This window comes from Arthrobacter sp. MDT1-48-3, assembly GCF_054511015.1.
Genome location: NZ_JBTNDL010000001.1, coordinates 1 through 57671, shown reverse-complemented (window position 1 = coordinate 57671; position 57671 = coordinate 1). Strand labels below are relative to the sequence as shown.

Sequence of the window (57671 nt, the reverse complement as noted above, 5' to 3'; positions counted from 1 at the left end):
GTGCCGGCGCGGGTCCGGGTGGTGCTGGGCTGGGCCGGTGTGGTCATGATGCTCGCGTGCGGCGTCCTTCTGCAGGTGCAGCAGCAGTTCCCGGGCTACATCGCCCTCTGGCCCACGCTCGCCGCCGCCGCCGTGCTCGTCGCGGGCCGCACGGACAGTCCCGCGGGCGTGGACCGCTGGTTGTCCTCGGCGCCGCTCCTGCGGCTCGGCAACGTGTCCTACGCCCTGTACCTGTGGCACTGGCCCGTCCTCGTCCTCTGGCTCGTCGTCGCCGACAAGCCGAGAGCCGGCATGCTCGACGGCGGGATCGTCATCGCGGCCTCGCTCGTCCTGGCCGTGCTCACCATGCGCTTCGTCGAGGAACCGATGCGCGCCTGGCAGTGGCCGACCGTGCAGCGACGGCGGACCGGCCTCGTCGCGGCGCTGGCCCTCGCGCTCGTGGCCGTGCCCCTCTCGGGTTGGGAGTACCGGGTCCAGGCACAGGAAGCGGCGGTGCAGCAGCAGACGGACGACGACAACCCGGGCGCCGCAGCCCTGGCGCCCGGCTTCCGGTTCCGGGGAGCGGAGGACGCCCTGGTGAAGCCGCTGGCCAGCAGCCTCGGCGCCGAGTGGGCGGAGGTCGACGGGCCCTGCCCGGACGCCCTGATGCCCGCTGATCCCCGGTTGTCCTCGTGCGTCCGCACGGGGGACGAGGCGACGGCGGAGCGGACCATCCTGGTGCTCGGCGACTCCCATTCCCAGATGTGGATGACGGCACTCGGTGCCATGGCGACGAAGAACAACTGGCTCGCCGTCTCGGTGCACAGGCCCAGCTGCCGGTTCGTCGATGCTCCGAGCACCGTCGATCCCGAGTGCCGGGCGTTCAACGACGCGGTCCGCGACTACGCGCTCGAGCTCGCGCCGGACGCCGTCCTGACGGTCGGCACGCGGACGGACTGGAGTTCGCCGGCGGAGGAGGTCCCGGCCGGGTTCGAGGAGGGGATCGCGCCCCTGCTCGCGGCCGGCATCCCCGTCGTCGGCCTGCGGGACACGCCCCGCTTCGAGGACGACATGGCCGAGTGCACGGCGCTCAACGCCGCCGACCCCTCGGCCTGCGACGTCCCCCTGGCCGAGGTGCTGGCGCCGTCGTCGCCGCTGGCGGCCGTGGCCGACCGCGTGCCGGGACTCGAGCACCTGGATCTCACCGACCTCGTCTGCGCCTCGGCGACGTGTTCCGGCGTCGTCGGCAACGTGCGCGTGTTCATGGACCGGGACCACCTGTCCAAGACCTACGTCTCCACCACCGCGCCGGCGTTCGAGCAGCGGCTGAGGGCCGTGCTCGGCTGGTGACGTGAGTGGTGTCACCGGAATAGGGCGCCCCTGCGATCCGTTCTAGACTGGCAGAGCCCGCCGGCGCAGCCCGCCGAAGGCCCCCAACCCACTCCCATCGGGCGACACCGAAAGAGGCGCAGCAGTGAGCGAGCAGTCCGGCCAGAACGAGACCCACGACCCCTTCGGATTCATCGGCCTCACGTACGACGACGTCCTCCTGCTGCCCGGCCACACCGACGTCATCCCCTCCGAGGCCGATACGTCGTCGCGCATCTCCAAGCGCATCACGGTGAAGACGCCGCTGCTCTCCTCCGCGATGGATACCGTCACGGAGTCGCGCATGGCCGTCGCCATGGCGCGGCAGGGCGGCCTCGGCGTGATCCACCGCAACCTGTCCATCTCCGACCAGGCGGACCAGGTGGACCGGGTGAAGCGCAGCGAGTCGGGCATGATCACCAACCCGCTCACCATCGGCCCCGACGCCACCCTGCAGGAACTCGACGAGCTCTGCGGCCACTACCGGGTCTCGGGTCTGCCCGTGGTCGACGGCACCGGCCACCTGCTCGGCATCGTCACCAACCGCGACACGCGCTTCGTGCTGGAGCGTGACTTCCCGCGCATCCTGGTCCGCGACGTCATGACGAAGATGCCGCTCGTCACGGGGCACGTGGGCATCAGCGGCGACGACGCCATCAACCTCCTCGCCGGCAACAAGATCGAGAAGCTCCCCCTCGTCGACGACGAGGGCATCCTCCGCGGCCTCATCACGGTCAAGGACTTCACGAAGGCCGAGCAGTACCCGCTGTCCACGAAGGACGACGACGGCCGCCTCCGCGTCGGCGCGGCCATCGGCTTCTTCGGCGACGGCTGGGAGCGCGCCATGACCCTCGTCGAGGCGGGCGTGGACGCCCTCTTCGTCGACACCGCCAACGGGCACAGCGCGGGCGTGCTCGAGATGATCTCGCGCCTGAAGGCGGAGAAGTCCGCGGCGCACGTGGACATCATCGGCGGCCAGGCGGCCACCCGCGAGGGTGCGCAGGCCCTGATCGACGCCGGCGCCGACGGCATCAAGGTGGGCGTGGGACCCGGATCCATCTGCACCACGCGCGTCGTCGCGGGCGTCGGCGTCCCGCAGGTCACGGCCATCTACGAATCCGCGAAGGCGGCGATCCCCGCAGGCGTGCCCGTGATCGCCGACGGCGGCCTCCAGTACTCCGGCGACATCGGCAAGGCACTCGTGGCCGGTGCCGACACCGTGATGCTCGGATCCCTCCTGGCAGGATCCGCCGAGGCGCCCGGCGAACTGATCTTCGTCAACGGCAAGCAGTTCAAGACCTACCGCGGCATGGGATCGCTCGGTGCCATGCAGACGCGCGGCAAGAACACGTCCTACTCCAAGGACCGTTACTTCCAGGCCGACGTGACCGGCGACGACAAGCTGATCCCCGAGGGCATCGAGGGCCGCGTCGCGTATCGCGGGCCCCTCGCGTCCGTGGCGTACCAGCTCGTCGGCGGACTCCGTCAGACCATGTTCTACACCGGTGCTCGCACCATCCCCGAGCTGAAGGCCAAGGGCAAGTTCGTCCGCATCACGGCTGCCGGTCTCAAGGAATCCCACCCGCACGACATCCAGATGACGGTCGAGGCACCCAACTACGGCTCCAAGTAGCACCTCGCGTCGTATCGGCCGCCCGATCCCGAGCACCTCGGACGGGAGGCCGATGCCGTGTGAGCGGACTCCCGCAGCCTGAGGTCGCCGCCCGCCGCAAGCTCCGGCTCGGGCCGTATGCCCGCGCCGTCGGGCAGGTCCTGGTGGTCAGCGCGAAGGCGTCACCGGGCGCGGTCGCGATGAAGGTCGCGGGGTCGCTCATCTCCGCTGTCCTGCCGCTGGTCACAACCTACTTCGCGGCCCTGACGACGACGGCGCTCGCCGCCGCCTATGCGGGCGACCCCGGCGCCGGGCGGTCCGCCGTCGTGTACGTGGTCGTGACGGCCGTCCTCGGGCTGCTCTGGGGAGCCTTCACGAGCATCGACCGCTACATCCAGCAGGTCCTGAGCTTCCGGGTCGGCGCGATCGTGGGCGACCGCATGTACGAGCGCTTCCTCGCGCTCGAGTTCTGGCGGTACGACGACAAGGAGACCGTGGACCTCTACGACCGGGCGCGCCGCTTCTCCGACTCCTACGCACGGGTGCTGGACCGCATCGCGGCGATCTTCACGCAACTGGTGTCCGTGGTCCTCGCGATCGGGGCGCTGCTGCTGGTCAGCTGGTGGATCGCCCTGATCGTGCTCATCGCGATCATCCCGAGCGTCTATCTCCAGTTCCGGCTCTCCCGGGAGCAGATGGCGCACTGGAACACCCAGGTGGACTCCCGGCGGCAGCGCCGCATGATCGAGACGAACCTGATGAAGCCGCAGCACATCGCCGAGATGCGGCTCTACGGCATCGTCCGGTATCTCATGGACCTGCGCTCGACGCTGCGCGACGCCGACGAGAAGCGGCGGCTGGACTTCCAGAAGCGGTACATCCCGAAGCAGCTGCTCGCGGACGCCCTCCAGTACGGGGCCGAACTGCTGGCCCTCGTCTGGATCGTGGGTCAGATCATCGCCCGCGCACAGCCCGTGGGGCAGTTCCTCTACGTCCAGCAGATCGTCAGCCGGGCGCTGAGCACGGCCAACAACCTCGTGTCCTCGCTCAGCTCCATCGACGAGGACCTCGCGAACCTCAAGGACTACGAGCAGTTCATGGACTTCCCGCTGTCCACCGGGGCTCCCGGCCGGCTGGAGGGTGCGCCGTCCGCCGTCGAACTCCGCGACATCCACTTCACCTATGCGGGCGGCGAGGTGGAGGTGCTCAAGGGCATCTCCATGTCCTTCGACCGCGGCACCCACGTGGCCATCGTGGGGGAGAACGGTGCGGGGAAGTCCACGCTCATCCGGGTGCTCGCCGGGCTGTACCGGCCCAGCAGGGGAGAGGTGCTGCTCGACGGACGGGACCTGCGCGGAATCGGCATCGACGACTGGCACCAGCACCTGGCGGTCATGTCCCAGGACTTCCTGCGCTACGAGTTCGCCACGGCCGCCAACAACATCTACTTCGGCGACGTGCACCACCCCCGCGACGACGAGCGGGTACTCCGGGCGGCACGAGACGCGGAGGCCTCCGAGTTCATCGAGAAGATGCCGAGCGGCTTCGACAGCTACGTCAGCAACTGGATGGAGGACCCCCGCGGGCGGAAGGGCAGCGGACTCTCGGGCGGGCAGTGGCAGCGCCTCGCCATGGCCCGCAATTTCTACCGGGACGCCCCGTTCATCGTGATGGACGAGCCGACCTCCGCCATCGACGCGCTCGCCGAGCACCGCATCTTCACGCGGCTCTTCGCCGACCGCTCGAGGACGATCATCGCGATCAGCCACCGGCTCGCCACCATCGAGAAGGCCGATGTCGTGTACATGCTCGAGGACGGCCGCGTGGTGGAGTCCGGCACGCATCGGGAGCTCGTCGCGCTGCGCGGACGGTACTACCGGATGTTCGAGAGCCAGCTGCCCGAGGACTGAGCCGCCGACCCTTTGTCCGCGACCACGCCGGGCGTATCCTCGAGGCCTGCAACCATCCATGGAGGATGGCGCAGGGAGCGGTCTCCCAACAGCGCCCGACTCGTCGTGCGCGTCGACAACCGGCTTCTCCGGATCTCATGACTGCGGGACGAGGATCCATGGTGGGTACCAGGCGAGCCACTGCCCTTCCGGGATCGCAGCCACCCCTGCGTCGCCGGACCCGCGTCGTCGCGGCCATGGTCGTCGCTGTTCTGTCGGGCGCACTCGGCGCCTGCACCGCGCCCGAGGAGACCGGCGCGGAGAATGTCTGGCCGATGACGGGGCCGGACGCCTCGGTCGGTGGTGTGGACGTGTCCGCCGAAGGCGGCGCCCGATGGACCGACGCCGGATTGCAGCTGAGCGGGGACGACTACGCCAGCACCTGGACGGTCAGCCCGATCGTCACCGACGCGAGCTTCTCGGTGAGTGCCTGGGCCCGTCCGACGGGGCGGCCCGGGGAGTACGCCGCCGTCCTCAGCGAAGCAGGAGACGTCGCCGGATCATTCTTCCTGGGCATCGCCGAGGGGTTCTGGTCCTTCTCCGTCAAGCCCGAGGACGGCAACGGGAGTGCTTTCGTGACCAATCGGGACCGGGCAACACGGGTGGACGTCGAACCGGACGTGTGGGTGCATCTGGCGGGAGTCTACGATTCCGATGCCGGGCGGGCCCGGTTCTTCCTCAACGGATACCCCGTGAGCGAGCAGGGGATCGCCACGGACGCTGTCTATGCGGCGGAAGGCCCGCTCCTGTTCGGTCGCGCCCAGGCCGATCGGCGGGCGTCCGACTTCTTCACGGGCACCGTGGCCGACGTACGGACCTGGCCGCGGGCACTCAGCCCCGGCGAGGTCGCCGCCGCCGCCCGTGCCGATACGCCGGCAGGCGCCACCCTCCACCCACCGGAGGAGTCGGCTGCCTTCGTCTGTCCGGACCCGCACGGCGGGGTCTGCTTGGGCGCCCTCATGGCAGGGACCTACTCGACGACGTCCTTCGAGCCGGCACTCTCGTACACGGTCCCCGCGGGGTGGACCAACGGTCAGGATCTGCCGGGCAATCTGCTGCTGAGCAGGAGCGCGGATCCAGCGGGAGGCATCTGGGGCGGGAGCTACATCGGCGTCTACCGGGACATCCGCGCTCCAGCGCTCTGCGGGGAGGAGGTGCAGCCCGGCATCGGTACGAGCGCCGCCGAGCTCGCAGCGTGGTATCGCGGCGTTCCGGGGCTGCAGATCACGCGCGACGTGCCCGTGACGGTCGGCGGGCTGTCCGGTGTGGCGCTCGATCTCAGGGTGGGCGCCGACTGGAGGAGCCCGTGCCCCCTCATGCGCGTCGCCCACGTGGTCCCCGTGCTCATCGGCGGCGGGGTCTCCACCCTGCACCACGTCATCGGCGCCCCGGTGGAGATGCGTCTGTACCTCCTCGATCAGGGTGGAGGGAATGTCGCGATCGAGGTCACGGCAGTGCTCGAGCAGCACAGCCTGACGGACTACCTCGGCGAGGCGGACGTGGTCGTCGGCTCGTTCGAGTTCGAGTCCTAGCGGTCGCGCGCACTCCCGGGCGAACGGGCATCGCCGCCCGGCCGATGCGCGTTCCTCGATGCCCCGGGCTCCACGCATCGACGCCGTACCAGTACCCGGGCCCCGACCTAGGTAGCGGAGCCAGTATTTGATCGGGGCGACCTGGTGGCCCTGCGTACTCCGGACGGTGAAGACGCGTAAGCCCTACTCGTGTAGGACGGGCCGGCGGTTCGTAAGGTCGATGTCAGTACAGGTCGGGACCCTCGCGCTGCGTTTCCTGAACCCGCCTGAGGAGGAAGCGATGGATGCTCTGCCGTTCCGGGGCCGGTCACTGCGGATCGCCCCCGTCGGAACACGCAGCAGGCCGGCGCGCTACCGCGGGCCCGTCACCTGCGCAGGGGAGGCCGGGTGGCAGCCCTCGGCCACCGGCTCCTGTGGCGCCTCCTCCGCGGAAGGGCCGACGCCGTGACCTCCCGGCCCGGGAAGCCGGGGAGGATGTCCCGGGGACAACGGGCCGCAGGTGCTGCGGCCCTGATCACTGTGCTCGGCCTGACCGGGTGGGGCGTCGCCGCTGGTTCGCTGGCTCCCGAGCCGACGACCCGGTCGGCGCAGGTCGAAGGCCCCTCCAGCGCCCCGTCCGGCGCTTCCGGATCCGCTCCCGCCGAACCAGGATCCGAAGCGGACCCACCCGCATCGACCGGACCCGCATCCACGCCCGCGCCGACGTCCTCCGACCCGGAGGCTCCCGCCACCGAGGTGCCGGCTGCTCCCGGCCCGGGATCGGACGCCTTCGCCCCGCCCACCGCCACCGGGAAGATCATCGACGAGCCGCCGCCCGTCGCCGCCCCCCAGACCTTCGATGAACCAGCCGATGTCGCCGAGGGCGTTGCTGCCAGGGTGGCAGCGATGAAGGCCGTCGACGGCGAGGCCCGGGGCATCGGCGAGGTGGACGGTCCCGCGGTGCAGTTCACCCTCGAGATCACCAACAGCACCACGGAGTCCGTCTCCATGGCGGAAGCAGTCGTGAATGTCGAGGCAGGGACCGACCGATCCCCGGCCGGTCAGCTGAGCGGCCCTGGAGCCACTGCCTTCCCTGCCGATGTCGCCCCCGGACAGACCGTCTCGGGGGTCTTCGTCTTCCAGATCCCACCGGAACAGCGCACAGCCGTCCGCGTCCTGTTCCACTACCAGGCAGTTTCACCGGTCGCGGCCTTCGAAGGCCCCGTGCCACTGCAAGGAGAGGCACCATGATGAATCACAGCATCCCGCCGGTGGCATCGCAGGACGAAGCCACCGGGCGCCAGGGGTACCGCGGCGTACTCCGGAAGACCCTTGCGATGGCAGCCGCCTGTGCCTTCGCCGTCGTGGCGACCGTCGCCGCCGGCCCGATGGCCGCTGCGGACACGGCACCCGATCCGATCACTGCCGCGAACCCGCCCACGGTGTCGGCCGATCCGCTGCCCACCGTGCAGGTCAACGGCGTCGTCTGGCAGCAGGTGATCATCGGCAACACCGTCTATGCGGCCGGCAACTTCACCACGGCCCGGCCGGCCGGGGCCGCAGCCGGAACGAACACCGTGTCGCGCAACCACATCCTCGCCTACGACATCAGGACGGGGGCGCTCATCCAGTCCTTCGCCCCGAGCCTCAACGCGCAGGCCCGTTCCATCGCGGCGTCACCGGACGGTTCACGGATCTACGTCGGAGGCGCCTTCACGGCAGTGAACGGAGCACCTGCCTCCCGGATCGCCGCACTCGATCCGACCACCGGTGCGGTGATCAACTCCTTCAGGCCGGCGCCCAACTCGCGCGTCGATGCGATCGTGGCGACGGCGGACGCCGTCTACCTGGGCGGCTGGTTCTCCGCTGTGGGGTCCACCTCGCGGCCGAAGCTCGCTGCCGTCGATGCCGGCACCGGGGCGCTGCGCAGCTGGAATCCGCAGGCCGCAGGAGGGGACGTCTGGGCGATGGTCCTGTCCCCTGACCGCACGAAACTCGTCGTGGGCGGCAGCTTCACGACCCTCAATGGATCTGCGAACCCCGGGTACGGACTCGCCGCCATCGATGCGACGTCGGGCGCGATGAGGCCCTGGGCGGTGAACGATCTGGTCCGTAACGGGGGAGCGGATGCCGCCATCACCTCGCTGTCCACCGACGGCACGAATGTCTACGGGACCGGCTACGTCTTCGGTGCAGGTGGCAACCTCGAGGGGACGTTCTCCGCGAACTGGTCGGACGGGTCCGTGAAGTGGGTCGAGGACTGCCACGGCGACTCCTACGGCGTCTCTCCCATCGGTGAAACCATCTACACCGTGGGGCATGCCCACTACTGCGGGAACATCGGCGGGTTCCCGGAGTCCAACCCCCGGGACTGGCAACGCGCCATCGCGTTCAGCAGGAGCACGACCGGAACCGTCAAGCGGAACAGCGTCGGGAGATACTTCAACTTCGAAGGCAACCCCGCCCCGTCGCTCCTCACCTGGTTCCCGCGACTGACCGCCGGCACGTTCACGGGTCAGGGCCAGGCGGCCTGGACGGTCACGGGCACCTCCGACTACGTGGTGCTGGGCGGGGAGTTCCCCCGGGTGAACGGCGTGGGGCAGCAGGGCCTCGTGCGCTTCGCGGTCCGCAACATCGCGCCGAACAAGGTGGGACCCACTGTTACCGGTGCCGGGACCAACCCCACGCTCACCTCCACGGCAGCCGGCAAGGTCACCGTGCAGTGGACCTCCAACTGGGACTTCGACAACGAGAAGCTCACCTATCGGGTGATCCGCGACGGCCAGATTGCCACCCCGGTGCACACGGTCTCGCAGCTGTCGAAATTCTGGCAGCGGCCCGTGCTGACGTTCGAGGACTCGGGTCTCGCCCCGTCCTCGACGCACACCTATCGGATCTTCGCCACCGACCCCTTCGGCAACGAGGTCCGCTCGGAGAACGTGAGCGTCACCGTCATGGCTGGCACGGCGGAGAACACGCCTCCCACGGCACGGTTCACGGAGACGGTCAGCGGCCTGGCGGCGTCCTTCGACGGTTCGACCTCGACCGACGCCGACGGCACCATCGCCTCCTACGCCTGGGACTTCGGTGACGGGACCACGGGTACAGGGGCGAAGGCCTCGAAGACCTACGCCGCGGCGGGAACGTACACCGTGAAGCTGACGGTGACCGACAACTCAGGTGCCGTCCACACGGCGTCCAGGGCCGTCACGGTCACGGCGACTCCTCCTGCCAATACCCCGCCCACGGCAGCGTTCACGCAGACCGCGACCGGCCTGGCAGCGTCCTTCGACGGTTCGACCTCGACCGACGCCGACGGCACCATCGCCTCCTACGCCTGGGACTTCGGTGACGGGACGACGGGTACAGGGGCGAAGGCCTCGAAGACCTACGCCGCGGCGGGAACGTACACGGTGAGGTTGACGGTGACCGACAACGCCGGAGCGACGAACTCAGCTTCCCGTGCCGTGACGGTGACAGCGGCGGGGCAACCGGCGGGTGAGCTCGCCCGGGACACCTTCAGCCGGACCGTCACCGGAGGCTGGGGCACCGCCGAGGCGGGTGGGACCTGGGCGGTCGGTGGATCCACCGGCAAGTACTCGGTCGACGGCAGCAGGGGCCTGCTGAACCTGGCGGCCGCAGCCTCGAGTGCTACCGCGCGACTGGACGGCGTCTCGTCGCTGACCACCGACACCCGCTTCACCGCGAAGCTCGACAAGGCGCCCAACGGCGGTGGCCTCCACCTGACGGTGATCGGCCGCAACGTCGCAGGAGCAGGTGACTACCGGGGCAAGCTCCTGGTGTCCGGCACCGGTGGGCTGTCGCTCATCACGGAGAAGGCCGTCAACGGTACGACGACCCGCCTCGGGAGCGCTTCGGTGCCCCTCACCTTCAGCGTGACCGACACGTACTCCATGCGGGTGCGGGTGTCGGGTACCGCCCCGGCGACGGTGCAGGCCAAGGTGTGGAAGGTCGGGACGGCGGAGCCTGCTGCCTGGCAGCTCACGTCGACCGACTCCGAGCCTGTCCTGCAGAAGGCAGGATCGGTGGCCGTGGACGCCTACCTCTCCAGTTCGGCGACCGTGGCACCGGTGAAGGTGGCGTTCGACGACCTCGTGGTGCAGCAGTAGGTCGCATCTCCCGCCGAGGCGGCCGCACGGCGGTGGAGGGATGGGGCAACCCATCCCTCCACCGATGACCGGTGCGTGATGGCGCCGCTTTGCAGTCCGGCCGTCCTCCTGCGAGGATAACCCCGCACGAAGTACAGGGAGCAAGGACGAATGAGCATGCTACGGACCGCCAGGGCCCGGATCGCGGTAAGCGGGGTGGCCGCTCCGGCCTGCTGCGCGCCCGCGCCGCAGCCGGCCTTCCAGCATGCAGCGGACAGCCCCTCCAGCTGAATCCCCGCACCCACCGCCCAGAGCGGGTCGACGGTGCCGTCCCACCCACGGCACGGTTCCGTCGCATGCCTCCAGCCGGCAGAGCTCGATCACTCCGATCCTCCGACTGCTAAGGCACTCTCCCATGCAACCCCTTTCCATCAAGGACATCCGCTCCTCCTTCATCAATGCCACGCGATCCGAGACCGCGAAGCTCACACCGCCCAAGAATCTCGAGACCCTGGACTGGGACCACCTCGACTTCCTCGGCTGGCGGGACGAGAAGATGCCGCTCCGCGGGTACCTCGTGGTCCCCACCGCCCAGGGCCTGTCCGGCATGCTCCTTCGGGCACCCGACAGCGGCGCCCGGAAGAACCGGTCCGTGCTCTGCGAGCTCTGCCGGGACGTGTTCTCGAAGGAGGACGTCCTCCTCTGGGTCGCCCGACGTTCCGGCCGGTCCGGTCGCGACGGCAACACCGTCGGCACCCTCATCTGCGCGGACTTCATCTGCTCCTCGAACGTCCGCAGGGAGCCTCCTGCCAGCGAGATCCATCCCGACCCCGCCGTCGTCGTGCGTCGCCAGGTCGACGAGCTCCGGGAGCGGTCCGAACGGTTCCTCAGCCGGGTGCGGCAGCGCTAGCCCGCACCTCGATGAACGGCATGCCCGCCTGCACACCCGCGGGCGGGCATGTCCCCCTCCGCGGAGCAGGACGTCCACCGGGGACGGCGGCCGCGCTGGGCTAACCTAGAGCAGTGACTTACGAGATCGAGATTGGCCGAGGCAAGCGCGGACGCAGGGCATATTCGCTGGACGACGTGGCGGTGGTGCCCTCCCGGCGCACCCGGGATCCCCTCGACGTCTCGGTGAACTGGCAGATCGACGCGTACCAGTTCGAGATGCCCGTCGTCGCAGCGCCCATGGACTCCGCCATGTCGCCCGCCACGGCCATCGCGATGGGGCGGCTCGGCGGCCTCGGTGTCCTCAACCTCGAAGGGCTCTGGACCCGCTACGAGGACCCGCTGCCGGTGCTCGAGGAGATCGCCGGTCTGGGCGCGGGGAACTTCAGCCCCGCGGCGACCCGACGCATGCAGGAGCTCTACGACGCGCCGATCCAGGCCGACCTGATCACCAGCCGGCTGGCCGAGATCCGCGAAGCGGGCGTGACGGTCGCGGGCGCACTGACCCCGCAGCGCACCCAGCAGTTCTACAAGACCGTCCTCGCTGCCGGCGTCGACATCTTCGTCATCCGCGGCACCACGGTGTCCGCCGAGCACGTGTCCAAGAACGAGCAGCCGCTCGACCTCAAGAAGTTCATCTACGAACTCGACGTCCCCGTGATCGTCGGCGGCGCCGCGGGTTACACCCCCGCGCTCCACCTCATGCGGACCGGTGCGGCAGGCGTCCTCGTCGGCTTCGGCGGGGGAGCGACGACGACGACCCGCCGCGCACTCGGCATCCACTCGCCGCTCGCCTCGGCGATCGCCGACGTCGCCGGCGCCCGCCGCGACTACATGGACGAGTCCGGCGGCCGGTACGTCCACGTGATCGCCGACGGCGGCATGGGTGCGAGCGGCGACATCGTGAAGGCCATCGCCATGGGCGCCGACGCCGTCATGCTCGGTTCCGCGCTCGCCCGCGCCGAGGAGGCTCCGGGCCAGGGCTGGCACTGGGGCCAGGAAGCGCACCACCATGAGCTTCCGCGCGGCGACCGGGTCAACATCGGCACCGTCGGACCGCTCAAGGAGGTGCTGTGGGGGCCGTCGCACCACACGGACGGCACCTCGAACCTGATCGGTGCGCTGCGCCGGGCGATGGCCACCACCGGTTACTCGGACCTCAAGGAGTTCCAGCGGGTGGAAGTCGTGCTTTCCCCGTATGTCTCCACCGACTGAACCTCGAAAGGCACACCGTGAGCCAGAACTCCTTCGAGCTGCACGACGCCGAGCTCACCACCCCGGATCTCGTGATCCTGGAGATGGAGGCTGCATCCAAGGAGGATGCAACGGCACAGCTGGCCGCACGCCTGCATGCGGCCGGCCGGATCTCCGACCTCCGGGCGTTCCTCGACCAGGTCAACTCCCGCGAGCACCAGATGGCCACCGGTCTCCCCGGTGGCGTGGGCCTCCCGCATGCCCGCAGCGAGTACGTGAACCAGACCTCGATCGCCGTCGGGGTCACACGCTTCGGGTACAGCCTCGACTTCGGTGCCGTGGACGGCCCGGCCACTCTCGTGCTCCTCATGGCGACGCCCGCACAGTCGTTCTCCGAGCACCTCGAAGTCCTCGCCACGATCGCGCGCAGCCTGTTCAAGGAGAACTTCCGGGAGTCGCTGCGCCGCGCGCACGACGCCGAGGTCATCGCCGAGCTGATCAACTCGTCCCTGGTCTTCTTCGACCACTAGGACCTGCGCGCCCCTACTCGCTCCGCCAGGAGTTCCAGAGCGAGGCGTAGGCGCCGCCGAGCGCCAGCAGCTCGTCGTGCGAGCCCAGTTCCGCGATGCGGCCCTCCTCCACGACGGCGACGCGGTCGGCGTCGTGCGCCGTGTGGAGCCGGTGCGCGATCGCGATGACGGTGCGCCCCTCGAGCACCGCGTTGAGGGACCGCTCGAGGTCGCGAGCCGCCTGCGGGTCGATCAGCGACGTGGCCTCGTCCAGGACCAGGGTGTGCGGGTCCGCGAGGATCAGCCGCGCCAGGGCCAGCTCCTGCGCCTGGGCGGGCGTCAGCTCGTGGGCGCCCGAACCGACCTCCGTGTGCATGCCCTCCGGCAACTGCTGCACCCAGTCGAGCGCACCCACGCTGCGCAGCGCATCCTCGATCTCCCCGTCGCCGGCATCCGCGCGGCCCAGGCGGACGTTGTCGGAGACCGACCCCACGAAGACGTGGTGCTCCTGCGTCACCAGGGCCACCTCGCGGCGGAGATCGTCGAGCGGGCGGTCGACGAGGGGCACACCGCCCACCGTGACCGATCCCGACGACGGCGGATGGATGCCGGCGATCAGGCGCCCGAGCGTCGACTTCCCCGCTCCGGACGGGCCGACGACGGCCAGGCGCTCGCCGCGCACCAGGGTGAGGTCCACGCCGTGCAGCACATCGTGCCCCGGCCGATACGCGTAGCTCGCCGCGGACAGCACGATGTCCTCGTTCGCCGGCTCCGCCGTCGTCGCCCGGCGGTCCGGTTCCACGTCCTTGATGCCGACGATCCGCGCGAGGGAGGCCGCACCGACCTGGATCTCGTCGGTCCACATGATGAGCAGGTCCACCGGGTCGATCAGGCGCACGGCGAAGAGTGCCACGGCCGCGACGGCGCCCGGCGTGACGACGCCCTGGCCCGCCAGCCACCCTCCCCAGAGGAGGACGGCGGCAGCGGGCAGCCAGAAGGCGATATCGGCCGCCGGGAACAGGACCGAGCGGAGCCACAGCGTGTAGCGCTCCGCCCGGTAGCTCGTGCCCAGGGCGCCGTCGAGGTCCTCCCGTCGCAGCCCGCCGAGGCTCAGGGCATCGACGGTGCGCGCGCCCTCGATGGTCTCGGTGATCGTCCCGTTGACGACGGCGTACGTCTCGCGTTCGCGCATGTAGCCTGCGGCGCTGCGCCTGAGGTACCAGCGCGTCACGGGCCACAGCAGCGGCAGGCCGACCAGCAGGGCGACGGACAGGACGGGCGAGGTGACGACGGCGGCGCCGAGGGTCAGGATGATCGTCACCACCGACACCACGACCTGCGGCACGCCGAAGCGGACGGTGTGGGACACGGCCTCGATGTCGTTGGTCGTGCGGGCCACGAGGTCCCCGGTGCCCGCCTTCTCCACGGTGGAGAGCGGGAGCGCGGTGACGTCCTCCAGGAAGTCCTCGCGCAGCTCCGCGAAGACGCGCTCCCCGAACACCATGCCGGACCGGACGGCGTACCGTCGCAGCACCGACTGCACGGCGAGGAAACCGAGCATCCCCAGCGAGACCGACGCGACGAAGCCCGCCGTCGTGCCCGCCGACACGGCGTCGATGAGGATGCCGAGCAGCAGCGGCCCGGCGAGTCCGGCGACGGCCGATCCGACGTACAGGGCGATCACCGCGCCGAGCCCCCGCCGGTGGTGCCGGATGAGCCGGGAGGCCTCGTCCCGGACGGTCCTGGGCTCCGCGACGGGAAGCTTCGCGGTACTACTCACTGCGGATCACCACATTTCGATAGGCGGGACTGGTGGCCATGAGGTCGCGGTGGCTGCCGCGGGCCGCGACCCGGCCGTCCTCGAGGAACAGCACCCGGTCCACGGCCCGGAGCATGAGAGGGCTCGCGGTGACGATGACGGTGGCCAGGCCGGCGTGGCGCCGCGCTCCCGGCAGGCGCGCGGCGATGCGCTGTTCGGTATGGGCGTCGACGGCGCTCGTCGGCTCCACGAGCACGAGGTTCTCCGCTCCGGTGAGGTAGGCGCGCGCCAGGACGAGGCGCTGCCGCTGGCCCCCGGAGAAGCCCCTCCCACGTTCGGTGACCTCGTGCCCCAGGCCGCCGTCGATCCCGTCCAGGATGTCCAGCGCGCTCGCGGCCTCGAGGGCCGCGAGGATCGCGCCGTCGTCGTGCCTGCCGTGCGGGTCCAGTTGCCGGCGCAGGGACCCGCTGAACAGTTGGGGGCTCGCCTCGCTCACCACGATGCGGGCACGGATGTCGGCGAGCGGCACGTGCCGGAGATCGGCGGCACCCCACCGGACGGTCGCTTCGGCGAGCACGGCGTCCTCGAACCGGCCGAGGCGTGTGACGGCCGCGGTCGACTCCGCCGGTTCCCGGGACACGACGGCGGTGAGGAGCCCGGGTTCGACGACGACTCCCGACCGCTCGTCCACCAGGGCCGAGCCCGACGGCGGTGCCGGGACCGGCGTGCTGCTGCCGGCGACATCCGCGTCCACGGACAGTACGGCGATGATCTTCCGGGCACCGACGTGCGCGCGGATGAAGCGGGCCACCGAGTCCGCGGCGGCGCGGATGGGCGTCATGAGGAAGATGGAGAAGCCGTACAGCGCCACGAGCTCGCCGGGCGTGATCTCGCCCGCGAGGACGAGTGAGGCGCCGACCCAGGTGAACACGACACTGAAGGTCCCCGCGATGAACACCTGAGAAGCTTCCAGATCGGCGAGGGAGCGGGCCACGCGGATACCGGAGTCACGGGTGGCCGCGGACTTCACGCGGTACCGGTCCACGAAGATGTGTTCCCCGCCGATGCCGCGCAGGACGCGCAGGCCTGCCACCGTGTCGGCGCCCACCGCTGTCATCCTGCCCGAGGCCTCGCGCTGCTCGCGCTGCCGCGCCTGCATGGGACGCACGACGAAGAGGAGCAGCCCGCAGCACACGGGCACGCCGAGGAGCACCACGAGGCCGAGCAGGGGGGAGGTCTGCCAGATGAGCACCGTCACCACGAGCCACGCCGCCGCAGCACCGGCGAGGCGCGTCAGCACCTCGTACACCTCACCGAGCCGGAAGGCGTCCGACGCCGCCGTCGACACGACCTCGCCCGTCGAGAGGGCCGTCGGCAGGGCATCGCCCGTGCGGCTGATCTTGTGCCCCACGAGGCGTACGGAGCGGAAGGCGGCCTGCATCCAGTTGCTGACCCCGGCCCGGTGCGTCGCCGTGTCGGAGACGGCCTGGACGACCATGAGGCCCAGCAGGGCCCCGGCCCAGCCGAGGAGCGCCCGGGAGTCACCGCCGATCACGCCGTCGTCGATGGCCCGGCCGAGGACGAAGGGCATGACCGCCTGCGACGCCATCCAGACCGCACCGAGCAGGATCCCGGCGGCGAGCGTCGCCTTCTGGAAGCCGCCCAGCCAGAGCAGGTAGCGCGTGGGCGAGCGCAGGTCCGGAGAGCCGGTCAGGGGATAGGGAAAGGCACGCACGAGGACCAAGCCTAGACCGCATCGGACCGAAGCGATAGGGATTCACCAATCACTTTCCCGGGCCGTGCCACGGGCGCATCCGGCACCGGCGGCATTCGTTGTTCTACAGAGTCACGAAGTACCTTTAAGGAGTGTTGAAGACCGCCCTGAAGCCTCGTTGGATCCTCATGCTGATCCTTGCGATGACGATCGCCGCGGTCTTCGTGCTCCTCAGCCAGTGGCAGTTCAACTCGTCGCGAGAGACAGCCCCGCCCGCGCCGAGTACCACCGAGAACATCCGTCCCCTGACCGACGTCCTTGAGCCCATGAGCCCCCTCTACGCGACCGTCGCCGACCAGATGGTCTCGCTCGACGGCGAGTTCCTGCCTGGCACCAGAATCCTCGTCCAGGACCGGTTGCTCGAGGGCGAGGAAGGGCTGTGGGTCGTCCAGGGCTTCGCCGTCGACGGGGCGGAGGACCAGGCCCCCGGCGAGATCCCCGTCATCCCCGTCGTCCTCGGCTGGGTGCCCACGGCGGACGACGGAGCGGCCGTGGCGGAGCAGCAGGGCGCGGCCCGGGTGGTCGGTCGCCTGCTGCCGCCCGAGGCGCCCGAGGTCCAGCGGCCGGTGGAGGGGCAGGTCCCCACGCTGGCCACGGCGGAGCTCTCCAACCTCTGGGACCGGTCCTCCTACGCAGCCTTCGTCGTGGCCTCGGACATCACCGTCGGCGGCGCCGGGATCCCCTTCGCGGCCGACATGGAGCGCGTCCTGGTCGGTCCGCAGCCGCAGGAGACACCCATCAACTGGCTCAACATCTTCTATGCCATCGAATGGGTCGTCTTCGCCGGATTCGCGTTCTTCCTCTGGTGGCGGCTCGTGGCCGACGATCACCGCCGCACCCTCGAGGACGAAGCCGACGCAGCGGAGGCGGCAGCCGAAGCGCACGCCGTCCATGCCGACGGCCCCGTCGTCGTCCCCTCCACCCGTCCCGTAACCGATCCCGAAAGCGGTGCACACCGTGACTGAACCTGCCCTCGACCCGACTGCCGGATCCGGAGGCCCACGCTCCAAGGGCACGCCGAAGAGGCGGTTCGGTGGAACCCACGCGCAGATCCGCTCGGCGTTGGCGTTCTACAGGGTGCTGGCCTACGCCACGGGCGTCATGCTGCTGCTCGTCGTCGTCGAGATGGTCGCGAAGTACGGATACGGGTCAGAGATCGTGGCCGGCGGTGGCGCCGCCATCCAGTTCCTGCCCGAGGTCGTCGCCGAGACCGCCGGCGGATTCAACCTGTCCACCGCGGTGCTGATCGTGCACGGCTGGCTCTACGTGGTCTACCTCATCGCGGACTTCCGGCTGTGGCAGTTCCTGCGGTGGCCATTCAGCCGTTTCGTCCTGATCGCGCTCGGCGGCGTGGTCCCCCTGCTCTCGTTCTTCGTGGAGAAGCGGATCCACCGCCAGGCGGAGCAGGACCTCAGGGAGCACCCCGAGGCCGCCTCCCGCTACTGAGCCGTTCCGTCCGCACTGCCGTCGCCCGTCCGACGGTCGCCATCGGTTCCTTCCCGACGTCGTCCCGAGGATGTGCGAGGCCCGTGCCCGCGGACTATTGTTGATGGGTGACTACCCCCGAGAACGGCTCTGAACACCGCCCTGTCCTCGTCGTGGACTACGGCGCACAGTACGCCCAGTTGATCGCACGCCGCGTCCGCGAGGCCGATGTCTACTCCGAGATCGTCCCGCACACGCTCAGCACCGAGCAGATCCTCGCGAAGAACCCCGTGGCGATCATCCTCTCGGGCGGCCCCTCCAGCGTCTATGCGGAGGGGGCCCCGCGTGTCGAGCGCGACCTGTTCGAGGCCGGCGTGCCCGTCCTGGGGATCTGCTACGGCTTCCAGGCCATGGCCTCCGCGCTCGGTGGTACCGTCGCGAAGACCGGCCTGCGGGAGTACGGGTCCACGGATGTGCGGTCGGATGGCGAGTCACGCTCCATCCTCAGCGGGACACCGGATCAGCAGAACGCCTGGATGAGCCACGGCGACAGCGTCCAGGCCGCCCCCGAGGGGTTCGACGTCCTCGCCAGCACGGCCGGCGCCCCGGTCGCCGCCTTCGCGAACGAGGAGAAGGGCCTCTACGGCGTGCAGTGGCACCCCGAGGTGAAGCATTCGCAGCACGGCCAGGCCGTGATCGAGAACTTCCTCTTCCGGGGCGCGCGGCTCGACCCGAACTGGACCACCCGCAACATCCTCGAGGAGCAGGTGGAGCGCATCCGCGAACAGATCGGCGACGCACGCGTCATCTGCGGGCTCTCCGGCGGTGTCGACTCGGCCGTCGCCGCTGCGCTCGTTCAGCGGGCCGTGGGCGATCAGCTCACCTGCGTCTTCGTGGATCACGGCCTTCTCCGCGAGGGTGAGGCCGAGCAGGTCGAGCGCGACTTCGTGGCCGCGACCGGCGTGAAGCTGTACGTCGCGAACGAGCAGAAGCGGTTCCTCGACGCGCTGGCCGGCGTCTCCGACCCCGAGACCAAGCGCAAGATCATCGGCCGCGAGTTCATCCGGGCGTTCGAGGAGGCCGAGCGTGCCATCATGCGCGAGGCCGAGGCCGAGGGCGAGCCCATCCGGTTCCTCGTCCAGGGGACGCTCTATCCCGACGTCGTCGAATCCGGCGGAGGCGAGGGTGCCGCCAACATCAAGAGTCACCACAACGTCGGGGGCCTGCCCGAGGACCTCCAGTTCGAGCTCGTCGAACCGCTCCGGACGCTCTTCAAGGACGAGGTGCGCGCGGTGGGCGCCCAGCTCGGGCTGCCCGCGGAGATCGTCGGACGCCAGCCGTTCCCCGGCCCCGGGCTCGGTATCCGGATCGTCGGAGAGGTCACGGAGGAACGCCTCGAACTCCTGCGCAAGGCCGATGCGATCGCCCGCGCCGAGCTCACGGCGGCCGGGCTCGACAACGAGGTGTGGCAGATGCCCGTGGTCCTGCTCGCGGACGTGCGCAGCGTTGGCGTCCAGGGCGACGGGCGCACGTACGGGCACCCGATCGTCCTGCGTCCGGTCTCCAGCGAGGACGCCATGACGGCGGACTGGTCGCGGCTGCCGTACGATCTGCTGGCTCGGATCTCGAACCGGATCACCAACGAGGTGGACGGTGTCAACCGCGTGGTGCTCGATGTGACCAGCAAGCCGCCGGGAACCATCGAATGGGAGTAGGCGGATCCCGGAGGCGGGGCAACCCACCTCCGGTCCGCCCGGGCCGCGTTGCTATCCGCGGGGTCCGTGCGCTTTTCGGATAGTTTGGAAGACATGCCCATCTGGTCGAGATCAGCACGTGATAATGCAGGGAAGAAGGCTGTCGTGCCGGAGCAGGACCAGCAGGATGCGCCGGAGATGCCGGCCGGCAGGCCGCAGGAGGATCCGCAGGACCATCAGCAGGAGGTCCAGCAGGATCAGCAGCCGGCGCCCTCCGGTGGCACGCCGTCCGCCGACGAGCCGTCCGCTGGCACGCCGTCCGCCGAGGAGCCGTCCGTCGGCACCCCGTCCCCCGACGAGCCGTCAGCTGGCACGCCGTCCGCCGAAGAGTCCCTCGTGCCCTGGCTCGAGGGGCTCGGCCCGCAGGCCAGCGGAGACACCCTGCTCCACTTCCGGCCCTCGGCCGGCACGAGCATCGATCTGACGCACGCCCACCCGTCCGGACTGGCCCAGCTCCTCGCCGGGCGGCGCACGCGGCTGTCGACCCTGCTGCGCGACCCCGTGCAGTACAGCGCGGCCAAGGCCGCCGCCCGCGCCCTGCGCGCGAAGATCTTCGAGCTGGGGACCGAGCGGGGGATCGATGTGGGCTACCTGGCCGCGGGAACCGCATCGTGGCGCGCGGTGGACGACTCGGGTCGCTCCGAGACCCTGAACGCGCCCGTGCTCCTCACAGCGGTGTCCCTCACGGTCCACCCCTCGCAGGACGACTACGAGCTGCAGATCACGGAGCAGGCCCGGATGAACCCGGCGCTCGTGCGCCACCTGCGCCATCACCAGGGCCTGCAGGTGGATCCGGCCGGTATCGCTCGACTGGCCTACGGCACGGCCCGCTTCGACCCCCACCCCGTCCTCGAGCGCATGCGTGCGCTGAGCGAGGGCGTCCGCGGGATGTCCGTCGAGCACCGGATCCTGGTCGCGACGTTCGCCGACCTCGCAGGTGTCACCGGTGACCCGGCCCTCCGCAGCGACCACCCGATCCTCGCCGCGCTGCTGGCCGCCGCCACCGGCGAGGGGGAGACTGCTCCGACCCTCGCCGCCGCGGCGGACGGACTCTCCTTCCCTCCCGCCGACGAGCGGGAGCCGGCCGACGAACTCCTGGTCCTCGACGCCGACCGCGCCCAGCAGGATGTGCTCGACCTCGTCACGGCGGGTGTCAGCATCGCCGTCGCCACTCCTCCCGGAACAGGCCAGACCCAGACCGCGCTGAACGTCGCGGCACGGTCGGCGGCCGCCGGCAGACGGGTGATCGTCGCAGCGGAACGCCGTGGCACCCTCAACGAGTTCGTGCAGGACCTCGACGGCCTCGATCTCGGGTCCCTCGTGCTCCAGGTGGGCAGCCAGACCGGACCTGCGCAGCTGCGCGAAGCCGTCGTCCGCGCGCTGGTCCGCAACGAGAAAGCCGCCGAGCCGGAGCTCGGGACCCTCCACGCCACCCTGACCGGCCACCGTCACCAGCTGATGGAACATGTCCGGAGTCTGCACAACATCCGCAGCCGGTGGGGGTGCTCGCCCTACCAGGCCATGCAGTCCCTCGCGGGACTCACGGCCCTCGATCCCGCGCCGTCGACCACCGTGCGGCTCAAGCGGAGTGTGTTGGACTCGATCGCCGACCGCAAGGAACTGACGGAGCGCCTCCAGCGGGCCGCCGAGCTGGGCAGTTTCAGCAAGGCGTCGACCGAGAGCCCCTGGTACGGGGCGCAGCTGCTGAACCGCAAGGAGACCGAGCACGCCCACGCCCTGGCCGAGCAGCTCGCCACCGGGATCCGGGACCTCCGCGGCAAGGTGCAGCGCGTCGCCGAACACTCGCACATCACACTCGGTGCAACCTTCAGGGAATGGGGCGAACAGCTCGAACTCCTCGTCGCCGTCCGGGGGAGCCTCGACAAGTTCACACCCGACATCTTCGACCGTCCGGTGACCGACCTGATCTCCGCGACGGCGCCGTCGTCGTGGCGCAAGGAGCGCGACATCGAGATGAGCTCGATGACGCGCTCCCGCCTGCGGCGCGTGGCCAAGGAGTACATCCGGCCCGGCGTCCACATCTCGGACCTCCACACCTCGCTCCTCGAGGTGCAGCAGCAGCGCACGCTCTGGACCCGATACGCGCTGACCGAACGGCATCCGCAGGTCCCGACGGGACTCGCGGAGATCCATTCCTCCTACCGGGCGGTCGACGAGCGGCTGGCGGAGCTGACCGCGATCCTGCGGACGACCTCGGGTCGCCCCGACCTCGCGGCGCTCGACCTCGACAGCCTCGAAGCGCTCCTCCGCGACCTCGCCGGTGACAGGGACACTTTGGAGACCCTGCCGGAGCGCACCCTGCTGCTCGACGAGATGCGCGAGCAGGGATTGGCCGATCTCCTCGCCGACCTCGCCGCACGGGAGATCCCCGCCGAACGCGTGGGTTCGGAACTGGAACTCGCCTGGTGGCAGTCCGCCCTTGAAGCGATGATCAGCGGGGACGACTACCTCGCGATGTCCGACGGCGACAGCCTGCGCAGGCTGGAGGCCGAGTACCGTCTCGCGGACAACGCCCACATCGCCTCCGGGCCCGCCCGGATCCGCTGGACCCTCGCCGAACGCTGGCGCACCGCCGTGGAGGCTCACCCGGAGGATGCCGGACGCCTGCGGCAGGAGCTCAAGGACGGCACCCTGACCCTCGAGGTCTTCGCGGGCCTCCACCAGGACCTGGTCGCGGCGCTCCTGCCCGTCTGGGCGGTCAGCCCGCTGACGATCAGGGGTGCGGTGCCCGACGGCTACTCCTTCGATGCCGCCGTCATCCTCGATGGCGAGTCGATGTCCCTGCAGAGCGCGGTGCCCTGCATCGCGCGGTCGGCGCAGGTCGTGGTCTTCGGCGACGACCGCCTCGCGGGGCCCACACGCTTCAGCATCGAGGTGCAGTCCGCTGATCGCGCGTCCACCCTCGAGCCGCTCCCGAGCGCGTTCGACTCGCTCCGCGAGGTGCTGCCCGTGCGCGGGCTCACCGAGATCTACCGCGGGGTGGATCGCGGCCTCGACACGTACCTCAGCGAATCCTTCTACGGCGGCAAGCTGTCGCGGCTGCCCCAGGCCTCGGAGGTGACGGGGGAGGGCCGCGGGCTCGTGGTCGAGTACCTGCCCAACGGCACGGGCATGCCGAGTTCGGAGCACGACGGCGTGGAGAGCGTCGCCGTCGAGGTGAACCGGGTCGTGGAACTCGTCTTCGAGCACATCCGCCGCCGCCCGAGCTTCTCGCTGGCCGTCGTGACGGCCAGCGCTCGGCACGCTGCCCGGGTGGGGGAGGCGATCCGCCTGCAGATGGCGGAATTTCCGTGGGCCGCGGACTTCTTCGTCCCCGGACGGGAGTCCTTCCGGGTGGTCCCCGTCGAGCGTGCCGGTGGGCTCGTGCGCGACGACATCATCTTCTCCCTCGGCTACGGCCGCACCCCCCACGGACGTACCCTGCATTCGTTCGGCCCGCTGTCCGGGCCCGACGGTCGCCGGAACTTCGTCATGGCGATGACCCGGGCGCGGCACCTGCAGCACGTGCTGACCTGCTTCGAACCGTCCGATCTGGACCCGGACCGGCTCACCACGGGAGCGCTCGATTTCTTCGAACTGCTCCAGCGTGAACTCGGTGGTGGTCCGGGGCGCGCCCCTGCTTCCTCGGGCGGCAACGAGGACCCCCTGGTGGCGGACCTCGTGGACCGGTTGCGGTACCGGGGAGCCGAGGTGCGGGACCACTACGCCGGTGTCCTCGACATCGTCGCGGTGCGGCCCGCGGATCTCCGCCCGGACGGCAGCACCGCCGCGGTGCAGGACGAGCGCCCCGCCCCGCTGGCCATCGAGTCCGACGGCACCGGCCGGTACGGCGCGATGACCGTGCGGGAGCGGAGCAGGCTGCGTCCCCAGGTCCTCGAGCGGATGGGGTGGCGGTACATGCCGTTGTGGACCATCGAGGTCTTCACCGACCCGGACGGATGCGCCGAGCGGGCCGCGGTCCTGATCGGGCTTCCCCCGCGGAACACCTCCGACCAGCCGAGGACGCGAAAGGACGCCGCCAGGATGCGGAAGGACGAGCAGCACCCGGGCCGCGGGACGAACGTGGGCCGGGAACCCGGCGAGGGGGACGACGCGGCCCCGGCAGTCCCGACGACAGCCGCCGAGGACGACCCGCGTTCGTGGGGCGACACCGAGGACAACCACGACGAGTGGCTGAAGGAGCAGCGTCCGCCGCACTGGGGCTGACGGGTCGGATCGGCGCTCCCTGCACGTGCGCAGGCCGGGTGCAGGAGAGGGGACGACAGCCCGGCCATCGTGACCGGTCACGGAGCCGAAGTCAGTACGAGGTGGACATCGCCCGAGCTGGAGGACCCGGCGAGGGCGGCGGCGTCGTCCGCCTGCGCTGCCACGACCACGAGGCCGCCGTCGTCGTCGGCGCCGGGCCACGTGCTGCCGCCGCCTGCGGGGGCGGTCCACAGGACCGCGACGGAGCGCGCCAGGACCGTCGAGTCGGCTGCGACATCATAGCCGTTGCCGGTACTGAGGATGACGTCGACGAGCTGCCCGGGAGCCAGCAGCTGGACCGTCGCGGGGTCCGAGGGCCGGAGGGGGACGGCGACCGTGCCGGGCGTCGTGCCGGTCAGCAGCCCATCGCCCACGAGGGCGGTCGCGGGCACCGGCGCGCCCTGGGACAGGGGCGCGGCCAGCTGCTGGCCGATCACCTGCAGGGGCCGATCGAAGGTGTCGCCCGGAACCGCCTGCTCGGGGAGGGTGGTCAGGGCCACGTCCGCCTCGGTCAGGACCGTCCCGATGGACAGGTCACGTGAGGCACTGACGACAGTCCTTGTCCGATAGTCGTCGCCGACGGCCGCCTCCACCGCGACGCCGGCTGCCGCACTGAGGAGCAGGCAGCAGAGCAGCCGCTTACGGCGGTGCACCAGCCTGCGGAGGCGGGAGCGGAGCGGAACGCCTGCAGGGCGGGTCGACGTCATGCACGGACCCTAGGCGGGAAGCCGTGTCACCGGGCCCGGCCGGACGCTATGTGGACATCATCGGTGGCCGCGGTGTGCCGAGCGGCAGGTCGGTGCCGGGAGAGCGCCGCGGGTGGCAGCTCAGGACGCGGCTGCCGCAGCCCCGCTGCTGGTTGCTCCCGCGGTGCTCGGAGACGCGGTGGAGGACGAGCTGGATGCCGTCGAGCTCGACGCGTCGGAGGTCGGCTTCGCAGCGGAGCTCGAGCCGGCGTCCGTGCTGGTCTTCGTGTCCCGGGAGTCGTTGCGGTAGAAGCCCGAGCCCTTGAAGACGACGCCCACGCTGTTGAACTTCTTGCGCAGCGATCCGCCGCACTCGGGGCACACCGTGAGCGAGTCGTCGGAGAACGACTGTTGGATGTCGAAGGCGTGGCCGCAGTCCTTGCAGGCATAGGCGTACATGGGCATGGAAATCCTCCTGGACGAACAACGTGGTCCCCGGATGGCTCACCGACACTGCTTTGGCACTCTCCGGGGTCGAGTGCCAGTCTACACTGCGCGGTCTCGGGTCTCGAAGCGCAGCAGCCCGTCGGGCGTGAAGGCGCCACCCAGAGGCTGGTCGTAGGGCTCGGAGGGGACGGCGCCGGCGGGAAGGACCTCGGTCCGGTACACCATGCCCAGCCGCGGGACCGCCCCCGGTCCGTCGAGGGGACGGTCGGCCAGGAACCGGTCGTAGTAGCCCCCGCCCTGACCGATCCGGTTGCCCGTCCGGTCCACGCCGAGGGCGGGTACCAGGATGAGGCCCACGTCCGGCAGGTCGTCGAATGCGAGCCTCGGTCCGACGGGCTCCTGGACGGGAGCGCGGACGGACCGCTGCAGCGCGACGCCGGGGACCCAGCGGACCCAGGACAGGCGGTGGGCGGGCTCGCAGACGGGCACGACGACGCCGAAACCGAGGCGGTGCAGTTCTCCGACGAGCCGTTCCGTGGCCGGTTCCGGGTCGACGCCGAGGTACGCGGCGACCGTCGGCAGGGGTGCGTCGGGGCGCCCGGCGGGCCGGTATCGGTCGGAGAGGTACTGCACCACGACCCGGCGCAGGCCGTCCGACTGGTCCTCCCGGTCCGAGGCCTGCAGGGTCGCCCGGGAGGCGCGGAGGGATGCGCGTAGGCCGGCCTTGTCCGTATCACGAGCTGAAGCGGTCATTCCACCATTGTGCGCAACGCCCGAGGAATCCAGTGCCTTTTATGTAATGTGGTGCTCATGACTCTGCAATCACGTGTGACGAAGGCCGTTATTCCTGCGGCCGGTCTGGGGACCCGCTTCCTTCCAGCCACCAAGGCCATGCCGAAGGAAATGCTTCCTGTCGTCGACAAGCCGGCCATCCAGTACGTCGTCCAGGAGGCCGTCGACGCCGGACTGTCCGACGTCCTGATGATCACCGGGCGTAACAAAAGGGCCCTCGAGGACCACTTCGACCGCGTGCCGTTCATCGAGCAGACGCTCGAGGCCAAGGGCGATCACGACAAGCTGGCAGCGGTGCGCCGCCCCTCCGAGCTCGGTGACATCCACTACCTCCGCCAGGGCGACCCGAAGGGCCTCGGGCACGCCGTCCTCCGCGCCAAGCTGCACGTCAACAACGAGCCGTTCGCCGTCCTGCTCGGTGACGACCTGATCGACGAACGCGATTCCCTGCTCGAGACCATGATCGAGGTCCAGGCCCGGACCGGCGGCTCCGTGATCGCCCTCATCGAGGTGGACCCCGAGCAGATCAGCGCCTACGGCTGCGCCGACATCACGGCGATCGACGGCGAGAGCCACGTGCGCGTGAACCAGCTCGTCGAGAAGCCGTCCGTCGAGGATGCGCCGTCGAACCTGGCCGTGATCGGACGCTACGTCCTCCACCCGCGGGTCTTCGAGGTCCTGGAGACCACGAAGCCCGGTCGGGGCGACGAGATCCAGCTGACCGACGCACTGCAGACCCTCGCAGCAGCCGACGGGGAAGGCTCCGGCGTGTACGGCGTCGTCTTCCGCGGCCGCCGGTACGACACCGGCGACAAGCTGAGCTACCTGAAGGCCGTCGTGACCCTGGCGTCGGAGCGCGAAGACCTCGGTCCGGACCTCCGTGCCTGGATCAAGGACTTCAGCAAAGAGCTCTCGGACTAGCACGCCGTGTGGTCGGCAGCCAGCTGGCCCGTGACCCTCAGGACCGGATCCCTGGTCCTGAGGCCCATCCGCCACCGCGACAAGGCGGCGTGGACGGCCCTGCGCCGCCGCAACGCCCCGTGGCTGGCGCCCTGGGAGGCCTCGAATCCTGATCCGAACGGTTTCCTGCCCACCTATCACCAGATGGTGCGGTCTGTGACGTCCCAGGCCAGGGCCGGCTCGGCGCTGCCGTTCCTGATCATCGAGCAGGGCCCCGGTTCACGCGACGCCCGGCTCGTGGGGCAACTGACGGTCTCGGGGATCACCTGGGGCTCGGCGATGTCGGCCACGCTCGGGTACTGGGTCGATTCCGAGCGGGCCGGACGGGGAATCGCGCCGACGGCCGTGGCCCTCGCGACCGACTACTGCTTCGGTGATCTCGGACTGCACCGGATGGAGATCAACATCCGCCCGGAGAACCGGGCCAGCCTGCGGGTGGTCGAGAAGCTGCACTTCCGGGATGAGGGCCTCCGCCCGCGATACCTCCACATCGCGGGGCAGTGGGCGGACCACAGGAGCTTCGCCCTGACGGCGGAGGAGGTTCCGCGCGGGCTGCTGTCACCGTGGCTCGAGGGCGGGACTCCCCGTCAGGGCTGACGAATCCAATTCCGGAAGGAGCATATTCGGCTCCGACACACCGACGGCAATGCCGGAGTCGTGGTACGACTGCTTCTACGGTTCTAAGTGTGGTCTTCTCACTGGACAGCTCGTTGGTGCTCGCCGCAGTCGTCGGCGTGTGGCTGCTCTGGGTGGCGCCGATAGTGCTGCGAAGGACCAGGCCGGCCACAGCCGGCAGTACACCCCGAATGCCGAGAGCCAGGACCGACGTCCCCGTGGAGAAGATGATGACAAGAAACGCGCCGCACGACGATGCAGCCGCCACAGGGGACGACGCCCTGCCGCCGGCACGGACCACGCCGGATGCCGATGGTGCGCCGGTCCGCTCGGTGGCTCCCCGCACGATGACGGTGACGCCGTACCGGGGTCGCATCGCCGTCGCGGCCGTGGGCCTCGTCGCATTCGTAGCCACCCTGGTCACCTTCGCTCTCGCCCTGTTCGGAGCCGTCTCCTTACTCCTTCCCCTCGCGTGCGTCGCAGTGGTGGCCCTCGCCGTGGCCGCACTGCGGCTCCTCGCCGTCCGCGGCCGGCAGGCTCGCGTCAACCGTGCGTTCGCCCACGCCATGGCGCCGGTCCGCGAGATGGCCCCGGAACGCTCCGCGGTGGTGCTGCCCGCACCCGCCGCGCCCAGACGCCCCACCACGCTGTTCGACGCCCAGGAGAGTGCCGCGCGACCCTTGTCCGCCATGGAGCTGCGGACCGCGGCACTCGCCGTGGCGCACGGCTCGTCCGTCGTGGATGTCCGCGCAGCGGCGTCGGCCACCACCGTGGACGCTGCTCTCCCGCCGGCCGGTACGACGGCGTGGGCGCCTGTCGAGGTGCCTCGTCCTACCTACGTGGACGCTGCGAAGGCCGAACGCCAGGCTCCCGCCCCCCTGGATCTTCCGGAGGCCCCGAAGCCCTCCACGAAGACCCCCATCAAGGCCTCCGAAGCCGCGGCCCGGGTTGCCGAAGCAGCGGAGGACGCCGAGGCAGCGGCCGTCTCGGCTCCGATGACGGGACGCATCAATCTGGACGACGTCCTCCAGCGTCGCCGCGCCTGACGCCTCCGTCATGGGGGCAGCCGGGCCGCGCTCGATGACGGCCGCACGCACCTAGGTCCCGGATGAGGGCGAGGGACGTACGCATCATCAGCGAGCAGGAGACCATCGCTCTCCTTGCATCCGATGCGCCCGGAGAGCTCCTGCAGACCACGCTCGCCGCCGCGCGCTGGGACCTCCTCTCCTGGCGACCGGGCCCGGTCCACCACCGCCCCGGAGCGGGGGTGACAGGTGTCTTCTCCATCGAGGTCCGTATGTCCGGCCCGTCCGGTCGCGCGCCGGGGACATCCGTCCCGACCCACGCCTGCATCACCTCGTCCGCCATCCCGCAGCCCGGGAACCGCGTCTCCTCGTTCTCCCGCAGGGGAGCCGGCGCACTGTCCGTCTGGGTGCACCCCGCTGATCCGCAGCTGCCCGGACTGCCTCTGGCCCTCGACCCGGTGCGCGTCACCCCGTTCGCCTTCGGCCGCGGGCACGCCGCCGATGCGACGGTGCTCGACCTCAGGAGCTACCGTCCGCTCCGGCGCGCCGTGGTCCTCGCGGTCAATGGGAGCGACCGCCGCTACCTGAAGGTGCTCCGCGCCCGGACGGCAGGGCCGCTTGCCGAACGACACCGCATGCTGCGGGCCGCAGGGGTGCCCGCGCCGGTCCTCGCAGGGGATCCCCTGCAGGACGTCGTCGCGATGCACCCGGCGCCGGGTACGCCACTCGCGGAGCTCCTCATGCGGACCGGAGCGGCGGACGTCGATCCCCACGCGCTGGTGCGGGTGCTCACAGCTCTGCCCGCGGCCGTCCTCTCCTTGCCGGAGCGACCCCCATGGGCGGCGCGGGTCCGGGACTACGCCGAGGGAGCGGTCGCGGCATTGCCCTCGGAGGCGGATCGTATCCGCCGCATCGCCAAAGGCATCGACCATGCGGTGCGTTCGACCGACGCCGGACCGCTGGTGCCCACGCACGGTGACTTCTACGAGGGCAATCTGCTGATGACGGACGGAGCCGTATCGGGACTCCTCGACGTCGATGCGCTCGGCCCCGGACACCTCGTGGACGACCTCGCATGCTTCCTCGGCCACATCGCGGTCCTGCCCGGGCTGCATGCCGGCTACGAGCACGTCCCCCAGGCCCTGCTGCGATTCCTGCAGGCGTTCGACCAGCACGTGGACCCCGCCGCCCTCCGGAGCCGCGCCGCAGCGGTGAGCCTGACGCTCATCGCAGGAGCGCGACGCCAGGCGGTGAGCGAGGGCGGCGTCATCGAGGCGCTCTCACGGCTGGACGTGGCCGAGCAGTTCCTCGTGGAAGCGAGGATTCTCGGCGCGGGGCGGTAGCCCGGCGTCGCCCTGATCGGATCCCGTTCGTCAGGAGGCGTCCACCGCTGAATCAGGCAGATTTGGCATACACGGCTGCGCTCATGACCTCGTAACCCACGAACGTCTCGTCGTTCCCGACCCAGGCATCGTGACCGGCGGGGATCGAATAGGCGTCGCCGGCGTGGATGGTGGCGCGGGTGCCGTCCTCCATCTCCACCTCGAGCGTGCCGGCGGTACAGATCCCCACGTGGTCGTTCTGGCAACTCTCGGTATGCACCACGGTCTTGACGGTCTCGGACCATCGCCAGCCGGGTTCGAAGGTGAACCGGCCGATCGTGGTGTTGCCGAGGCTGACCACGTCGACCTTGGTCCTGGGTGGACGGCGCTTCTCATCGGGATCGTCGAACGATCTGGATGCAAGGGCATTGACAGTGATTGCGGACATCGTGTCCTCCTCGATGGGTGGGTTCTGACCATGTGTCCGGAGGAGAGACCAGGCGCTCCGGTATGAGGGTTCGGCGGGGCCGGGCCGGGGCTGGGTCGAACGCGTGCGAGCGAGGCTAACAGCCTGCTCCCGGGCGTAGCGGTTGTCAATGCCGTGCGCCGACTCCCTCGGGAGGCCCCACCGCATCCCGAGGACATGTGATCCTGTACCGGCGGGTAGGGCCGCCAAGGACCGTGGACGGCACGCCACGCACGAGGGAACGATCGGGCGTAGGATTTACTTAGGTTGTTTAACAGAGGGCAACTCAGGTGTACCCGCGGGGGTGCCGCCACCGGTACGTCTCCACGAGTCGTTCCGGGCATCCCCGGGGTACGCCGAAGGTGAGGTCGCTTCGGGCGGACTCTCTGCTGGGATGCGATCCTCGTGTCGTCACCCTCGACCCCGTGACCACGCGCCGGTGATACCAACCGTGCTTGTTTTATTCTGTGGTGGTTCGAACTAGGCTCCTTGGACCGCGGCTTAGCAGAAGGCCATGAAGCGGCGATCGTGGAGTTCATCGTGAATCCTCTTGCCCCTGAACCGGATCAGCCGGGCACCACCGTCCTTCGAGCAGGACGGTCCCGCAGGGCCGGCACAGTCGGGGCCGAGGGACGACATACCATGGCCGGAGCGCTGGTGTACGCCGTCCGCGACGTCCTGCCCGCTGCCGGCGCATTGGACGCCAAGGCCATAGCGCTGGAGCTCGACAAGGGCCTTCGGGCCTATTGGGGTGCGGATCACGGCATCACCACCAGCGAGATGCTCGCCACCGCCCGTGACATCAAGACCAGCATCGGAAAAGCAGCCCTCGATCAGCCTCGCGGCTGCGGTCCAAGGGCGCTGTGACGGCGGCTCGTTGGTCGTCTCACCCTGTCAGGGCGGGCGTGCGCCGTAACCACCATTCGCCGACGGCTACGTGCATCGTGAATGCGAGCCAGAACGCGACACCGAACAGCGTCGTGTCCGGGGTGGCCGGCGTCGTCCCGCCGGACATCACCTGCTCCACAGCCTCGAAGACCCCCACCCAGATCCTGATGGTTCCGACGCCGATGCCGACGGCGAATGCGCGGATCATCCAGCGCCGGTGGTGCCGTACGTCATCCCGCCGGATCGCCCGGAACGCGAGTACGAGGCAGGCCAGGAACCAGCAGCCGAACACGACCGTCGCGGCGGCCTCGGGTGCCCCTCCCCAGGCGTGGGGCACGCCGAAGAGCAGCGCGAACAGCCCGGCGACGAGCGCGCAGGTGAGCAGGACGCGCCCGAGGCGCCGGTGCGCGTCGTAGTGCCGGGTGCGGAACCGGCGCGAGAGTTGCAGTGGCGCTCCTACGAGGTACACGACGCCCGGCGCTATATGGAGATAGGCCAACCACGGGTGGGCGACGTATCGTTCGGCGAAGTCGTCGCCGGGTACGGTGCCCGCGAGGATGTCGGGCCCGTCGATCATCACCCGGAGTGCCGTGAAGACCAGCACGATGGTGGTCAGTGCGCCGATCGCGACGGCGGCGCCACGTACGAGCCCCGGGTGCGCGATCGCTGCCTTCTCCGTCACGACCGGGAGTTTTGCACACGGTGGCTGGGCGGTCAATGCTCGGCACGGCGCACAGGGCGCCCGTGGACCAGGGACACCAAGCCCGCCTCCGACCCTATCGAGCCCTCCGGAACGGGCGTACGGTGATGCTCGGGCCGACGACGGCGCCGGCCCTTCTCAGGAAAGGGAAACTCGTGATAACCAAGCGCAGAACCCGTACCGCCTCGTCATCCGCACTGTCGGTAGCCGTTTTGCTGATCATAGGATCGGCCCCGCCCGTCCATGCTGCCAATGACACCGACACCGCGCTACTTCGGGACGCCGTGTCGGCCGAGAACATCATCAGCCATCTCCAGGAGCTGCAGGCGATAGCGGACGCCAATGACGGCAACCGCGCCGCGGGCACCTCCGGGCACGTTGCTTCGGCTGAGTACATCGAAGGACAGCTGCAGGCCGCCGGATACGAGACGGACCGGCAGTACTTCACGTACCCGAAGTTCGTCGTGGATCTTGCAGTACTGGCGCAGACCGCTCCCACGCCGACGACCTACACCTACGCCGATGAGTATGTCGACATGGCCTCCAGCGCTGAAGGCGATGTCACAGCTCCGGTGACCGCGGTCGATGTGAATCTCAGCGGCGACCGCGCCTCGACCAGTGGCTGCGAGGCCAGTGACTTCACAGGTTTTCCTGACGGGAATATCGCCCTGATCCAGCGTGGAACGTGTGACTTCGCACTGAAGGCGGCCAACGCGGCAGCTGAAGGGGCCTCGGCGGTCATCATCTTCAACCAGGGAGATGTGAATCCTGCCGATGACCGCTTCGGTGTCGTGAACGGCACGTTGGGCGAAGCAGGCTCGACGATACCCGTCGTGGGCACCTCCTTCGCGATCGGCGAGCAACTGGCTGCTACCGAGGGGCTCGAGATGCGGGTGGCCCTGGAGACCCACGAGGAGACGGTCGAGACCTTCAACGTCATAGCCGACACGGCCGGCCGTGCCGACCGGACGGTCGTCGTGGGCGCCCACCTGGACAGCGTGGCCGAGGGTCCTGGCATCAACGACAACGGCAGTGGCAGCGCGGCCATCCTCGAGACGGCCATCCAGATCGCGGAACTGGGCATCGAGCCGACCAACCGCACGCGTTTCGCCTTCTGGAGCGGTGAGGAGGACGGGCTGATCGGGTCCGACTACTACGTCTCCCAACTGTCGGCCAGGGACATCAAGGATCATGCGGTGAACCTGAACTTCGACATGGTCGCCTCACCGAACCCTGTCCGGTTCGTCTATGACGGCGACGGCGGAGCGTTCGGGGCTGAAGGCCCCAACGGGTCCGACACCGTCGAAGACGTATTCCTCGCATACTTCGCATCACAGGGCCTGGCGACGGCACCCACCGAGTTCGACGGGCGCAGCGACTATTTCGGGTTCATCGAGAACGGGATCCCCGCCGGCGGCCTGTTCACGGGCGCGGAAGGGATCAAGTCGCAGGAAGAAGCGGACGTCTTCGGCGGAACCGCCGGTCGTCCCTACGATCCCTGCTATCACGCGGCGTGCGACACCATCACGAACATCGACCCGGTGGTCCTCGAGGAGATGGCTGACGCGATAGCTCATTCGACCCTCACCTTCGCCATGACGACGTCCGCTGTCAAGGGAACGGCAAAGGGCAGTGGCGGGAAATCCACGGGTGACTTCGCGTTCAAGGGCAATCACTCGAAGCGCTAGACCAGGCCAGGGTATGGGGGAAGGCCATGGACTCCGCTCCGTGCAGGGCCTTCCCCCGTACCTGCCGGATCGATGACGTGTGAGAGGCTCGATGACGCCGGGCAAGGGGCGGACTGCAGGCCCGAGGGCTTCCTGTCCGTCGTCGTCCCCAGTGCCCGAGGAAGGGAAGTCCGTCATGGAGAGTGCATGGATCGGTGACTCCGATCTCGTCCGCGTTCTGGGCCGCACTCTCGGGTCACCAGGAGGAGCGAGCGCAGTGGCGGTGGTCACCCCTCAGCGTGAGATGACCGCGACGATCCGTACGGACCAGCACTCCACCTTCGAGATCGGGTCGATCTCGAAGGTGCTCACCGGCATGCTGTACCGGGACGTGACAGAACGCGGCCTCATTCCGCAGTCGACAGTTCTGCGGGAGCTGCTCCCACTCGAGGGCCACGGCGAGGTCGGCACCGTGAGCCTGGCCTCCTTGGCCATCCACCGGTCCGGTCTTCCGGGGTTGCCGCCGGGGATGCAGCCGCTTCGCCGGACCCTCGGATACTGGATCGGCGGTCGCAACCCCTACGGTGATTCACTGACCGACCTGCTGGACCAGACGCGCAACCTGCGCCTTGGCCCTCTTCGGTCCAGGTACTCGAACCTGGGGTTCCAGTTGCTCGGGCACGCCGTGGCGGAAGCAGCCGGCAGTAGCTACGGGTCCCTTCTGCAGGACCTCCTGGGCCCGGGGTTCCCGACTCCCACCCGCGCCGAAGACCTCGGGCCCTCGGACCTGCGAGGGTCCAACCGGCTGGGCCGCCCGATGGCCCCATGGGTCGGCGAGGCCATCGCGCCCGCCGGAGGCGTCCGGGCGACCATCAGTACGATGCGGGGCTTCCTCCGTTCGGTGCTCGACGGGACCGCCAGGGGTCTGATGGCCCTCGAGCCGGTTGCAGAATTCGCGCCCAGGGTAGGTATCGGGGCCGGGTGGATCATGCTCGAGCACCGCGGCCGCAGGATCACCTGGCACAACGGCAGCACCGGCGGGTTCAGCAGCTGGATCGGACTCGACCGGGACGCCGGTACCGGCGTCGTCGTGCTCGCGGCGCGTCACGGGTCCGTCGACAGGTCGGGGTTCCGGCTCCTCACCGCATTCGCCACTCCCGGATCGGTGCCATCGCCCCTCGTCGCCGACGACGGGCCGGCCTGACCGGCAGCGCCGGGTCCGGACCGGAGAACGCGTTCCGGTGGAACCTGTCAGTCCAGGCGGGCACGCACGACGCGTTCGACGACCGGCCGTACCGGCGCATCGGGATCGACCGCGAGCCGATGCGGGACGGACGACGTCGAGGCCTACGTCACCGTGCTGCGCGACCCGGCCAGGGCGCGGGCGTCGTCGACGCTCTACCGGCAGGTGATACTTCCCGGTGCCCTGAAGATCCTGCGCGGGACCTACCGCGGCCGCATCCTGCGCACACCGACCCTCGTGCTGGTCGGCGCCGAGGACGGACTCCTACCGCGCGACGCTCTCGACGTCCCACCCGAGGACGCACCCGACCTGGCTGTGCAGTTCGTCCCCGGTGCGCACTTCCTCGTCGACGACGATCCTGCCGGCGTCACCCGCCCCCTCCGCGCGTTCATCGGGCTGGCCGCGCATGGCGGCGGCTGATCCGCCGGTGGGATCTCCGACCGACCCGCCCCGCCTGGGGCAACCGCAGAAACGCCGGACGTCAGGACGTACTGACCCTGGTGTCCATGAGCAGGACGGGAGTGCCGTCCGCATCCGCCAGCTCGAGCCGCACGGTGACCGTGATCCCGGCGAGCGAGGTCAGGTGGGTGCCGCCGCACGGGATCTCCGCCCGCTCGCCGGGCAGGTCGCAGACCCACCGACGCCGGTCCGTGAGGCCCTGTCCGTCCGCGGCGATGCCGATCGGTGCCGCCGTCTCCGTCCATGCCGCGAGGGTGGCATTCACCGCAGCGGCTGCTGCTGCGGTGTCGAAGTCCTCCGTGCTGAAGCCCTTCCGCCGCAGGGACTTCCCCAGCCGGTACCTGTCAACCGAGCCGAACTCGCCGATCACCGTCGTCTCGATGGCGAGCGCGTCGAAGTTCGGGGCCCCGAGGGCGTCCGGCGCCACCTCCTTCTTCCAGCGGCCGGCCAGCGCACGGTTGAGGGCCAGGGAGGCGAGGTGGCAGCCGGTATGACCGGCGGACACCGCGGCTCGATAGGTGTCGTCCACCCGCACGACGACGTCGTCGCCCTCCGCGGGCGCTGCGCCCTCGACCAGGTGCACGACGACGAATGCCCAGCCCTCCGTGCCCTTCCGTACGGGTGATTCCCCGCCCAGATACAGGGAACTCCCGTCGGTGGCGCCCACCACGCAGTCGACCACCGGCCAGCTGTGAGAGCCCGAGGCGAGTTCACCGCGGTCGGGCCCCTGGTCGGGCCAGGCGGAGTCGACGGGGTGGAATGCCGTGACGTCCAGCAGGACGGCACTCCGTCCGTCCTCGCGCGGCTCGACATGGAGGACGCGGGAAGCTGATTCGAGGGCACCCTGGGGGTAGGTGACGCGTGTGTCGGTGGTCGGCAGGGTCATGCTGCTCCTTCGGGTGGTGCGAACAGGGTGAGAACGGGGGGTACGGGGTCGCTCAGGTATCTGCGGAGCGCTGGGCGAGCCTCTCCAGCAGTGGCTCGGTGCGGTAGGGGATGTGCTCGTGCAGGGCGAGGACCGTCTCGGTGCGGATGACGCCCTTGATCCGCAGCACCGAGCGCAGGGCTGCCTGCAGATTGTGGGTGTCGGTCGCGGCGACCCTGCACCACACGTCCCCCCGGCCCGAGATCTCGTGCACCTCGAGGACCTGGTGGATGGTGCGCAGGCCGGCGATGACGGCATCGAGCTCGCGGTGGGACACCTCGATGGTGACGAACGCGACGACGTCGTAGCCGAGCGCCTCGAGGTCCAGTTCCCTCCCGCTCCGCCGCAGGGTCTCCGCGCGGAGGAGCCGCCGGATGCGGCTCTGCGCGGTGTTCCGGGCGACGCCGAGGAGCTCGCTCAACTCGCTCACCTGAGCGCGGGGGTCCCGCACCAGCTCGAGCAGCAGTCGCAGGTCGAGGTTGTCCAGCTTGCTCACGAAGCTCACTTCCCGTCAGTCGGCTCCGCCCGTGTTGCGCACGGCGCTCAAAAGGGCGACGAGCTTTGCTGCAGGGCGGTCAGTGGGCTCCATCCTATAGAAGTCCGGGCATGATCCGGCCCCTGGGAGCGCCTAGGGTGGGCGCGTGCGAGCAAGGAGAAGTGGTGGGATGAGCGTCATCAACGAGCTCCGGATGAGGCCGGCGATGATCGAGCGACGGAGCTGGGACGCCTCCCTGGCCGCCCGTCTCGCGCTCGCGGTGACGGTGATCTCGACGCTCCTCATCGGGGCGAACCTCGCCACGCCGATCTATCCCCTCATCCAGGCCGAGCTCGGGCTCACGTCCTTCGCGGTCACGGTCGCCTTCTCGTCCTATGTCGTCGCCCTGATCGGAGGGCTCGTCCTCGCGGGTCACTGGTCCGACCACATCGGACGGCGGGCGGCGCTCGTCCTCGCGGTCGTCCTCGGGCTGCTGGGTGCAGCGCTGTTCGCGATCGCCACCTCGCTGCCGATGCTCGCCGCGGGGCGCGCGCTGCAGGGGGGTGCCGTCGCGCTCGCCACCGGCGCGAGTGCCGCCGCCCTCCGCGACCTCCTGCCCACCCGGCCCGACTGGGCTTCGCGCTTCACACTGCTCGCCTCCGCCGGGGGAGTGGCCGCCGGTCCCGTGATCGGGGGGCTCCTCTCGCTCCTGCCCACGCCGACGCGCACGCCGTTCGTCCTGTACCTCGTGGTGCTCGCGAGTCTCCTGGTGCCGCTCGTCCTCCTGAGGGCCCGGCCCGCCATCAAGCCGGCCGCGTCGGACAATCCGCTCGCGGCACTGCGGCCGCGCCGGCCGGCCGTGTCGAAGGACGCACGCCGTTCGTTCTGGACCGCATCCTCCATCGGGTTCCTCAGTTTCGCCGTCTTCGGCTTCACGCTGAGCCTCGCCCCCACCTGGTTCGCAGGCATCGCGGGAACGACCTCCCGGCCCCTGATCGGCCTCCTCGCGGCCCTCGTCCTCGGGTCGTCGGCCGTCAGCCAGGTGCTGTCCCCGCGCGGGCGCTTCGTGGCACCCGTGGGCCTCGCCGGCATGGCGCTCGGCGTCGGCCTCCTGCCCCTGGCCGAGGCGACGGGCAGCCTGCCGCTGCTCGTCGGAGCCTGCGTCGTGGCGGGCTTCGGCCAGGGGATGGCCTTCCGGGTGGTCTTCAACGAGGTGTCGGTGCGGGTCGATCCGGCCCTGCACGCGCAGACGGTCAGCGCCGTGTACGTCCTCACCTACCTCGGCAGTGCCGTGCCGGTACTGGGGCTCGGAGCGGCCGCCGGCGTATGGGGACTGAACACCTCCGTCACGGTCTTCGCGCTTGCCATCGCCGCGGTCTGTGCGCTGCTCGCCGTGGGCTCACTGGTCCTCCGACTCCGCGCGACGCGCTAGCGACCGCCGCCCGCGGGGTCCGTACCGGGCCCGGTCCTCCTCTTTGTAGGCTGTAGGCATGTCCACCACCCCCGTGCCGCCCCGCCCGTCCCCCCTCCCCGGTGCGAGCGGGCCCGCCGCGGACGGTAACGCGACCGGGAGGTCGGCAGGAGCGGTCGTCGGCCTCGACATCGGCGGATCCAAGACCCACGGCGCGCTCTGGCTCGACGGTTCACTCGTGGCCGAGGCCAAGGCGGGCAGCGCCAACGTCCAGAACGTGAGCCCGGCGGAGGCGGCCCGGAGCCTCGAGGAACTCTTCCGCGACCTCCTGCCCGCCGGGGACGCCCCCACCATCGACCTTGTCGTCGCCGGTTCCGGGGGAGTGGACACCGCAGCCGACGCCGAGCGTCTCCGCGACCTGATCGCCCCGCACGCGCCGTCCGCCGCCGTCGACGTCATCCACGACACGCGGCTCATCCTCGCGGCCGGCGGTGCCCGGACCGGCATCGCCGTGATCGCCGGCACCGGCTCGGTGGCCTGGGGCGTCGGCGAGGACGGCCGGGAAGCGCGCTCGGGCGGCTGGGGCTACCTCCTGGGCGACGAGGGCAGCGGCTACTGGGTGGCGCGCGAAGCCGTGCGCCGTGCCCTGCACCGGCACGACCTCGGTCAGGACCCCGATGCCCTCGATACGGCGGTCCTCACGCTCAACGGGATCGACACCCCGACGGAACTGATCGGCCTCTTCCACTCGGGCGCCGGCCGGACCTACTGGGCGGCACAGTCCCGTGCCGTGTTCGACGCCGCCCGGGACGGTTCAGGGGACGCCGCGGACATCATCGACCGTGCTGCCGCCGACCTCACGCGCCTCGTGCTCGATGTCGCATCGGTGATCGGCGTACCCGGCCCCGTGGTCCTCGGCGGCGGCCTTGCCATGCACCAGCCGGATCTGCAGGCACGGTTGAGGACCCGCCTCGGGTCGGAGGGCATGACCGACGTCGTCTTCCTCGAGGAGGACCCGGTCATGGGGGTCCGATTCCTCCTGGGCCCCGATGAGGCCGCCTGAGCGGAGACGCCGGCACGATCTTGCGGTGCCCCTCCCGGGGCCCGCGGGACCAACGGCCCTCCTGCAGACCCATATGGGCTCTTGTCTGCTCCGAACACATGGTTAGACTCAGAACTCCGACAGCTTGAACTGACCGCTGCAGGCGTCGCCCTGCGGAAATCCAGACGGCAAGCCGGGCCCGCACCGAGTGGGGGCCCGCGGGTCACACCCGGCCGAGAAGCTCCTGCCACGAAAGGCACAGCTGACATGACCTCCTTCGAGCAGGACTCCGCCCGCCCCATGATCCGGTTCCGCAGCGTGACGAAGACGTACGACAGCGGGCGCCCCGCCGTGGCCGACCTCTCCCTGGACATCGACCGCGGCAGGATCACCGTGTTCGTCGGGCCCTCGGGCTGCGGCAAGACGACATCGCTGCGCATGATCAACCGGATGGTCGAGCCGACCTCCGGGCAGATCCTCCTGGACGGCACGGACGTCTCGCAGCAGAAGGCCGCGGAGCTGCGGCGTTCCATGGGGTACGTCATGCAGTCCTCGGGCCTCCTCCCGCACCGGACCGTGCTCGACAACATCGCGACGGTCCCGCGCCTCAACGGCGTCGGGAAGGCCGCCGCACGCAAGCGCGCCGGTGAACTGCTCGACGTCGTCGGGCTCGCGTCCGAGCTGGGCGGCCGGTATCCCGGGCAGCTCTCCGGCGGGCAGCAGCAGCGCGTCGGCGTGGCACGGGCCCTCGCGGCCGATCCGCCCGTCCTCCTCATGGACGAGCCGTTCAGCGCCGTCGACCCCGTGGTCCGCGCCGAGCTGCAGGAGGAACTGCTGCGCCTGCAGCGGGACCTCGCGAAGACGATCGTCTTCGTCACCCACGACATCGACGAGGCGACGATTCTCGGCGACAAGGTCGCCGTCTTCGCGGTCGGCGGCCGGCTGGCCCAGTTCGCGGCCCCCGAGGAGATCCTCCGCGCCCCGGTGGACGATTTCGTCGCGGGCTTCGTGGGACGTGACCGCGGTTTCCGCCATCTCTCCTTCCAGCAGGGGGACGGTGTCGCCATCCACCCGATCGAGACCATCGAGGTGGACCGCCTCGCGGACCCGACCGTCTCGGTGCGCTCGCCCTGGACGCTGCTCGTCGACTCCGAGGGTCGCCCCCACGGCTGGGTCCCGCAGGCGACGCGCGAAAGCATCACGAAGCAGGCCGAGGCGGTCCCGGGAGGCTCCCTCTACACGCGCGGCGACACCCTGCGCCGCGCGCTGGACGCCGCCCTGTCCTCGCCGTCGGGCCTGGGCGTGACGGTCGACGGCGACGGGCGCGCCGTTGGCGTCGTCCGAGCCGCGGAGGTCTTCGAGCTCATCGAAGCCGCGAGGCTCGACCGGGGCCGCTCCGACCACAACACGGCGGTGTAGCCATGGACTGGTTCCTCGCCAACCTGGACTTCGTCTGGCTGCATACGCGCCTCCACCTGTTCCAGGCCATCGTCCCGCTGCTCCTCGGCGTCCTCGCCGCCGTGCCCATGGCGCAGCTCGCCCGGCTCAACCCGGTGATCGGTTCGATCCTGCTGACCGGCTCGTCGATCCTCTACACGGTCCCGTCACTGGCGATGTTCGTTTTCCTCCCCGTGGTGCTCGGCACCAGGGTGATCGATCCCGTGAACGTGATCGTGGCGCTGGCCGTCTACGCCTTCTCCCTGCTCGTCCGGTCCACGCTCGACGCGCTCGATTCGATCGACGACGACGTGCGCCAGGCCGCGGTCGCCATGGGCTACAGGCCCGTGCGCCGGTTCCTCACCGTGGACCTGCCGCTGTCGCTGCCGGTGCTCTTCGCCGGCCTGCGCGTCGTCTCGGTCACCAACATCTCGCTCGTCAGCGTCGGCGCACTGATCGGCGTCCCGAGCCTCGGGACCCTGTTCACGGACGGACTGTTCCGGTCCTTCCCGACCGAGATCGCCGTCGGGATCGGCATCATCCTCCTGCTGGCACTCGTCCTGGACCTCCTCCTCGTCCTCACGGAGCGCCTCCTGACCCCGTGGACGCGCAGGGTCTCCGCGGGCGGCAGGCCGGCGGACGAGATCGTCGCACTCGAGGCGAAGGTGGCGGGCGCCTGATGGACTACTCGAGCAGCAACCTCTTCGTACAGATGGGGGAGTGGCTGACCGCTCCCGCCAACTGGGCGGGCGACCGCGGGATCCCCACGCGCGTCGTCGAGCACCTGGGCTACACCGGACTGACCATGCTGGTCGCCCTCGTGATCGCGGTGCCGATCGGGCTCTACGTGGGGCACACCGGTCGCGGGCGCGTCGTCATCGTCTCCGGCGTGGGGATCCTCCGGGCCCTGCCGACGCTCGGCATGGTGTTCCTGTTCGTGCTCCTCGCGGGCCTCGGCCTGATGCCGCCCATCTGGGCGCTCGTGCTCCTCGCCGTCCCCCCGCTGCTGAGCGGGATCTATGCCGGCATCTCCTCCGTGAACCGGACCGTGGTGGATGCCGCGCGGAGCATGGGCATGAGCGAACTCCAGATCCTGTTCAGGGTCGAGGTGCCCAACGGCCTGCAGGTCATCCTCGGCGGAGTCCGCGCAGCGGTGCTGCAGGTCATCGCGACCGCCGCCGTCGTCGCCTTCATCAACCTCGGCGGGCTCGGGGTCTTCCTCGTCGAGGGAACACAGCTCGCGGACTACGGACGCCTCTTCGGCGGCGCCGTCGTCATCACAGTCCTCGCGATCACCGTCGATCTGCTTCTGGGACTGCTGCAGAGATTCGCCATCTCACCGGGACTGCGCGTCTCCGGTCCGGGACGGGCCCAAGGATCTGGCCGGCAGAAGGCCGTCGCCAGTGCACAAGGAGGAACAACATGAAGAACCTGTCAGCACAACGCGCCGGGCGGCGCGCTTTGATGGGACTGGCTGGCGGCCTGACGGCCGCGCTGGCGTTGACTGCCTGCGGTGCCAACAGCGACCCCCAGGGTGAATCGGAGGACACCGCGTCCGCGTCCGCCGGCGGCGCCGTCGTCGTCGGTTCCGCTGACTTCCCCGAGAGCCAGATCATCGCCGAGATCTACGCCGGTGCGCTCAACGCGGCCGGCGTCGAGGCGACGACCCAGCTCAACATCGGCTCGCGGGAGATCTACTACACCGCCCTCGAGGACGGCTCGATCGACATCATGCCCGAGTACGGCGGCAACCTGCTGCTGTTCGCCGATCCTGCCGCCACGGCGGAATCCGCCGAGGACATCGCCGCGGCGCTGCCCGATGCGCTCACCGCGAAGTCGCCCGACGTGAAGCTTGGTGTGCTCGAGCCCTCGGAGGCCGAGGACAAGGACGCGCTCGTCGTGACGGCCGCCACGGCCGAGAAGTACGACCTCACATCGATCGCGGACCTCGCGGAGGTGTGCGGTGAGATCACCATCGGCGCACCGAGCACCTTCCAGGAGCGCGCCTACGGCCTGCCCGGCCTGAAGGCGAAGTACAACTGCGAGCCCGGCGGCTTCGAGGCCATCAACGACGGCGGCGGGGACATCACGCTGAAGGCACTGCTCGACGACACCGTGCAGGCCGCCGACATCTACACGACCACGCCGTCCATCGCGGACAACGACCTCGTGGTCCTCGAGGACCCGGAGGACAACTTCATCGCCCAGCAGGTGCTGCCGCTCATCAACACCGACACCGTGGGCGATGAGGCGCAGACCGTCCTCAACGAGGTGTCGGCGCAGCTGACCACCGAGGACCTCCTGGCGCTGAACCGCGAGGTCAGCGGCGACGAGAAGCGCAACCCCGCGGACGCGGCCGCGGACTGGCTCGCCGACAAGGGGCTCGCGGGCTAGTTCAGCAGTACCAGGTCCGTCCAGCAGGGGCCCGGCGCCCGGCAGACATATGCCGCGTGCCGGGCCCCTGCTGTGGCATCCTGATCCAATGGCCACCTACAAGCAGTCGGAAAAGCTCCGTAACGTCCTCTACGACATCAGGGGGCCACTGCTCGAACACGCCATGACCATGGAGGCCCAGGGCCACCGCATCCTGAAGCTCAACATCGGCAACCCGGCGCCCTTCGGCTTCGAGGCGCCCGACGCCATCCTCGTGGACATGATCCGCAACCTGCCCGAGGCCCAGGGCTACAGCGATTCGCGAGGTATCTTCTCCGCGCGGACCGCCGTCGTGCAGTACTACCAGGGTCGCGGCATCAAGACGATCGACGTCGACGACGTCTACCTCGGCAACGGTGTCAGCGAGCTCATCACGCTCTCCATGCAGGCACTGCTCAACGCCGGTGACGAAGTGCTGATCCCCACGCCGGACTACCCGCTCTGGACCGCGTCCGTCGCGCTCGCCAGCGGCACCCCTGTGCACTACCTCTGCGACGAGGACAACCACTGGTGGCCCGACCTCGAGGACATGGCCTCGAAGATCACGCCCAACACCAAGGGCATCGTCCTCATCAATCCGAACAACCCCACCGGATCGGTCTACCCCCGGCCCGTCCTCGAGGGGATCGTGCGCCTGGCACGCGAGCACGGGCTCATCCTGTTCGCCGACGAGATCTACGAGAAGATCCTCTACGACGACGCCGTCCACATCAACGCGGCATCGGTCGCGGGCGACGACGTGCTGTGCTTGACCTTCAGCGGCCTCTCCAAGGCGTACCGGATCGCCGGGTTCCGCAGCGGCTGGATGGCGATCTCCGGACCGAAGCGCGACGCCGCGAACTACATCGAGGGCATCAACCTGCTGGCCAACATGCGGCTCTGTGCGAATGTCCCTGCGCAGCACGCGATCCAGACGGCGCTGGGCGGGTACCAGAGCATCAACGACCTGATCCTGCCGGGGGGACGTTTGAAGCAGCAGCGCGACAAGGCCGCGCAGCTGCTCAATGCGATCGACGGCGTGAGCTGCGAGGTGGCCCAGGGTGCCCTGTACCTCTTCCCGAAGCTCGACCCCGAGGTCTATCCCATCAAGGATGACGAGAAGTTCGCCCTCGACCTCCTGAAGCAGCAGAAGATCCTGATCTCGCACGGCAGGGCCTTCAACTGGATCAACCCGGACCACTTCCGCATGGTCACGCTCCCGAGCGTGGAAGTCATCGAGGATGCCCTCGGGAGGCTCGCCGAGTTCCTGTCCACGTACCGGCCCTGACCGCAGGAGGGTCCATGTCCGTGACAGCCGACAGCAGTGCCGAGATGCGACGCCTCCTCCTGGCGGGGCCGGACTTCTCGCTCGCGGGCGTGGATCCCCGGTCGACGCCGGGCTTCGACGGCGGCAAGAAGGAGGGCGCCGCATCGCTCTCCGCCGGCGCCGACACTCTCTCCTCCCTGCAGGCGAAGCTCTTCGCCGAGAGCCGGGCCGGAAGCGAGATCGCCGTGCTGCTCGTCCTGCAGGGCATGGATGCCTCGGGAAAGGGCGGCATCGTCCGTCACGTCGTGGGGCTGGTAGACCTGCAGGGAGTGCAGCACCACGCCTTCGCGGCGCCGACCGAGGAGGAGCGGCGGCACAGCTTCCTCTGGCGGATCCGCCACCAGCTCCCCAGACCCGGGATGCTGGGAGTCTTCGATCGGTCCCACTACGAGGACGTCCTGGTCCACCGCGTGCGCGGACTATCGCCGGCGACGGAGATCGAGAAGCGGTACGGAGCCATCTCGCGGTTCGAGAAGGACGTCGTGGCCTCGGGGACCCGCGTGCTCAAGGTCATGCTGCACATCAGCAAGGACGAGCAGAAGGACAGGCTCTCGAAGCGCCTCGATCGGAGGGACAAGTACTGGAAGTACAACCCCGGCGACATCGACGATCGCGGCTACTGGCAGCAGTACCAGGAGGCGTACCAGGCCGCGATCGAACGGACGAGCACGCCCGACACGCCGTGGTACGTCGTTCCCGCCGACCGCAAGTGGTATGCACGCCTCGCCGTGCAGCAGTTGCTCACCGCGACGCTGGAGGACATGCAGCTGAGCTGGCCCAGGGCATCCTTCGACGTGGAGGTCGAGAAGCAGCGCCTCGCCGCCTCCTGACCGTTCTGATGCTGCGGACCGCAACCGTCCGCATCTGCTACTAGCCTTGAGGCTCCACCACCGCCAGGAGGCTCCCATGGACTGGAAGATCGAACTCATCGCACTGCCCGTCACCGACGCGGACAGGGCCATCTCCTTCTATCGCGACCAGGTGGGGTTCACGCTGGACCACGACCACCGTGTGAGCAGCAGCCTGCGCTTCGTGCAACTGACCCCGCCGGGGTCCGCCTGTTCGATCGCATTCGGCGAGGGCATCAGCGACATGGTGCCCGGATCGCTGCACGGCATCCAGGTCGTCGTACCGGATGCGGCGAGAGCCCGTGCAGGGCTGCTCGAACGCGGCGTCGCAGCGAGCGACGTGGACGCGCAGCCGTGGGGCCGCTTCGTCTACTTCGCCGATCCGGACGGCAACTCGTGGGCGCTGCAGGAGCTGCTGCAAACCCCCGACGCGTAGCGGCGCCGCATCGGGCCCTGGCTGCCGAAGCGGGGCGACGGCCTGCTACTGGCCCTCGGCCTTGTCCCGCGCAGCCGCGAGCCGCGCCTTCGCGCCTTCCAGCCACGCCTCGCAACGATCGGCCAGGGCCTCGCCGCGCTCCCACAGCGCCAGCGATTCCTCGAGGCTCACACCTCCGGCTTCGAGCCGCGAGACGACGGCGACGAGTTCCTCGCGCGCCTGCTCGTAGGACAGCGAGCCGACGTCGGACTGTCGCTGCTCCGGTGGGATGTTCTCCGTCATGGCATCTTCCTTCTCCACGGTGTTCCTCGTCTGCTGGTCGGCCCGTGTCCGGGCCTGCTGTGGCTGTAGCGTCATGCAGGTTCGTGCGGTGCGGGTGTGCCCTGGGCGACGGCGCCGAACTGGCCGCCCGCGACCCGGACCCGCAGGACCTCGCCGGTCGGCACGTCCTCCGGCGTCCGCACCACGTGTCCGTCCTCTTTCTGCACCACGGCATAACCGCGGTCGAGGGTCCTCTGCGGAGAGAGGGACCGTACGCGTTCCCGCAGGTGGTGCACGGCGACGGCACCGCGTTCCACCCCTGCGGCGGCAGAGCGCAGGGCGCGGGACCGGAGCCGCTCGATGTCGGCTTCCCGCACGTCGATCATGCCTTCGGGCTTCGCCAGGGACGGCCGGGAGCGGAGGTTCGCGAGGCTTTCCGCCTCCCGGTGCACCAGGACCCGGATGGAGCGTTCGAGCGCGGCACGCGCCTGCCGGATCCGGGCGAGTTCCTCGGATACGTCCGGGACCACGCGCTTCGCCGCATCGGTGGGCGTGGAGGCGCGGAGATCGGCGACCTCGTCGAGGAGCGGCCGATCCGCCTCATGGCCGATGGCGCTGACGACAGGAGTGTTCGCCATCGCGACCGCGCGGACCAGCGACTCGTCGCTGAAGGGCAGCAGGTCCTCCAGCGCTCCACCGCCCCGCGCGATGATGATGACGTCGACCCGGGGGTGGGCGTCGAGCTCCGCGAGGGCCGCGGAGACCTGTGCAACGCTGCTCACGCCCTGGACGGCCACCTCGCGGACCTCGAACTCGACGGCCGGCCACCGCAGGGCGGCGTTGCGCATCACGTCCTTCATGGCATCGGAATCGCGGCCCGTGATGAGCCCGATCCGGTGAGGCAGGAGTGGCAGCTGCTTCTTGCGAGCTGGTGCGAACAGCCCTTCCGCGGCGAGCGCCTGTCGCAGCCTCTCGATGCGCGCCAGGAGATCGCCGATCCCGACGGGACGGATGTCGATCGTCTGCATGGACAGCCGCCCGGTCTTGACCCAGAAGTCGGGCTTGAGGCGTGCCACGACCCGGGAACCGCGATCCAGGGGCATGGATACCCGGTCCATGACGGAGCCGTAGACCGACAGGGAGAGGGAAACCTCCGAATCGACGTCGCGCAGCGTGATGTAGCACATGCTCGCGCGGCGGTTGAGTTCGATGACCTGTCCCTCGACCCAGGCTGCCGGCGCCCGTTCGATATGGGCCTTGAGCTTCTCCGACAGCAGATGGAGCGGCCACGGCGATTCGGGGGACGTCTCGGCTGCCGTGACCGGCACCGTCGATGCCGGCGGGGATGATCCCGCCCCTGCCGGTCGCGCGCGCACTCCCTCGCTCGTCATCCGTCTCCTGTCCTCGGCGGGGGAAGCCCCGCCTGCGCTGTCTGTCCTGTTCATCTGTACCATCCCGGACCCCCGGCGGCGGCTCACGGCATGGCTCTGTGCACTTTGGACGCACCCCCGCGGGCCACGATCCTCCGTGCCTCCTGACGGGGGACCCGGCATAATCGGTAGTTCGACCTCCAGCTAAGGATTTCATGCGGACCCTGCTCTCGGCCCTGCTGGCCCTTCTCGCGCTCGTCGTCGCGGCCGGCGGACTGGCGTCCGCGTGGCTCGACGTGAACCTCGTGGAGGAGTCCGGCTTCGTCGCGCTCGCTGCCCCGCTCGGCGAGGACGAGGAGTTCCAGGCGGCACTGACCGATTCGCTGGTCGAGGACGTGACGGCAGGCGCCGGATTGCCCGAACAGATCACGTCCTTCGTCGAGCCGCTGATCCGGGATGCTGCGGGCACCGTCACCGATGCGTCGGGATATCCGGCCGCATGGACCGAGACGCTGCGCGTGTCGCACTCCTTCACCTTCGCCCAGGCTCCCGATCCGTCCGAACCGGCCCCGGCCATCCTGACCCTCGACCTCGGTCCCGTCGTGGGACTCGTCGCGGACAGCATCGGGGGAGGACTCGGAGTGGAGGTCCCGGTGCCGGAGGACACGATGATCGAGGTCGGGTCGGTCGAGCGCGGCGGAGTGTTCAGCAGCGTCGCTGGTGCCGTGCAGGCGTGGGAGGTGTACCTCGCCGGAGCGGCCGTACTGGGCCTGCTGGCGCTGGTGATCGCTCGGCGACGGGGTACCACCCTCGCCCTCCTGGGCCTCGGGGTGGCGCTCACCGGGGTGGTCGGGTTCCTGGCGGGGGACTGGATCCCCGCTGCCGCGGCGCGTGCGCCCGGGTCGAGCGCGGTGGCGGACGTGTTCGTCCGTGGGTTGGCGGAACAGGCCGGAGCAAGCGTCGCCGAGGCCGGCGTGCCCGTGGTCGTCGGTGGGCTGGTGGCCGTCGTGGTCGGCGCCGTCGCGCAACTGGCGCTCGGTGGTCGGCGTCGGCGGGACGACCGGCGCCCGGTGTAGGGCTCAGCTCACAGCGGAGAGGACTGCGATCAGCAGGTCGAGCAGCACCCACCCGGTAGAATCGGATCATGACCAGTACCACCGTTCAGGTCCCCATGCCCACCATCCCGCGCAGGCGTCGCTCTCCGGAGGACGTCCTCGCAGCCGCACCGGTGCCAGGGGAGAAGAAGGTACTGCTCGCAGCCCCCCGGGGTTACTGCGCAGGCGTGGACCGCGCGGTCATCGCCGTCGAGAAGGCCCTGGAGCACTACGGACCCCCGGTGTACGTGCGGAAGCAGATCGTGCACAACCTGCACGTCGTGTCGACGCTCGAGGCGAAGGGCGCCGTCTTCGTCGACGAGACGGACGAGGTGCCGGAGGGCGCGCTGGTCGTGTTCTCTGCTCACGGGGTCTCACCCGCCGTCGTCCAGTCCGCCGAGGACAGGGGTCTCCGGACGATCGACGCGACCTGCCCGCTGGTGACGAAGGTGCACAAGGAGGCCCAGCGTTTCGCGCGCGACGACTTCGACATCCTCCTGATCGGCCACGAGGGCCACGAGGAAGTCGAGGGCACGGCCGGCGAGGCGCCCGATCACATCCAGATCGTCAATGGGCCGGAGGACGTCGACAAGGTCCAGGTACGCGATCCGGAACGGCTCATCTGGCTCTCGCAGACCACACTGAGCGTCGACGAGACCATGCTGACCGTGAACCTGCTCAAGGAGCGCTTCCCGACGCTGCAGGATCCTCCGAGCGATGACATCTGCTACGCCACGTCCAACCGCCAGGCGGCCATCAAGAAGATCGCGCCGCAGACGGATCTCGTCATCGTGGTCGGATCGGCCAACTCGTCGAATTCCGTGCGACTGGTCGAAGTGGCGCTCGAGTACGGCGCGAAGGCGGCGCACCGCGTGGACTTCGCCAATGAGGTGAACGAGTCCTGGTTCGAGGGCGTGGCCACCGTCGGCATCTCATCCGGTGCCTCCGTCCCGGAGAACCTCGTCCAGGATGTTCTGAGACTGCTCGCTGAGTACGGCTACGGCGAGGTCGAGGAGGTCGTGACGGCCCAGGAGGACATCATCTTCTCGCTGCCCAAGGAGATCCGCGCCGCGCTGAAGGCGATGGGTGATCCGTCCCAGGGTCGCGGTGGGCGGGGCCAGCGGCAGGATCGGACGTCCCTCAACTGAGGCTCCAGGCACGTCCGTTGTTCAGGGTGGGCGGCACGACGGTACAGGGATGGATGCACCACCGCAAGGGCCTGGCGCCTCACCCGGTGTAGCATCTCCTGCCGCCGGCACCGCCGAATCCCACCAGGGTCTGCTGGGGCGGCGCCTGTCGGGACCGTCCGGGGAGTTGTCCCTCCGCCGGTAGGAGCGCGCCCGGCTACCCGTCGGTCCCGTCGAGCAGTTCGTGGGCGGTCAGGGAACGCGGCGTCGCGTCGATCGCCGACGCAGCGGTCCCGGAGCCCGCAGGCACGCCGCCTGCGCGCTGGGCGCGGGCGGTGCCGAGCAGGCTCACCTCCGCCTGTGCCTCATCCACTCCTCCCGCTGCCGCGTCGACGACGTCCAGGGATGCGGAGTCGAAGGCGCCGATCCGGCGTGCCGTGGGGAGCACCCTGGATTCGAGGGCGCCGACGAAGGAGTTGTAGCGCTCCACGGAGGTCTTCAGGGACGCTCCCAGACGGGTGACATGCCCGCCCATCGTCCCGAGGCGTTCGTACAGCTGCTTCGACAGGTCGAACAGCTCGCGTGCATTGTCGGTCAGGACGGCCTGCCGCCAGCTGAACGCTGCGCCCTTCAAAATGCCGAGAAGCGATACCGGCGATGCCAGGGCGACGTTGCGGGTGAAGGCGTAGTCGAGGAGTTCAGGGTCGGCCCGTAGCGCTTCTGCAAGGACCGACTCCACCGGGATGAAGCAGATGACGAGTTCGGGGGAGTTGGAGGCGCCTTCCCAGTACTTCTTGCGGGCGAGCGCATCGATGTGTGCACGCAGCGCCTTGCCGTGCTGCTTCAGCAGCTCGGCATGACGGGCTTCGAGGCCGGCTTTCTCACCCCCTCCTGCGTCCGCCGCCGGTCCCACCAGTTCCTGAGCCTCGAGGAACGCGCTCAGGGGTACCTTCGCGTCGATGACGAGCTGCTTGTCCCCGGGCAGCTGCACCACCATGTCCGGGCGGGCGCGGTCGCCGTCGTTCCCGGTCGTGTAGGAGACCTGCTCCAGGAAGTCCACGCGCGAGAGCATTCCGGCAGCTTCCACGACGCGCCGCAACTGGACCTCGCCCCACTGGCCCCTGGCGCTGGTGCTGCGCAGGGCGCCGGCCAGCGAGTGCGTCGTCGAGAGCAGCCGGGCGTCTGCTTCGCGCGCTTCCTCGAGCTGCCGCGCGAGCTGGCCGTACTGTTCTATGCGGTCGCGCTCGAGCAGCCCGACCTGCCGCTGCACCTGGGCCAGTTTCTCCGCCACCGGTGCGAGGGCCCGCAGGACGTCGTTGTCCGTCGATGTCTTGCCCGTCAGTTCGCGGTTGTGCTGCTGCAGGAGATCGCGCTGAGCCGCGGCTGCCGCGAGCTCCGTCGTCGTGCTCCCCAGTCGGGCTGTGGCGTCGTCGAGCTCGCTGCGCAGCTCGTCGTCGCGCAGCCGTACTGCGCGGTACACCAGGAATGCACCGACGGCGCAGCCGATGAGGAAGGCGAGGAGGACGAGGAGGACGGCGGTTGTACCCATGCCCACACTGTCGCAGGAACCTCCGACAATCGGCGGACGCGACACCGCCGGTCGGTCCTCCGACGCCCGGTAGACTTGTCTCCCGTGGCTCTTACTATCGGCATCGTCGGACTGCCCAACGTCGGCAAATCAACACTCTTCAACGCGCTGACGCGCAACAACGTCCTGGCGGCGAACTACCCGTTCGCGACCATCGAGCCGAATGTCGGCGTGGTCAGTCTGCCGGACCCGCGCCTCGCACAGCTCGCCGAGGTGTTCGGGTCGAAGCAGATCCTGCCGGCCACCGTCTCCTTCGTCGACATTGCCGGCATCGTCAAGGGCGCGTCGGAGGGTGAGGGCCTCGGCAACCAGTTCCTCGCCAACATCCGCGAGGCCGAGGCGATCGCCCAGGTCATCCGTGTGTTCGACGACCCCGACGTCATCCACGTCGACGGCAAGGTGGACCCCCGCTCCGACATGGAGACCATCAACACCGAACTGATCCTCGCCGACCTGCAGACGCTCGAGAAGGCCATCCCGCGCGTCGAGAAGGAAGTGAAGATCAAGAAGCGCGAGGCCGCACAGCTGACCGCCATGCAGGCAGCGCAGTCCGTCCTCGAGCGCGGCGACACGATCTTCTCGTCGGTCACCAGCGACAAGCTCGAGATGGAACACCTCCGCGAGCTCAGCCTGCTCACCGCCAAACCGTTCATCTACGTCTTCAACGTCGACGACGCCGTGCTCGGCAGCGCCGAGCGCCAGGAGGAGCTGCGCCGGCTCGTGGCCCCCGCCGACGCGATCTTCCTCGACGCCAAGCTCGAAGCCGACCTCGTGGAGCTCGACGAGGCCGAGGCGCGCGAGATGCTCGAGATGAACGGCCAGGAGGAATCCGGCCTCGACCAGCTCGCGCGTGTCGGCTTCCACACCCTCGGCCTGCAGACCTACCTCACGGCAGGGCCGAAGGAGACCCGTGCCTGGACGATCAAGAAGGGTGCCACGGCGCCCGAGGCCGCCGGCGTCATCCACTCGGACTTCCAGCGCGGCTTCATCAAAGCCGAGATTGTTCACTTCGAGGACCTCATGGAAGCCCGGACGATGGCCGAGGCCAAGTCCCGCGGCAAGGTGCGCATCGAGGGCAAGGAATACGTGATGTCCGACGGCGACGTGGTTGAATTTCGATTTAATGTCTAATTGCATGGTTGATTTGTAGGCTCTATCTATTGGTCGTAGGGCCTGGTGATCCTCATTCGTAGAATTGGGCAAGGCTTTTCTTTCCTCCCGGATGCGCGTCGTTTCGCTACTCCGCGTACGGGGTGTTTCTGCTGAGTCGAGAGCGTTCGGTTCTACACGTGGCAATCTGTCAGGAGAACGAGGATTCGTGGACCTGCCGCGTGGTCGTTCTTGCCGGTCTAGATTCACCGGGTTGGTGTTGGTAGGGTCATCAGCGTCCGCTCGCCGGTGTTTCTCTCATCCGGCATTGAAGCGGTGGTCTCTTGGGGAGGATGTTTTTCATGTCGCGTGTGTTGTCGACCGAGCAAGCGAAGGCTGCTATCGGTCAGGTCCAGTCGATCATCAATGGTGGTTTCACCGATCAGATCTCGGCGCTGGATGCGCAGGGCAGGATCCTGTCGGACCCGAATATCTGGGACGGGCCGCTGGCCTCGCAGTTCCGGGGTTCGACGTGGCCGGAGACGAAGGCCGCCCTGGACAAGGCCAAGCAGGAACTGGAGGAGCTGCGGACGCAGCTGCAGAAGATCTCCCAGGACATCTTCTCCGCCGGCGGCGGCGCCTGAGCAGGAGCCTTTCGCGGTGACGTCCCGCTGACCGCGCCACGTGGTGGAATGGCGCGGTCAGCGGGATCGTCACGGAAACAGAGGTTCCCCGGTACTGGCTTTCCCGAACCGGGTCTTCGCTGAGCGGGTCTTTTCGCGTTGTTCTGCCGTGGGCGGGGGTGTCCTCCGCCGGTCGTGGTTGTCGCAGGTCTCTTTTCTTGTAGGTTTCTTCTTGTTGTAGGTCTTCTTTTCGTGCTTTTTCCCGTGCGGGCCTCTGCCCGGCGGATGTGCTGATCTTTCCTGTTGTTTTCTTGCTGGGACTACCGGCTCCGCATGCTCCTCGCCGCCGGTGGCTTCGAACAATGACTCCTACCGGATTTCGAAGAGCCGTACTGGGTAGGGTTTGTTGTGGTGCGTGGGTGTTCATTTGTCTGGGGGAGTTTGAATGAATTTCGATACGGAGGTCGCCAATCGTCTAATCGGCGCATGTCGAGATGCGGCACGTGCGTTGCAGGATCAACGCGGCGGACGGGAGTCGATCTCAACGGCTGCTCTTGCGGAATTCCGGGGCGTGTTCGCGAACTGTTTCCGGGAGAACGTTGCCGCTGAACGGGCGGCCCGGTCAGAGTTGGTCCATATGCTGGATGATGTCGCCCGTCAGGCCCAGGAAGCGAAGAGCGCCGCGGAGGTCGAGCAGCGTCGCTTGGATGAGTCGAGGGCGTGGGCCTTTGCCGCCGGCTGGGCGAGTGCCGGCAGCGGTGTTGCAGTGGATCTAGGGCCGCGCCCGTCCGTGGAGGAGACCGACCGTCCGTCGGTGAACGTGCACACCGCACGGCAAGGGTTGCGTGCCTGGGCGAGCGGAAGCACTGCTGGGGCGAGTTCCGCTGACCCTGCCACCCTGGACTCCGCGGTGTCGACCTTCAGGATTCAGGACGATGCCGCCCGAGGAGCAGCTGACAAAGTCAGTGCGGCAGTGTCCGAGTTCGAGCAGGAATGCTCTTGGGCGCACTCTGATCTCAACGCTGTCGGTAGTGGGCTGCGGCGGTTCCTGGAGGACAATCATTTGGACGCGACCCGGCTTTCCGACATCGCTTCGACGTTCCGTGCTGCCGGTGGCAGCGGACATGTCGGTCGGGTGACGGTATCGAACGACGTTCTTGTGCTTGCCACCGTACCGGGGTCCCTATCGGGTGCGGCGCTGCTGAGCTATCTGTCCACTGCGACGCTGACGGATACCAAGGCGCTGGCAACATTGACCGGATGGCAGCAGACCCTTCAGCGCATGGGTCCATCGAAGATCGGGGCCTGGTGGTCGGGCATGACCACGGGGGCCGGCACCGCCGCGGATGCGGCCGGCGCCTCGCAGCGGCAGGAGCTGCTGCTCGCTGCGGCTCCGGCGATGTTCGGCGCTTTGGACGGGATGCCCGCACTGGCCAGGGTACGGGCCAACCAGTTGAACGCGCCGAACCTGCTCCGGGCGGCGGAGAAAGATCTGGAAACAGCCCTGAAGTTGTCGGGGACCGGGCAAGCCCGCCACGACCCGAACCGAACGGAGATGCTGCAGAATGCGGTGGCATACCTCAAAGAGGTAGAAGCCGGGAACGTCCAGCTCTACCTCAATGACCGGAATCGGTCCCGGATCGTGGAGTTGATCGGCACTCCAAACCCCGACACACGGAACGTGATCACTTATGTTCCGGGGACGTTCACCGGGATGAACAGCTTCTACACCGGCGGGGTACAGCAGGTGTCGAATTACCTCAGGAGACACGCGCCAGGGACGGTGGCTTTCGTCTTTAAGGATGGGCGGTTTCCCGGAGAGGACGACACCGCTGGTGGTCCCAACCTGGCGCGAATCGGCGAGGCGAACGATCAAGACCTTGCACGCAGCTCCGGGCAGCAACTGGCCTCCTTCGAGTCCGGGATGCGCACTGACCCTTACCTGAACGGTGCCGAACAAACCGCCATCGGGCACAGCTGGGGCCTGGCGAACGTCACCAGCTCTGAAGTCGCCGGAGCCCGGTATGACAAGGTAATTTCCCTCGCCGGGGCCGGGATGCTCCCGGATTGGGAACCACGGCCGGCTACGGAATACTCGAACCTGTACTACGACGATGTGCTCATCTATGGTCAGGGCGCTACCAACCCCTTCACGAATAGAGGGGTTGTGTGGGATGGGAACAACCCGATTCATCGCGACGAGTTCGACCAGTACTTCTACCGCGGACCCGACGACGACGAACTCGACGGTGCGATCAACAGCGTCGAAGAGGGGAAAATCCTCATGGATAACCACAGCCTCATTGCCACCGACAGCGAGGACAACTTGAAAGCGCTTAATAACATGCTGAAAATTGTTGGTCGATGAGGGCGCGTAGCGGGTTCATGACGTTGTTGCTGGTGGGTCTGATCGGGCTTGCCGGTTGTGCCGGGAACCCGAACGCGGATCCGGCCGCGCCACCTGCGCCAACGGCCGCTCAAACACAGGAGGAATCGATGGACGCTGAACTCACCTGGCAGGAAGCCAAAGCCCACACCCAGGTTATGGAAGGGGAGATCGCCGCTCTGATCCCGAAGGATGCTGTTCTCTCGATTGATCAACTGCAGACGGGCACACTTCTGTCCTGCAACGAGACCCAGCACAGTTGGGCTGGTGCAACGACGGTCACCCTCGCTGAAGGAACCGAGATAGAGCCCATCGTGAAAGCCATCGAAGCCCACTATCGGGCGAACGGAACCGAAGTATCCGTCGATAGGGATGTAGATGAAAACTATCAGATCCAAATCGACCCGCCTGCTCCAGGGGAGAGTTATCTCGTCTCCGAAGGACTCTCCCCGAACGAGATCCGTATTGCATCAGGATCCGCGTGCTTCACGCTGCCCGAGGGCATCTACCCGGGCGGCGATTTCTGAAGGCCCGGTGCGTGGAGGATGGTGATTCTCGCACTGACCATCCCGGCCGAAAGACCTCGACCTGTTCCACCCTGCTTTCGCCACGCCTGATCTGACGACGTTTCGACGCCTCGAGGATTTGCGGGAGGTTCTTCGGCGCCTTCAGCTGGGCGCCATGCAAGCGGACATTAGCAAGAGTCATTGCTGGTGAACGAGGGGAGCTGATGGCAAGCGAGAGTCCGCGAGGCGAATCGCGCAGGCAAAAATTCGGGTGGTTGTGGAACGTCCTCAGGATAGCCATCATCCTGATCGGGCTGGGTGTCGTCCTTCGCGGTTGGATCAGAATACGAGTTCGATATCGGCTGGTACTCCCGAGTCGTAATGAAAGATGTGCTCGGTCATCTACCGTCCGCGCAGGACTATCGGCCGGTAAATTGATCCCCCAGCTATAGATGGGGGTGATCAGTATGGCAGCTCTGAGAGAGCAATATCTCAAGGTAGTCGAACACGCCCCCTCGGGTGTCTTTGGTCGGAAGCATCACTGGACGTATCTGCTCATCGACGGTCGGGGGAAGGAGCGAAGGCTGCACAGTACGGGCGAGGTACTTGACGCACTCGAGTCCAGACACGGCCGTCAGGGTGCTCATCTGTGTATGCATCGAGCGGCGGATCTTTTTCGTGAGGGACGGTTGGGGTGGATCGGATTTCCCTCGGGAGCTTTTGTCGTGGATCCGACTGATTCGCCGCACTGACGCCGCACTATGTGCATGGCCGGTGGGTCCGCAGTACAGGCCGACGGCCGAAGCCCACACGGATGAACGATTTTTCCGGGGCCGACGACCGCGAGGTGGCCGCAGCAGCGTACGGTGAACCCGCTTAGCACCCGTGAGGTCACCAGCATGATCCGACGCTCCTATAAGAGTCAAATGACGGCCCGGTGGTGCGGAAAGGGAGCACACCCGGTTCAGGTGCACTCCCTTTGCGTTGCTCTTTACCCAGCGGCTAAATCAGCCGTGGGGTAGAGCATCACTTCTTGAAGGCGTCCTTGAGCTTCTCGCCGGCCTGCTTGAGGTCGCCCTTGACCTGGTCGCCCTGCCCTTCGGCCTTCAGGCTTTCATCACCGGTTGCGTGGCCTGCGGCTTCCTTGCCTTTGCCGCCGAGCTTGTCTGCTGCGTTGCTGAGCTTGTCGTCCAGTCCCATGATGATCTCCCTACGGTTGACGTCAGTGGTTGTGCAATCGGCTGATGAGCCGATATGCCAGTCTAGGCACGGCAGGAATGAGCAAGCAGGGACCGGAGGGAGCAGCTCGGTGCTCACAGTAAGTAGGAAGGTAAGTCCAGTAGGACGGCGAGTATTCGCCGTTGCCAGTGCCGTGGCGGTTGCGGGCTGGCCTCAGGCGCCAGTTCTGCTGCTCAACTCGGACCGGGGTTGAGCTGTTGGCGTAAGCCTGACCACCTTCCCGACCAGGTGAACCGGCACGCTGTTCGTTAGACTAGATGGCATTATGGATGACCCCCCGACGCATAGACCCATGCCCCTCACCCGCTTGAATGCCGGACTTCCGGCCGATCGAGGATGGGGGGCGGCACCTTGTATGAGTTAGTCATGATCGGCGTCGGCCTGATCCTCACCGTCGGTACCGGCATGTTCGTGGCTTCCGAGTTCGCCCTCGTGAACCTTGACCGAGGCGAGCTCGAAGCCCGCGACGCCCGCGGCGAAAAGGGCCTGAAGCCCACCATCAAGGCGTTGAAGATCACCTCGACGCACCTCTCGAGTGCGCAACTCGGGATCACCCTGACGACCCTGCTCACCGGGTACACATTCGAGCCCGCCATCAGCTCCCTGCTCCGCGGACCCCTCCTAGCTGCGGGCGTCCCAGAGGCCATC

50 protein-coding genes (1 of these 50 running past the window's edge) are annotated in these 57671 nt (G+C 68.9%); 37 read left to right on the top strand and 13 right to left on the bottom strand.

Features of this window, described 5'->3' with window-relative positions; translation table 11 throughout:
- The 9 genes from ACX80L_RS00250 to ACX80L_RS00210 form a co-directional block, all read left to right on the top strand.
- Positions 1-1329, top strand: partial view of an acyltransferase family protein gene (locus ACX80L_RS00250; RefSeq protein ID WP_459286960.1) — the 3' portion only. Its footprint begins 726 nt before the window's first position; 1329 of the gene's 2055 nt are visible here — the last part of the coding sequence; the start codon falls outside the window, past its left edge; the stop codon is at positions 1327-1329.
- Between the two features lie 124 nt (positions 1330-1453).
- Positions 1454-2980, top strand: a complete 1527-nt coding sequence (gene guaB, locus ACX80L_RS00245; RefSeq protein ID WP_208738960.1) for an IMP dehydrogenase — start codon at positions 1454-1456, stop codon at positions 2978-2980.
- A gap of 59 nt (positions 2981-3039) precedes the next feature.
- Positions 3040-4869, top strand: a complete 1830-nt coding sequence (locus ACX80L_RS00240; RefSeq protein ID WP_459286958.1) for an ABC transporter ATP-binding protein — start codon at positions 3040-3042, stop codon at positions 4867-4869.
- A 161-nt stretch (positions 4870-5030) separates the two neighbouring features.
- Complete coding sequence (locus ACX80L_RS00235; RefSeq protein ID WP_459286956.1) at positions 5031-6440, top strand: LamG domain-containing protein; 1410 nt, start codon at positions 5031-5033, stop codon at positions 6438-6440.
- 387 nt (positions 6441-6827) lie between these two features.
- Positions 6828-7670 (top strand): DUF4352 domain-containing protein, encoded by an 843-nt coding sequence (locus ACX80L_RS00230; RefSeq protein WP_459286954.1) that lies wholly within the window; start codon positions 6828-6830, stop codon positions 7668-7670.
- Complete coding sequence (locus tag ACX80L_RS00225; protein WP_459286952.1) at positions 7667-10549, top strand: PKD domain-containing protein; 2883 nt, start codon at positions 7667-7669, stop codon at positions 10547-10549. Before ACX80L_RS00230 ends, ACX80L_RS00225 begins: the two co-directional genes overlap by 4 nt.
- 394 nt (positions 10550-10943) lie before the next feature.
- A complete protein-coding gene (locus ACX80L_RS00220; RefSeq protein WP_459286950.1) occupies positions 10944-11438 on the top strand; it encodes an FBP domain-containing protein in 495 nt (164 codons plus the stop codon).
- A 113-nt stretch (positions 11439-11551) separates the two neighbouring features.
- Positions 11552-12691 carry a GuaB3 family IMP dehydrogenase-related protein gene (locus ACX80L_RS00215; RefSeq protein WP_133082523.1) on the top strand — a complete coding sequence of 380 codons (1140 nt, stop codon included), beginning with the start codon at positions 11552-11554 and terminating at the stop codon, positions 12689-12691.
- 17 nt (positions 12692-12708) lie between these two features.
- Positions 12709-13200, top strand: a complete 492-nt coding sequence (locus ACX80L_RS00210) for a PTS sugar transporter subunit IIA (protein WP_459286948.1) — start codon at positions 12709-12711, stop codon at positions 13198-13200.
- 13 nt (positions 13201-13213) lie between these two features.
- On the opposite strand, the gene ACX80L_RS00205 is transcribed toward ACX80L_RS00210, so the two are convergent.
- A complete protein-coding gene (locus ACX80L_RS00205) occupies positions 13214-14959 on the bottom strand; it encodes an ABC transporter ATP-binding protein (RefSeq protein ID WP_208738954.1) in 1746 nt (581 codons plus the stop codon).
- Entirely contained in the window at positions 14952-16673 is a 1722-nt protein-coding gene (locus ACX80L_RS00200) for an ABC transporter transmembrane domain-containing protein (RefSeq protein ID WP_459286945.1), read from the bottom strand. Before ACX80L_RS00200 ends, ACX80L_RS00205 begins: the two co-directional genes overlap by 8 nt.
- Before the next feature lie 131 nt (positions 16674-16804).
- On the opposite strand from ACX80L_RS00200, the gene ACX80L_RS00195 reads away from it, so the two are divergent.
- The 4 genes from ACX80L_RS00195 (at position 16805) to ACX80L_RS00180 (ending at position 24118) form a co-directional block, all read left to right on the top strand.
- On the top strand, positions 16805-17677 hold the full coding sequence (locus tag ACX80L_RS00195; protein WP_459286943.1) for an SURF1 family protein: 873 nt from the start codon (positions 16805-16807) through the stop codon (positions 17675-17677).
- Complete coding sequence (locus tag ACX80L_RS00190) at positions 17670-18158, top strand: DUF3817 domain-containing protein (protein ID WP_208738951.1); 489 nt, start codon at positions 17670-17672, stop codon at positions 18156-18158. The genes ACX80L_RS00195 and ACX80L_RS00190 overlap by 8 nt, the downstream gene beginning before the upstream one ends.
- Before the next feature lie 107 nt (positions 18159-18265).
- Positions 18266-19852, top strand: coding sequence for a glutamine-hydrolyzing GMP synthase (guaA, locus tag ACX80L_RS00185; protein ID WP_133082529.1), 1587 nt, complete (start codon positions 18266-18268; stop codon positions 19850-19852).
- A 93-nt stretch (positions 19853-19945) separates the two neighbouring features.
- Positions 19946-24118, top strand: coding sequence for a DUF4011 domain-containing protein (locus ACX80L_RS00180; protein WP_459286940.1), 4173 nt, complete (start codon positions 19946-19948; stop codon positions 24116-24118).
- 77 nt (positions 24119-24195) lie between these two features.
- On the opposite strand, the gene ACX80L_RS00175 is transcribed toward ACX80L_RS00180, so the two are convergent.
- From ACX80L_RS00175 to ACX80L_RS00165, 3 genes are all read right to left on the bottom strand, one after another.
- Positions 24196-24864: an RcpC/CpaB family pilus assembly protein gene (locus ACX80L_RS00175; protein ID WP_459286938.1), complete on the bottom strand. Its 669-nt coding sequence runs from the start codon at positions 24862-24864 to the stop codon at positions 24196-24198.
- Between the two features lie 120 nt (positions 24865-24984).
- Positions 24985-25308 (bottom strand): FmdB family zinc ribbon protein, encoded by a 324-nt coding sequence (locus tag ACX80L_RS00170; protein WP_133082531.1) that lies wholly within the window; start codon positions 25306-25308, stop codon positions 24985-24987.
- Between the two features lie 81 nt (positions 25309-25389).
- Complete coding sequence (locus ACX80L_RS00165) at positions 25390-26043, bottom strand: 5-formyltetrahydrofolate cyclo-ligase (protein WP_459286936.1); 654 nt, start codon at positions 26041-26043, stop codon at positions 25390-25392.
- A 57-nt stretch (positions 26044-26100) separates the two neighbouring features.
- On the opposite strand from ACX80L_RS00165, the gene galU reads away from it, so the two are divergent.
- The 4 genes from galU to ACX80L_RS00145 all read left to right on the top strand — a co-directional run bounded on the left by galU (position 26101) and on the right by ACX80L_RS00145 (position 30025).
- On the top strand, positions 26101-27003 hold the full coding sequence (gene galU / locus ACX80L_RS00160) for a UTP--glucose-1-phosphate uridylyltransferase GalU (protein WP_133082533.1): 903 nt from the start codon (positions 26101-26103) through the stop codon (positions 27001-27003).
- A 30-nt stretch (positions 27004-27033) separates the two neighbouring features.
- On the top strand, positions 27034-27639 hold the full coding sequence (locus tag ACX80L_RS00155; RefSeq protein ID WP_459286934.1) for a GNAT family N-acetyltransferase: 606 nt from the start codon (positions 27034-27036) through the stop codon (positions 27637-27639).
- A gap of 248 nt (positions 27640-27887) precedes the next feature.
- Positions 27888-28703: a hypothetical protein gene (locus ACX80L_RS00150; RefSeq protein WP_459286932.1), complete on the top strand. Its 816-nt coding sequence runs from the start codon at positions 27888-27890 to the stop codon at positions 28701-28703.
- 62 nt (positions 28704-28765) lie between these two features.
- Complete coding sequence (locus ACX80L_RS00145; RefSeq protein ID WP_459286930.1) at positions 28766-30025, top strand: phosphotransferase family protein; 1260 nt, start codon at positions 28766-28768, stop codon at positions 30023-30025.
- A gap of 52 nt (positions 30026-30077) precedes the next feature.
- Here ACX80L_RS00145 and ACX80L_RS00140 read toward each other — a convergent pair whose 3' ends face one another.
- Positions 30078-30452 (bottom strand): cupin domain-containing protein, encoded by a 375-nt coding sequence (locus ACX80L_RS00140; RefSeq protein WP_459267099.1) that lies wholly within the window; start codon positions 30450-30452, stop codon positions 30078-30080.
- Positions 30453-31112: 660 nt separating this feature from the next.
- Between ACX80L_RS00140 and ACX80L_RS00135 the strand changes: the two genes are divergently transcribed.
- Complete coding sequence (locus ACX80L_RS00135; RefSeq protein ID WP_459286928.1) at positions 31113-31337, top strand: hypothetical protein; 225 nt, start codon at positions 31113-31115, stop codon at positions 31335-31337.
- Positions 31338-31356: 19 nt separating this feature from the next.
- Here the strand turns inward: ACX80L_RS00135 and ACX80L_RS00130 are convergent, their stop codons facing one another.
- On the bottom strand, positions 31357-32040 hold the full coding sequence (locus tag ACX80L_RS00130; protein WP_459286926.1) for a DUF2306 domain-containing protein: 684 nt from the start codon (positions 32038-32040) through the stop codon (positions 31357-31359).
- Between the two features lie 230 nt (positions 32041-32270).
- Here ACX80L_RS00130 and ACX80L_RS00125 point away from each other — a divergent pair, with 230 nt between their 5' ends.
- From ACX80L_RS00125 to ACX80L_RS00115, 3 genes are all read left to right on the top strand, one after another.
- Positions 32271-33746 (top strand): M28 family peptidase, encoded by a 1476-nt coding sequence (locus ACX80L_RS00125; protein ID WP_459286925.1) that lies wholly within the window; start codon positions 32271-32273, stop codon positions 33744-33746.
- Positions 33747-33921: 175 nt separating this feature from the next.
- Entirely contained in the window at positions 33922-34929 is a 1008-nt protein-coding gene (locus ACX80L_RS00120; RefSeq protein ID WP_459286923.1) for a serine hydrolase domain-containing protein, read from the top strand.
- Between the two features lie 153 nt (positions 34930-35082).
- The gene (locus tag ACX80L_RS00115; RefSeq protein ID WP_459286921.1) at positions 35083-35388 is read left to right on the top strand and encodes an alpha/beta fold hydrolase; all 306 of its coding nucleotides are present in this window, start codon (positions 35083-35085) and stop codon (positions 35386-35388) included.
- A gap of 61 nt (positions 35389-35449) precedes the next feature.
- Here ACX80L_RS00115 and ACX80L_RS00110 read toward each other — a convergent pair whose 3' ends face one another.
- Both ACX80L_RS00110 and ACX80L_RS00105 read right to left on the bottom strand, forming a co-directional pair.
- A complete protein-coding gene (locus tag ACX80L_RS00110) occupies positions 35450-36313 on the bottom strand; it encodes a metal-dependent hydrolase (RefSeq protein WP_459286919.1) in 864 nt (287 codons plus the stop codon).
- 52 nt (positions 36314-36365) lie between these two features.
- Positions 36366-36848, bottom strand: a complete 483-nt coding sequence (locus ACX80L_RS00105) for an Lrp/AsnC family transcriptional regulator (RefSeq protein ID WP_208741854.1) — start codon at positions 36846-36848, stop codon at positions 36366-36368.
- Positions 36849-37017: 169 nt separating this feature from the next.
- On the opposite strand from ACX80L_RS00105, the gene ACX80L_RS00100 reads away from it, so the two are divergent.
- From ACX80L_RS00100 to ACX80L_RS00060, 9 genes are all read left to right on the top strand, one after another.
- Complete coding sequence (locus ACX80L_RS00100; protein WP_459286917.1) at positions 37018-38259, top strand: MFS transporter; 1242 nt, start codon at positions 37018-37020, stop codon at positions 38257-38259.
- A 58-nt stretch (positions 38260-38317) separates the two neighbouring features.
- Positions 38318-39301, top strand: coding sequence for an N-acetylglucosamine kinase (locus ACX80L_RS00095; protein ID WP_133082544.1), 984 nt, complete (start codon positions 38318-38320; stop codon positions 39299-39301).
- A gap of 279 nt (positions 39302-39580) precedes the next feature.
- Positions 39581-40699, top strand: coding sequence for an ATP-binding cassette domain-containing protein (locus tag ACX80L_RS00090; RefSeq protein WP_133082597.1), 1119 nt, complete (start codon positions 39581-39583; stop codon positions 40697-40699).
- 2 nt (positions 40700-40701) lie between these two features.
- Complete coding sequence (locus ACX80L_RS00085; RefSeq protein WP_208741633.1) at positions 40702-41397, top strand: ABC transporter permease; 696 nt, start codon at positions 40702-40704, stop codon at positions 41395-41397.
- Positions 41397-42143, top strand: a complete 747-nt coding sequence (locus ACX80L_RS00080) for an ABC transporter permease (protein WP_244186272.1) — start codon at positions 41397-41399, stop codon at positions 42141-42143. The genes ACX80L_RS00085 and ACX80L_RS00080 overlap by 1 nt, the downstream gene beginning before the upstream one ends.
- Positions 42140-43111, top strand: coding sequence for an ABC transporter substrate-binding protein (locus tag ACX80L_RS00075; protein WP_133082546.1), 972 nt, complete (start codon positions 42140-42142; stop codon positions 43109-43111). The genes ACX80L_RS00080 and ACX80L_RS00075 overlap by 4 nt, the downstream gene beginning before the upstream one ends.
- 88 nt (positions 43112-43199) lie before the next feature.
- Entirely contained in the window at positions 43200-44417 is a 1218-nt protein-coding gene (locus ACX80L_RS00070) for a pyridoxal phosphate-dependent aminotransferase (RefSeq protein ID WP_133082547.1), read from the top strand.
- Between the two features lie 14 nt (positions 44418-44431).
- Entirely contained in the window at positions 44432-45286 is an 855-nt protein-coding gene (locus tag ACX80L_RS00065) for a PPK2 family polyphosphate kinase (RefSeq protein ID WP_459286914.1), read from the top strand.
- A gap of 76 nt (positions 45287-45362) precedes the next feature.
- Positions 45363-45740 carry a VOC family protein gene (locus ACX80L_RS00060; protein WP_459286912.1) on the top strand — a complete coding sequence of 126 codons (378 nt, stop codon included), beginning with the start codon at positions 45363-45365 and terminating at the stop codon, positions 45738-45740.
- 45 nt (positions 45741-45785) lie between these two features.
- Here the strand turns inward: ACX80L_RS00060 and ACX80L_RS00055 are convergent, their stop codons facing one another.
- Both ACX80L_RS00055 and xseA read right to left on the bottom strand, forming a co-directional pair.
- Positions 45786-46022 carry an exodeoxyribonuclease VII small subunit gene (locus tag ACX80L_RS00055; RefSeq protein ID WP_459286910.1) on the bottom strand — a complete coding sequence of 79 codons (237 nt, stop codon included), beginning with the start codon at positions 46020-46022 and terminating at the stop codon, positions 45786-45788.
- Positions 46023-46093: 71 nt separating this feature from the next.
- Positions 46094-47392 carry an exodeoxyribonuclease VII large subunit gene (gene xseA / locus ACX80L_RS00050; protein WP_459286908.1) on the bottom strand — a complete coding sequence of 433 codons (1299 nt, stop codon included), beginning with the start codon at positions 47390-47392 and terminating at the stop codon, positions 46094-46096.
- A gap of 194 nt (positions 47393-47586) precedes the next feature.
- Between xseA and ACX80L_RS00045 the strand changes: the two genes are divergently transcribed.
- Positions 47587-48447, top strand: a complete 861-nt coding sequence (locus ACX80L_RS00045; RefSeq protein ID WP_459286906.1) for a hypothetical protein — start codon at positions 47587-47589, stop codon at positions 48445-48447.
- Positions 48448-48515: 68 nt separating this feature from the next.
- A complete protein-coding gene (locus tag ACX80L_RS00040) occupies positions 48516-49613 on the top strand; it encodes a 4-hydroxy-3-methylbut-2-enyl diphosphate reductase (RefSeq protein ID WP_133082552.1) in 1098 nt (365 codons plus the stop codon).
- Between the two features lie 196 nt (positions 49614-49809).
- Here ACX80L_RS00040 and ACX80L_RS00035 read toward each other — a convergent pair whose 3' ends face one another.
- Positions 49810-51141 (bottom strand): DNA recombination protein RmuC, encoded by a 1332-nt coding sequence (locus ACX80L_RS00035; protein ID WP_459286903.1) that lies wholly within the window; start codon positions 51139-51141, stop codon positions 49810-49812.
- An 84-nt stretch (positions 51142-51225) separates the two neighbouring features.
- On the opposite strand from ACX80L_RS00035, the gene ychF reads away from it, so the two are divergent.
- From ychF to ACX80L_RS00015, 4 genes are all read left to right on the top strand, one after another.
- Positions 51226-52311, top strand: a complete 1086-nt coding sequence (gene ychF / locus ACX80L_RS00030) for a redox-regulated ATPase YchF (RefSeq protein WP_133082554.1) — start codon at positions 51226-51228, stop codon at positions 52309-52311.
- Positions 52312-52631: 320 nt separating this feature from the next.
- On the top strand, positions 52632-52913 hold the full coding sequence (locus ACX80L_RS00025) for a pyrophosphorylase (RefSeq protein ID WP_133080355.1): 282 nt from the start codon (positions 52632-52634) through the stop codon (positions 52911-52913).
- A gap of 424 nt (positions 52914-53337) precedes the next feature.
- Complete coding sequence (locus ACX80L_RS00020) at positions 53338-55260, top strand: hypothetical protein (protein ID WP_459286901.1); 1923 nt, start codon at positions 53338-53340, stop codon at positions 55258-55260.
- A gap of 17 nt (positions 55261-55277) precedes the next feature.
- Entirely contained in the window at positions 55278-55805 is a 528-nt protein-coding gene (locus tag ACX80L_RS00015; RefSeq protein WP_459286899.1) for a hypothetical protein, read from the top strand.
- A 1005-nt stretch (positions 55806-56810) separates the two neighbouring features.
- Here the strand turns inward: ACX80L_RS00015 and ACX80L_RS00010 are convergent.
- Positions 56811-56984: a CsbD family protein gene (locus tag ACX80L_RS00010; protein ID WP_459286897.1), complete on the bottom strand. Its 174-nt coding sequence runs from the start codon at positions 56982-56984 to the stop codon at positions 56811-56813.
- Between the two features lie 390 nt (positions 56985-57374).
- Here ACX80L_RS00010 and ACX80L_RS00005 point away from each other — a divergent pair.
- Positions 57375-57671: CNNM domain-containing protein (locus tag ACX80L_RS00005; protein WP_459286895.1), on the top strand; the 297-nt coding region annotated here is incomplete at its 3' end.

What these genes read in the sequence shown, in the direction of transcription:
- ACX80L_RS00150 (WP_459286932.1), top strand. Translation starts at nt 27,888, where the DNA reads ATGACAAGAAACGCGCCGCACGACGATGCAGCCGCCACAGGGGACGAC.
- ACX80L_RS00090 (WP_133082597.1), top strand. Translation starts at nt 39,581, where the DNA reads ATGATCCGGTTCCGCAGCGTGACGAAGACGTACGACAGCGGGCGCCCC.
- ACX80L_RS00080 (WP_244186272.1), top strand. Translation starts at nt 41,397, where the DNA reads ATGGACTACTCGAGCAGCAACCTCTTCGTACAGATGGGGGAGTGGCTG.
- ACX80L_RS00135 (WP_459286928.1), top strand. Translation starts at nt 31,113, where the DNA reads ATGGCCGGAGCGCTGGTGTACGCCGTCCGCGACGTCCTGCCCGCTGCC.
- ACX80L_RS00015 (WP_459286899.1), top strand. Translation starts at nt 55,278, where the DNA reads ATGACGTTGTTGCTGGTGGGTCTGATCGGGCTTGCCGGTTGTGCCGGG.
- ACX80L_RS00180 (WP_459286940.1), top strand. Translation starts at nt 19,946, where the DNA reads ATGCCCATCTGGTCGAGATCAGCACGTGATAATGCAGGGAAGAAGGCT.
- ACX80L_RS00055 (WP_459286910.1), bottom strand. Translation starts at nt 46,022, where the DNA reads ATGACGGAGAACATCCCACCGGAGCAGCGACAGTCCGACGTCGGCTCG.
- ACX80L_RS00040 (WP_133082552.1), top strand. Translation starts at nt 48,516, where the DNA reads ATGACCAGTACCACCGTTCAGGTCCCCATGCCCACCATCCCGCGCAGG.
- ACX80L_RS00065 (WP_459286914.1), top strand. Translation starts at nt 44,432, where the DNA reads ATGTCCGTGACAGCCGACAGCAGTGCCGAGATGCGACGCCTCCTCCTG.
- ACX80L_RS00140 (WP_459267099.1), bottom strand. Translation starts at nt 30,452, where the DNA reads ATGTCCGCAATCACTGTCAATGCCCTTGCATCCAGATCGTTCGACGAT.
- ACX80L_RS00225 (WP_459286952.1), top strand. Translation starts at nt 7,667, where the DNA reads ATGATGAATCACAGCATCCCGCCGGTGGCATCGCAGGACGAAGCCACC.
- ACX80L_RS00035 (WP_459286903.1), bottom strand. Translation starts at nt 51,141, where the DNA reads ATGGGTACAACCGCCGTCCTCCTCGTCCTCCTCGCCTTCCTCATCGGC.
- ACX80L_RS00100 (WP_459286917.1), top strand. Translation starts at nt 37,018, where the DNA reads ATGAGCGTCATCAACGAGCTCCGGATGAGGCCGGCGATGATCGAGCGA.
- ACX80L_RS00175 (WP_459286938.1), bottom strand. Translation starts at nt 24,864, where the DNA reads ATGACGTCGACCCGCCCTGCAGGCGTTCCGCTCCGCTCCCGCCTCCGC.
- xseA (WP_459286908.1), bottom strand. Translation starts at nt 47,392, where the DNA reads ATGACGAGCGAGGGAGTGCGCGCGCGACCGGCAGGGGCGGGATCATCC.
- ACX80L_RS00020 (WP_459286901.1), top strand. Translation starts at nt 53,338, where the DNA reads ATGAATTTCGATACGGAGGTCGCCAATCGTCTAATCGGCGCATGTCGA.
- ACX80L_RS00110 (WP_459286919.1), bottom strand. Translation starts at nt 36,313, where the DNA reads ATGACCCTGCCGACCACCGACACACGCGTCACCTACCCCCAGGGTGCC.
- ACX80L_RS00045 (WP_459286906.1), top strand. Translation starts at nt 47,587, where the DNA reads ATGCGGACCCTGCTCTCGGCCCTGCTGGCCCTTCTCGCGCTCGTCGTC.
- ACX80L_RS00165 (WP_459286936.1), bottom strand. Translation starts at nt 26,043, where the DNA reads ATGACCGCTTCAGCTCGTGATACGGACAAGGCCGGCCTACGCGCATCC.
- ACX80L_RS00075 (WP_133082546.1), top strand. Translation starts at nt 42,140, where the DNA reads ATGAAGAACCTGTCAGCACAACGCGCCGGGCGGCGCGCTTTGATGGGA.
- galU (WP_133082533.1), top strand. Translation starts at nt 26,101, where the DNA reads ATGACTCTGCAATCACGTGTGACGAAGGCCGTTATTCCTGCGGCCGGT.
- ACX80L_RS00095 (WP_133082544.1), top strand. Translation starts at nt 38,318, where the DNA reads ATGTCCACCACCCCCGTGCCGCCCCGCCCGTCCCCCCTCCCCGGTGCG.
- ACX80L_RS00060 (WP_459286912.1), top strand. Translation starts at nt 45,363, where the DNA reads ATGGACTGGAAGATCGAACTCATCGCACTGCCCGTCACCGACGCGGAC.
- ACX80L_RS00120 (WP_459286923.1), top strand. Translation starts at nt 33,922, where the DNA reads ATGGAGAGTGCATGGATCGGTGACTCCGATCTCGTCCGCGTTCTGGGC.
- ACX80L_RS00170 (WP_133082531.1), bottom strand. Translation starts at nt 25,308, where the DNA reads ATGCCCATGTACGCCTATGCCTGCAAGGACTGCGGCCACGCCTTCGAC.
- ACX80L_RS00010 (WP_459286897.1), bottom strand. Translation starts at nt 56,984, where the DNA reads ATGGGACTGGACGACAAGCTCAGCAACGCAGCAGACAAGCTCGGCGGC.
- ACX80L_RS00085 (WP_208741633.1), top strand. Translation starts at nt 40,702, where the DNA reads ATGGACTGGTTCCTCGCCAACCTGGACTTCGTCTGGCTGCATACGCGC.
- ACX80L_RS00220 (WP_459286950.1), top strand. Translation starts at nt 10,944, where the DNA reads ATGCAACCCCTTTCCATCAAGGACATCCGCTCCTCCTTCATCAATGCC.
- ACX80L_RS00025 (WP_133080355.1), top strand. Translation starts at nt 52,632, where the DNA reads ATGTCGCGTGTGTTGTCGACCGAGCAAGCGAAGGCTGCTATCGGTCAG.
- ACX80L_RS00145 (WP_459286930.1), top strand. Translation starts at nt 28,766, where the DNA reads ATGAGGGCGAGGGACGTACGCATCATCAGCGAGCAGGAGACCATCGCT.
- ACX80L_RS00070 (WP_133082547.1), top strand. Translation starts at nt 43,200, where the DNA reads ATGGCCACCTACAAGCAGTCGGAAAAGCTCCGTAACGTCCTCTACGAC.